This window comes from Pseudoalteromonas sp. Bsw20308, from assembly GCF_000310105.2.
Classification (GTDB): domain Bacteria; phylum Pseudomonadota; class Gammaproteobacteria; order Enterobacterales; family Alteromonadaceae; genus Pseudoalteromonas; species Pseudoalteromonas fuliginea.
This window is the reverse complement of record NZ_CP013138.1, coordinates 2,940,149-2,997,819: the sequence shown is the minus strand read 5'-3', so window position 1 is coordinate 2,997,819 and position 57,671 is coordinate 2,940,149. Positions and strand designations below refer to the sequence as shown.

54 protein-coding genes and 1 tRNA gene (2 of these 55 running past the window's edge) are annotated in these 57,671 nt (G+C 38.4%); 27 read left to right on the top strand and 28 right to left on the bottom strand.

What is annotated here, in order from left to right; all coding sequences use genetic code 11:
* Both D172_RS13190 and smpB read right to left on the bottom strand, forming a co-directional pair.
* Positions 1-2,227 carry the 5' portion of a TonB-dependent receptor gene (locus D172_RS13190; protein ID WP_007378638.1) on the bottom strand. Its footprint begins 365 nt before the window's first position, so the window shows 2,227 of its 2,592 coding nt (coding positions 1-2,227); its start codon is at positions 2,225-2,227; its stop codon lies beyond the left edge, outside the window.
* A gap of 640 nt (positions 2,228-2,867) precedes the next feature.
* Positions 2,868-3,347 (bottom strand): SsrA-binding protein SmpB, encoded by a 480-nt coding sequence (smpB, locus tag D172_RS13185; protein ID WP_004335699.1) that lies wholly within the window; start codon positions 3,345-3,347, stop codon positions 2,868-2,870.
* Between the two features lie 146 nt (positions 3,348-3,493).
* Here smpB and D172_RS13180 point away from each other — a divergent pair, with 146 nt between their 5' ends.
* Both D172_RS13180 and D172_RS13175 read left to right on the top strand, forming a co-directional pair.
* Positions 3,494-3,934 (top strand): type II toxin-antitoxin system RatA family toxin, encoded by a 441-nt coding sequence (locus D172_RS13180; protein ID WP_007378640.1) that lies wholly within the window; start codon positions 3,494-3,496, stop codon positions 3,932-3,934.
* Entirely contained in the window at positions 3,931-4,254 is a 324-nt protein-coding gene (locus tag D172_RS13175; protein ID WP_007378641.1) for an RnfH family protein, read from the top strand. The genes D172_RS13180 and D172_RS13175 overlap by 4 nt, the downstream gene beginning before the upstream one ends.
* Before the next feature lie 59 nt (positions 4,255-4,313).
* Here D172_RS13175 and D172_RS13170 read toward each other — a convergent pair whose 3' ends face one another.
* Complete coding sequence (locus tag D172_RS13170) at positions 4,314-4,673, bottom strand: outer membrane protein assembly factor BamE (protein ID WP_007378642.1); 360 nt, start codon at positions 4,671-4,673, stop codon at positions 4,314-4,316.
* A 106-nt stretch (positions 4,674-4,779) separates the two neighbouring features.
* Between D172_RS13170 and D172_RS13165 the strand changes: the two genes are divergently transcribed.
* On the top strand, positions 4,780-5,118 hold the full coding sequence (locus D172_RS13165; protein WP_193371851.1) for a GIY-YIG nuclease family protein: 339 nt from the start codon (positions 4,780-4,782) through the stop codon (positions 5,116-5,118).
* 111 nt (positions 5,119-5,229) lie between these two features.
* Here D172_RS13165 and D172_RS13160 read toward each other — a convergent pair whose 3' ends face one another.
* Positions 5,230-7,149, bottom strand: coding sequence for a methyl-accepting chemotaxis protein (locus D172_RS13160; protein ID WP_033023841.1), 1,920 nt, complete (start codon positions 7,147-7,149; stop codon positions 5,230-5,232).
* A gap of 179 nt (positions 7,150-7,328) precedes the next feature.
* The gene (gene ilvC, locus D172_RS13155; RefSeq protein ID WP_007378645.1) at positions 7,329-8,801 is read right to left on the bottom strand and encodes a ketol-acid reductoisomerase; all 1,473 of its coding nucleotides are present in this window, start codon (positions 8,799-8,801) and stop codon (positions 7,329-7,331) included.
* Between the two features lie 138 nt (positions 8,802-8,939).
* Here ilvC and ilvY point away from each other — a divergent pair, with 138 nt between their 5' ends.
* From ilvY to D172_RS13125, 6 genes are all read left to right on the top strand, one after another.
* Positions 8,940-9,845 (top strand): HTH-type transcriptional activator IlvY, encoded by a 906-nt coding sequence (gene ilvY, locus D172_RS13150; protein WP_007378646.1) that lies wholly within the window; start codon positions 8,940-8,942, stop codon positions 9,843-9,845.
* A gap of 180 nt (positions 9,846-10,025) precedes the next feature.
* Positions 10,026-11,012, top strand: a complete 987-nt coding sequence (locus D172_RS13145; protein WP_007378647.1) for a GGDEF domain-containing protein — start codon at positions 10,026-10,028, stop codon at positions 11,010-11,012.
* 133 nt (positions 11,013-11,145) lie between these two features.
* Positions 11,146-12,021: a MipA/OmpV family protein gene (locus D172_RS13140; RefSeq protein ID WP_007378648.1), complete on the top strand. Its 876-nt coding sequence runs from the start codon at positions 11,146-11,148 to the stop codon at positions 12,019-12,021.
* 13 nt (positions 12,022-12,034) lie between these two features.
* Entirely contained in the window at positions 12,035-12,403 is a 369-nt protein-coding gene (locus D172_RS13135; RefSeq protein ID WP_007378649.1) for a DUF3019 domain-containing protein, read from the top strand.
* A 14-nt stretch (positions 12,404-12,417) separates the two neighbouring features.
* Positions 12,418-13,110, top strand: coding sequence for a response regulator (locus tag D172_RS13130; protein WP_007378650.1), 693 nt, complete (start codon positions 12,418-12,420; stop codon positions 13,108-13,110).
* A 26-nt stretch (positions 13,111-13,136) separates the two neighbouring features.
* Entirely contained in the window at positions 13,137-14,408 is a 1,272-nt protein-coding gene (locus D172_RS13125; RefSeq protein ID WP_033028585.1) for an ATP-binding protein, read from the top strand.
* A gap of 82 nt (positions 14,409-14,490) precedes the next feature.
* On the opposite strand, the gene D172_RS13120 is transcribed toward D172_RS13125, so the two are convergent.
* Positions 14,491-14,706: a DUF3820 family protein gene (locus D172_RS13120; protein WP_007377797.1), complete on the bottom strand. Its 216-nt coding sequence runs from the start codon at positions 14,704-14,706 to the stop codon at positions 14,491-14,493.
* A gap of 577 nt (positions 14,707-15,283) precedes the next feature.
* A complete protein-coding gene (locus D172_RS13115) occupies positions 15,284-16,855 on the bottom strand; it encodes a cation:proton antiporter family protein (protein ID WP_007377796.1) in 1,572 nt (523 codons plus the stop codon).
* A 265-nt stretch (positions 16,856-17,120) separates the two neighbouring features.
* Between D172_RS13115 and D172_RS13110 the strand changes: the two genes are divergently transcribed.
* The gene (locus tag D172_RS13110) at positions 17,121-17,864 is read left to right on the top strand and encodes a sporulation protein (RefSeq protein WP_007377795.1); all 744 of its coding nucleotides are present in this window, start codon (positions 17,121-17,123) and stop codon (positions 17,862-17,864) included.
* A gap of 61 nt (positions 17,865-17,925) precedes the next feature.
* Entirely contained in the window at positions 17,926-18,372 is a 447-nt protein-coding gene (locus D172_RS13105; protein WP_007377794.1) for a GNAT family N-acetyltransferase, read from the top strand.
* A gap of 76 nt (positions 18,373-18,448) precedes the next feature.
* Here D172_RS13105 and D172_RS13100 read toward each other — a convergent pair whose 3' ends face one another.
* The 6 genes from D172_RS13100 to D172_RS13075 form a co-directional block, all read right to left on the bottom strand.
* Positions 18,449-19,804, bottom strand: a complete 1,356-nt coding sequence (locus D172_RS13100) for a sodium-dependent transporter (RefSeq protein ID WP_007377793.1) — start codon at positions 19,802-19,804, stop codon at positions 18,449-18,451.
* 204 nt (positions 19,805-20,008) lie between these two features.
* Positions 20,009-21,301 carry an ATP-binding protein gene (locus tag D172_RS13095; protein WP_007377792.1) on the bottom strand — a complete coding sequence of 431 codons (1,293 nt, stop codon included), beginning with the start codon at positions 21,299-21,301 and terminating at the stop codon, positions 20,009-20,011.
* A 14-nt stretch (positions 21,302-21,315) separates the two neighbouring features.
* Positions 21,316-22,020 (bottom strand): response regulator transcription factor, encoded by a 705-nt coding sequence (locus tag D172_RS13090; protein WP_007377791.1) that lies wholly within the window; start codon positions 22,018-22,020, stop codon positions 21,316-21,318.
* 21 nt (positions 22,021-22,041) lie between these two features.
* Positions 22,042-22,425: a DUF3019 domain-containing protein gene (locus D172_RS13085; protein WP_033023763.1), complete on the bottom strand. Its 384-nt coding sequence runs from the start codon at positions 22,423-22,425 to the stop codon at positions 22,042-22,044.
* On the bottom strand, positions 22,415-23,272 hold the full coding sequence (locus D172_RS13080) for a MipA/OmpV family protein (protein ID WP_007377789.1): 858 nt from the start codon (positions 23,270-23,272) through the stop codon (positions 22,415-22,417). The genes D172_RS13085 and D172_RS13080 overlap by 11 nt, the downstream gene beginning before the upstream one ends.
* A gap of 92 nt (positions 23,273-23,364) precedes the next feature.
* Complete coding sequence (locus D172_RS13075; protein WP_007377788.1) at positions 23,365-24,168, bottom strand: hypothetical protein; 804 nt, start codon at positions 24,166-24,168, stop codon at positions 23,365-23,367.
* Positions 24,169-24,282: 114 nt separating this feature from the next.
* Between D172_RS13075 and D172_RS13070 the strand changes: the two genes are divergently transcribed.
* Positions 24,283-25,437, top strand: a complete 1,155-nt coding sequence (locus D172_RS13070; protein ID WP_007377787.1) for a serine hydrolase domain-containing protein — start codon at positions 24,283-24,285, stop codon at positions 25,435-25,437.
* Complete coding sequence (locus tag D172_RS13065) at positions 25,434-25,937, top strand: SixA phosphatase family protein (protein ID WP_007377786.1); 504 nt, start codon at positions 25,434-25,436, stop codon at positions 25,935-25,937. The genes D172_RS13070 and D172_RS13065 overlap by 4 nt, the downstream gene beginning before the upstream one ends.
* A gap of 78 nt (positions 25,938-26,015) precedes the next feature.
* On the opposite strand, the gene yhbY is transcribed toward D172_RS13065, so the two are convergent.
* The gene (gene yhbY / locus D172_RS13060; protein WP_007377785.1) at positions 26,016-26,312 is read right to left on the bottom strand and encodes a ribosome assembly RNA-binding protein YhbY; all 297 of its coding nucleotides are present in this window, start codon (positions 26,310-26,312) and stop codon (positions 26,016-26,018) included.
* 88 nt (positions 26,313-26,400) lie between these two features.
* Between yhbY and rlmE the strand changes: the two genes are divergently transcribed.
* From rlmE to D172_RS13020, 8 genes are all read left to right on the top strand, one after another.
* Positions 26,401-27,030, top strand: a complete 630-nt coding sequence (gene rlmE / locus D172_RS13055; protein WP_007377784.1) for a 23S rRNA (uridine(2552)-2'-O)-methyltransferase RlmE — start codon at positions 26,401-26,403, stop codon at positions 27,028-27,030.
* 66 nt (positions 27,031-27,096) lie between these two features.
* Positions 27,097-29,040 (top strand): ATP-dependent zinc metalloprotease FtsH, encoded by a 1,944-nt coding sequence (gene ftsH / locus D172_RS13050; protein ID WP_033015932.1) that lies wholly within the window; start codon positions 27,097-27,099, stop codon positions 29,038-29,040.
* Between the two features lie 235 nt (positions 29,041-29,275).
* Positions 29,276-30,121, top strand: coding sequence for a dihydropteroate synthase (gene folP / locus D172_RS13045; protein ID WP_007377782.1), 846 nt, complete (start codon positions 29,276-29,278; stop codon positions 30,119-30,121).
* On the top strand, positions 30,121-31,461 hold the full coding sequence (gene glmM, locus D172_RS13040) for a phosphoglucosamine mutase (RefSeq protein ID WP_007377781.1): 1,341 nt from the start codon (positions 30,121-30,123) through the stop codon (positions 31,459-31,461). The genes folP and glmM overlap by 1 nt, the downstream gene beginning before the upstream one ends.
* A gap of 81 nt (positions 31,462-31,542) precedes the next feature.
* Entirely contained in the window at positions 31,543-32,292 is a 750-nt protein-coding gene (gene tpiA, locus D172_RS13035) for a triose-phosphate isomerase (RefSeq protein WP_007377780.1), read from the top strand.
* 1 nt (position 32,293) lies between these two features.
* On the top strand, positions 32,294-32,647 hold the full coding sequence (secG, locus tag D172_RS13030) for a preprotein translocase subunit SecG (RefSeq protein ID WP_007377779.1): 354 nt from the start codon (positions 32,294-32,296) through the stop codon (positions 32,645-32,647).
* 79 nt (positions 32,648-32,726) lie between these two features.
* A tRNA-Leu gene (locus D172_RS13025) sits at positions 32,727-32,811 on the top strand.
* Positions 32,812-33,019: 208 nt separating this feature from the next.
* Positions 33,020-34,645, top strand: a complete 1,626-nt coding sequence (locus tag D172_RS13020; protein WP_033023762.1) for a methyl-accepting chemotaxis protein — start codon at positions 33,020-33,022, stop codon at positions 34,643-34,645.
* 83 nt (positions 34,646-34,728) lie between these two features.
* Here D172_RS13020 and D172_RS13015 read toward each other — a convergent pair whose 3' ends face one another.
* The 4 genes from D172_RS13015 to D172_RS13000 form a co-directional block, all read right to left on the bottom strand.
* Positions 34,729-35,136 (bottom strand): hypothetical protein, encoded by a 408-nt coding sequence (locus tag D172_RS13015; protein WP_007377777.1) that lies wholly within the window; start codon positions 35,134-35,136, stop codon positions 34,729-34,731.
* A 12-nt stretch (positions 35,137-35,148) separates the two neighbouring features.
* A complete protein-coding gene (locus D172_RS13010; protein WP_007377776.1) occupies positions 35,149-36,294 on the bottom strand; it encodes a porin in 1,146 nt (381 codons plus the stop codon).
* A gap of 383 nt (positions 36,295-36,677) precedes the next feature.
* Positions 36,678-37,085 carry a phosphate ABC transporter substrate-binding protein gene (locus D172_RS13005; RefSeq protein WP_033015656.1) on the bottom strand — a complete coding sequence of 136 codons (408 nt, stop codon included), beginning with the start codon at positions 37,083-37,085 and terminating at the stop codon, positions 36,678-36,680.
* Between the two features lie 12 nt (positions 37,086-37,097).
* Positions 37,098-38,225 carry a porin gene (locus tag D172_RS13000; RefSeq protein ID WP_007377774.1) on the bottom strand — a complete coding sequence of 376 codons (1,128 nt, stop codon included), beginning with the start codon at positions 38,223-38,225 and terminating at the stop codon, positions 37,098-37,100.
* 571 nt (positions 38,226-38,796) lie between these two features.
* On the opposite strand from D172_RS13000, the gene D172_RS12995 reads away from it, so the two are divergent.
* Entirely contained in the window at positions 38,797-41,019 is a 2,223-nt protein-coding gene (locus D172_RS12995) for a TonB-dependent receptor (protein WP_007377773.1), read from the top strand.
* A gap of 74 nt (positions 41,020-41,093) precedes the next feature.
* Here the strand turns inward: D172_RS12995 and D172_RS12990 are convergent, their stop codons facing one another.
* Positions 41,094-41,459, bottom strand: coding sequence for a hypothetical protein (locus tag D172_RS12990; RefSeq protein WP_007377772.1), 366 nt, complete (start codon positions 41,457-41,459; stop codon positions 41,094-41,096).
* Between the two features lie 51 nt (positions 41,460-41,510).
* Here D172_RS12990 and D172_RS12985 point away from each other — a divergent pair, with 51 nt between their 5' ends.
* Both D172_RS12985 and ggt read left to right on the top strand, forming a co-directional pair.
* The gene (locus D172_RS12985; protein WP_007377771.1) at positions 41,511-42,053 is read left to right on the top strand and encodes a GNAT family N-acetyltransferase; all 543 of its coding nucleotides are present in this window, start codon (positions 41,511-41,513) and stop codon (positions 42,051-42,053) included.
* A gap of 92 nt (positions 42,054-42,145) precedes the next feature.
* The gene (gene ggt / locus D172_RS12980) at positions 42,146-43,819 is read left to right on the top strand and encodes a gamma-glutamyltransferase (protein WP_007377770.1); all 1,674 of its coding nucleotides are present in this window, start codon (positions 42,146-42,148) and stop codon (positions 43,817-43,819) included.
* A gap of 46 nt (positions 43,820-43,865) precedes the next feature.
* Here ggt and D172_RS12975 read toward each other — a convergent pair whose 3' ends face one another.
* The 9 genes from D172_RS12975 to D172_RS12935 form a co-directional block, all read right to left on the bottom strand.
* Positions 43,866-44,720: a Tim44 domain-containing protein gene (locus tag D172_RS12975; RefSeq protein ID WP_007377769.1), complete on the bottom strand. Its 855-nt coding sequence runs from the start codon at positions 44,718-44,720 to the stop codon at positions 43,866-43,868.
* A 163-nt stretch (positions 44,721-44,883) separates the two neighbouring features.
* Positions 44,884-45,636 (bottom strand): DUF3379 family protein, encoded by a 753-nt coding sequence (locus D172_RS12970; RefSeq protein ID WP_007377768.1) that lies wholly within the window; start codon positions 45,634-45,636, stop codon positions 44,884-44,886.
* Positions 45,636-46,193 (bottom strand): sigma-70 family RNA polymerase sigma factor, encoded by a 558-nt coding sequence (locus D172_RS12965; protein ID WP_007377767.1) that lies wholly within the window; start codon positions 46,191-46,193, stop codon positions 45,636-45,638. The genes D172_RS12970 and D172_RS12965 overlap by 1 nt, the downstream gene beginning before the upstream one ends.
* A 60-nt stretch (positions 46,194-46,253) precedes the next feature.
* On the bottom strand, positions 46,254-47,912 hold the full coding sequence (locus tag D172_RS12960; RefSeq protein ID WP_007377766.1) for a BatD family protein: 1,659 nt from the start codon (positions 47,910-47,912) through the stop codon (positions 46,254-46,256).
* The gene (locus D172_RS12955; protein WP_007377765.1) at positions 47,906-49,849 is read right to left on the bottom strand and encodes a VWA domain-containing protein; all 1,944 of its coding nucleotides are present in this window, start codon (positions 49,847-49,849) and stop codon (positions 47,906-47,908) included. The genes D172_RS12960 and D172_RS12955 overlap by 7 nt, the downstream gene beginning before the upstream one ends.
* On the bottom strand, positions 49,849-50,835 hold the full coding sequence (locus D172_RS12950; protein ID WP_007377764.1) for a vWA domain-containing protein: 987 nt from the start codon (positions 50,833-50,835) through the stop codon (positions 49,849-49,851). Before D172_RS12950 ends, D172_RS12955 begins: the two co-directional genes overlap by 1 nt.
* Complete coding sequence (locus D172_RS12945; protein WP_004335624.1) at positions 50,828-51,262, bottom strand: DUF4381 domain-containing protein; 435 nt, start codon at positions 51,260-51,262, stop codon at positions 50,828-50,830. The genes D172_RS12950 and D172_RS12945 overlap by 8 nt, the downstream gene beginning before the upstream one ends.
* A 2-nt stretch (positions 51,263-51,264) precedes the next feature.
* Complete coding sequence (locus D172_RS12940) at positions 51,265-52,209, bottom strand: DUF58 domain-containing protein (protein WP_007377763.1); 945 nt, start codon at positions 52,207-52,209, stop codon at positions 51,265-51,267.
* A 3-nt stretch (positions 52,210-52,212) separates the two neighbouring features.
* On the bottom strand, positions 52,213-53,169 hold the full coding sequence (locus tag D172_RS12935; RefSeq protein ID WP_007377762.1) for an AAA family ATPase: 957 nt from the start codon (positions 53,167-53,169) through the stop codon (positions 52,213-52,215).
* Positions 53,170-53,475: 306 nt separating this feature from the next.
* Here D172_RS12935 and fadI point away from each other — a divergent pair, with 306 nt between their 5' ends.
* From fadI to D172_RS12920, 3 genes are all read left to right on the top strand, one after another.
* On the top strand, positions 53,476-54,786 hold the full coding sequence (gene fadI, locus D172_RS12930) for an acetyl-CoA C-acyltransferase FadI (protein ID WP_007377761.1): 1,311 nt from the start codon (positions 53,476-53,478) through the stop codon (positions 54,784-54,786).
* A complete protein-coding gene (gene fadJ, locus D172_RS12925) occupies positions 54,786-57,032 on the top strand; it encodes a fatty acid oxidation complex subunit alpha FadJ (RefSeq protein ID WP_007377760.1) in 2,247 nt (748 codons plus the stop codon). The genes fadI and fadJ overlap by 1 nt, the downstream gene beginning before the upstream one ends.
* Positions 57,033-57,538: 506 nt before the next feature.
* Positions 57,539-57,671 carry the 5' end (the start) of a 4-phosphoerythronate dehydrogenase gene (locus D172_RS12920; protein WP_007377759.1) on the top strand. Its footprint extends 989 nt past the window's final position, so 133 of the gene's 1,122 nt are visible here — the first part of the coding sequence; the start codon lies at positions 57,539-57,541; its stop codon lies beyond the right edge, outside the window.

Below are 57,671 nucleotides of genomic sequence, written 5' to 3'. Positions count from 1 at the left end.
CCGTGTAATCACGGCCATCTTTTTCAAATTTATCTTGATATGCCCACTCTAGATTAAATTTAAGTAAACCTAAGTCATCAAGAGAGTGATTATAGTTTGCTGAAACATCAACACCAGACACTTCTTGCGATGATAAATTTTTGAAGGTGCTGTGTATTTTTTGTATTGTGCCCAAGCTTGCACCACCCGTTGGGGCCAAACGAACACACACGGTACTACTTTGACTGCCACATTCTGCAGCGTAAATAGGGCCAAACTCTTCTTCATCTATTTTGTTATCTTGGGTAATACTCCATACATCAACACTTAAGCCAAACTCGGCTGTTGGTGCCCATATAACGCCCACGTTCCATGATTCTGACTCTTCTGCTTGTAAATCAGGGTTACCAGAGAACTCAATATTGTAATCCAGCGCTTGGCAATCTAACCCAGTTTGTTCACAGCGCTGCGTATCAACAAAAAATTGACTCTTTTGTGACGGACCTAAGCCTATTTGCGCTAATGAAGGCGCTCTAAAGCCTTGCGCCCATGAACCTCGAACGGTTACTTCATCAGTCGGTGCCCAGCGCAGAGCTACTTTTGGATTCGTTGTAGTACCAAAGTCGCTGTAATCGTCGTAACGACCAGCTAATTGCAATTCAAGGTTTTCAGCAAGCGGGATTGAGAATTCAACGTATGCAGCGTATTGATCACGATCTGCTGAAGCGGATACTGATTCAGTACCAAATATCAAACCGCGTTGAAATTGATCATCAGGAATATCATTTACATCTTCTTCACGGTATTCAATACCCGCGGCCATCATTACTGCTTCGCCACCAAAACTAAATGCTTCACCAGTTATATTGGCATCAAAAGACGTCATATGAGATTCACCGCGACGTACTAAGCTGGTTGTTATTCTGTCAACTACAGTAGGGTCGTTATATGTGCCACCAAATGGATTATAGTTACCGGCATCAATTTCTTGCTGTAAAAAATCGGTGCGTACCCAGCCTTGTGTGCGATCGCCAGTTTGCAGTGATTTACTGCGACCTTTTTGTACTGCTGTTTCCCAGCTCCAATCGTTTATTTCGCCTTTTAACCCAGCAACAAAGCGTAAGGTATCTGACTCAATATCCCATTGGCGAGCACCTGCATCAACTGTACGGTAACGACCAATTTGAATGTCTTCACCAAATGGATTGTTAGGGTGACTAGCAGGCACTGTCAGGCCAGCATCTTCATCAAGTGGTGTTGGTGCTCCTGCAGCGACAGAGCTATTATGCTGAACAGCCATTTCTAAAAAGCCTGTAATACCGTTATCAAAGCGGTATTCAAATTGTGAAATAGCGCCTATACGTTCAGAGGCTGGGGAAATATAGCCATATGGGCCGTAATCAAATAAACAGCTACCACTTGAAGTTGCATTTTCAGCAGGACAATCAGGATCGATAGTTTTAACACCATCTACATAAAAGTAGCCAGGAAAACCACGAGATGAACGGAAATCCTCACCACCATAAGGCGATTGGTTTGCAGTGCCTAGGCGGCCCATTTCATCAGAAGAAAGGGATGTATTTTTAAAGTAATCGATAATAACGGATGCACTACTTTTTTCGCTTGTAGTACCCCAAACAAGGCTGGCTGTTGTCTCTTCATAATTTGGACCATCTGTACCGCCATAGCCTAAATTAATCTCAACGCCGTCAATATCTTTCTTTAAAATAACGTTAACTACACCGGCTACTGCATCTGAGCCATAAATAGCTGAAGCGCCATCTTTTAGTATATCGATGCGCTCAATAGCAGAAACGGGAATACTGTTAATATCTACAAATGAGTTGGTGATACCTTCCGCAAAAGCACTAATTGATACACGACGACCATTGATTAGTACCAGTGTTGCATCAGCACCTAAGCCTCGTAAGCTTACTGCAGCTGAGCCGTTAGCGGTTGAGTCTTGATTATTTCCACGGGTTGAAAAAGTACCGCTACCTGCCACAGGCATTCTTTCTAGAAGCTGTTGTAAGTTATCGTAACCCATGTTTTCGATTTCAGCTCTACCGATTGATTGCACCGGAGAAGGCCCTTCAATATCAGTTCGCTTAATACGAGAACCAGTAACTTGAATTCGCTCTACTTTTTTAGCTTCTTCTGCTGCGTAAGTTGTTGTTGTAAAACCTGCCGATAATGCGAGTGTTGCACTCACAATAATGCTAGGTGTAAATACTGTTGATTGTTTCATCCTTAAACCCTTGTTTATTTATTGTAAAATTATTTGCTTAACAAACGAATTGATTAATAACATGTAACTTAAAGGTTGTCAATCGTGTTTTTTAGGGTTTGATTATGAATTTTAAAGAGTTTTTATATATTAATTTTTATATATTTTTGCTTGAGGCCAAACTGGGCGTGAATAGGCGCTGTATTTGATATTTCTTGTCTTGTTAAATTAGGCTGAAAAAGTAAGTAATGAAGATAAAACTAATTTGTAATAATTTATTTCTTGGGAAATTAGGGCTGCTTATCTTTTTAGGTTGAATTTTCACCAAACGTTTGGTTTTTAGCTAAGGTAGAGCTTATGTTGCTCGGCTTTTTGAGTCTACGAGGTTATAAACTTTGCGCCGTGACAATACTAACCGGCATAAATATTTGAACAATTTAACGAATTAAATAACTCTATGACGTTGTTAAAATTCTTTATTTAGAACAACTAAATATAAAAATTTTTGCCTAGATTTATCAAAGCGAATTTACGTGACGCTCGCAACTTTATTGCTATTAAGCTCAACAGAGTTAACATTTTAAATAGCTTCTTGAGATCTGTTTACTACGGGGAGGTTATCCATATCAAATAAAATGCCTAACAAGGTTAGGCATTTTTATTATACTTTGTGCTTCATTAAGCGTTCTTTTTCGCGAGACCAATCTTTGTTTTTCCCGTCGTCTCGTTTGTCATGTAGCTTTTTACCTTTTGCTAGATGAAATTCAAGTTTTACCCAACATTTCTTCCAGTACATAGCAGTAGCAATTAATGAATAACCATCTCGCTCTGTTGCTCCGAGTAGACGGTCAAGTTCGCGTCTGCTTAATAGTAATTTACGATAACGTAACGGATCGCAAATTACGTGGGTTGATGCACTATTAAGTGGCTGGATTTGCGCGCCAAGTAAAAATGCTTCGCCATTTTTAAGGTGAATATAAGTTTCGGTGATGTTTACTTTTCCAGCTCGGATACTTTTAACTTCCCAGCCTTGGAGTTCGACACCCGCTTCAAACTTATCGTGTAAAAAATACTCATGTCGCGCTTTTTTGTTTAGCGCGATGGTATTACTTGTCGATTTTGATGAATTTTTCTTAGCCATAGTGCCCTATAATATACGTAATGTGAGATGTTTTACATCGATTTTTTAATAATGCTTTTAAAAATTAAGCTTTTATTTAAGCTGTATGAAAATTTGGGGAAACGCACAAAGCTTGCTAAAATTCGCCCACACAGTTGGGAGTGAGTATGCCACAAATAGAAAAAAGTGCGCTTGTTATGTACAGCACTAAAGAGATGTTTGATCTAGTTAATGATGTAGAAGCTTATTCACAGTTTTTACCAAATTGCTCAGACTCAAAAATTGTTTCACAGCATGATAATAACATGACCGCGAGTTTAGAAATATCTAAGGCGGGTATAAAAAAGTGGTTTACCACCGAAAACACCTTTGTTGATGAACAAACCGTGTTACTGCGCCTAGTGGATGGGCCATTTAAAATGCTGCAGGGTCGTTGGCACTTTCAAGCACTTGATGCTAAAGCATGTAAAGTTTATTTAGAGCTAGAGTTTGAGTTTTCAAGCAAATTAATCGAACTTGCTTTTGGTAAAATATTTAACGATGTTGCCAAAAACATGGTGAGTGCATTTACTCAACGTGCCAAGCAGGTTTATGGAGCGCGAGTATGATTAATGTTGAGGTGGTATTTGCATTACCAACCATGGCGACGTGTTTATCACTTGAAGTACCAGAGGGGACGACAGCAGAGCAAGCTGTTATCCAATCTGGCATTATAGAAAAATGTCCAGAAATAGAGGCTACTTCATTAACTCTAGGCGTTTGGAATCGAACGGTAAAATTAAATCAAGAACTTAAAAATGGTGATAGAGTTGAAATTTATCGCCCATTAATTGCAGATCCTAAAGATGCCCGTAGAAAACGCGCTGAAAAAGCAAAGGAAGAAGGGCGAGCAAACAAAGTAACGGGTGGGCGTCCATTAGAACGTTAACGTAGAAATAAAAAAGGTGAGCACGGCTCACCTTTTTTATTAACGCACAACTCGCTTTTTTATTGCTCTAGCGGTGTGTTAAAATTTCCTGGCTGATCATAATCGCCCGAAATAGAGACTAGTTTTTCGTTTTCAAATTTAATAACTAAAGATTTGTGTTGCTCGTTTTTACGGCCTTTATTGAAGCTATAAACGTAACGCCATGTATTGTTATCAAAAGCATCCTCGGCAATTGGACGGCCTAAAACGTAAATAACTTGCTCTCGAGTCATACTAACACGAAGCTTTTCAACATCAGATTGCTCTAAAAAATTACCTTGAGGGATGTTGATTCTGTATACCCAGCTAGAACAACCCGCTGTTGTACTGAGTGTTAGTGCAACGATAAGCCAAAGGGAAAAAGTTTTTAACGACTGCATTGTTAGTTGTGATCCTTATTTTTTATAATCTGCATGATACCGATTAGTCACTGAAGGTAAAACCCTTTTAGCAATTGTTTTTTGTTAAGGGCGTTAAGGTAATATTTTGACCATTAATAATGAAAAAAGTTTACATCATATTGAATCTTGTAATGTAAAAAGGGATTCTATTTGGTATTTGTACATCGTGCAGACTCGCTTTGGGCATTGGTACACGGGTATTACAACAAATGTAGAAAAACGCTTTGCTACACATCAAGTGGGTAAAGGGGCCAAAAACCTCAGAGGGAAAGGCCCTTTACTGCTTATCCACCAACAAAAAGTGGGCAGTAAAAGTGATGCGAGTAAGTTGGAGCATCAGATTAAAAAACTGACAAAAGTTAGAAAAGAGGCATATGTTCTCAATTTTAAAAAAGTGGATATTAATAAGACTAAATCGCTGTAAATATAAACTTTAATTAATTTTATTCATCGTAATTAAAACTTCACCTCTACGAACAAGCTAGCATTAACTGCAGTTAATACTAGCTTGTTCGTAATAGCAGTGCCAAACCACTTAACGATGCTTTTCAAATGTATCGACAAGCTCATCAAGAGTTTGAGCGCTATTTGCTAAATCACGAATGGCTTGCTCTGTATTAATTTGCTCACTCATTGCTTTATCACTAATTTCACTTATTTGCTCAATGTTACGTCCTACATCGGCAACTACATTGCTTTGCTGCTCTGTTGCTGTGGCTATAAGTGTGGCCATATCGTTTATTTGGTTTGCAGTTTCGGTTATCGTATTGAGTAACTCTACTGAGTTTTGCATTGCCCCTACGCTTTGCTGCGCTTTATCTTTTGATTGGCTAATATCGTTAACTACATCATCAGAAATCTGTGTTAGCTCTTCTATCATTGACTGAATTTCATTTGTTGACTGAGAAGTACGGTTTGCTAGTGCGCGCACTTCGTCGGCAACAACAGCAAACCCGCGACCATGCTCTCCAGCTCGAGCCGATTCAATAGCTGCGTTCAATGCCAATAAATTAGTTTGTTCAGAAATGCTTCTGATTGCATCAATAATGTTAGCAATATCAATTGTTTTTTTGGACAACAGGGTAACTTGCTCTGTAATGCCATCTATATCACTCGCAAGAGCAGAAATAGTTGTCTGACTTTGAACAACTTGCTGATGGCTTTGTATAGTTTTTTCACGGCTGCTATCAGTGAGTTTTGCTGTGTTTGCCGCACTTTGTGCTATTTCCTGTACTGTTGCACCCATTTGGTTTATTGCAGCAGCAACCGAGATCGTTTGTTCTTTTTGACTATCGATAGCGAGTGAATTGCGTTTAGCTTGTTCAAAAACATGATCTGAACTTTTTCTTATGTCATGGCTTTCATTCGCGACTTGCTGAATAGCAATTTCTATTTTTTCGATAAACTGATTAAAACCAGCACTTAAGTTATTAAGCTCTGGTTGGCTTGATTCCGGTAATCTATAAGCAAGATTAGCATCACCAGAACCCAAGCGTGAAAATAGTTCTGCCATTTTAGATAAAGGTGATGAGAGCGATCGAGCAAGTAAGTAACTAATTAGGCTAGCAACTAATGCAATGATTAATGTAAAAGTAAAAATTTGCCATTGCAGGGTATTTACGCTTGCGAATACTTCACTTTTTGGCACTTGGGCGACAACATATAAATCGGTGTTTTTGATTGGTGTTGCCGCCACGAGGGTTGGTTCACCATTTAAGTTTATTTCTTTTAATACAAAGCCATAACTGCTTAATAGCTGGTTGTGTATGTCAGCTGTAAATAATTCATCAATATTAACTTTTGCTACTTTACTTGAATCTTTATGCAGCTGAATTAAACCACTTTTATCTGCAATAAATACAAAACCAGTTTGTTCAATTTTAAATTGCTGCAATAGCTTTTGCATCTCAGTAATACTTTTAGCAAGGCCAGCTAAGCCTGTTCCATTAGGCTGTTGATGATTTATAAACATTTTTACATCATTTGCAGACTCTTGGTAAATACTTATTGAGTATGGTTTTTTCGATTGTTTAAATGCAAAAAACCAGCCATCAGCAGTATCATTTTTTAATACGCGCAAAAAGCCATTTTGGTTCCAATATTGAGCTGTGTCTCTATTTGCCCAAGACGCGGTTGCTAAATTGTACTGCGTAACTAAACGGTTTAATTCTTTAAGTAAGACAGCATCATTTTTAGTATTAGTTTGCGACCATTGTAAAATGAATTCATTTGACGATAATTGTTCAGCAGCACCAATGAGTGCGTTTATTTCACCACCAATATGGTTACTGATAGTTTGCAGCTTACTTGGAAGTTCAGACTCAATCATACGTTGTTCAATAATATCTTCTGAACTGTATAACGAGGTTAGGCCTATTAGTGCGGCAACAAAGATAGCAATACTACTGCCAAGGGCTGTTATTTTTTGAGTAATAGAAAGGTTTTGTAACATCATAATAATTTATTTTACAACTTAATTAGAAAGCCATGTTAGCACATTATTTATTATGGGCTAATTATTAGCTTAAGCTGAACAAATGAAAGTAAGCAGTGTTGTGAATATGCATAAAAAAGCCCACGTGCTAAAAGCATATGGGCTTGGTTTCTAACAAGCGAAACTTTTATTGTCTAGAATTAAACAATTTTCTTCATTGCAGACATGTAGCCACGTAGTTTAGCACCTACTTTTTCAACAGGGTGTTCACGCAGTGCCGCATTGATTTGAATTAATGTTTGGTTATCAACTTGGTTACTGTGCTCGCCAAGGCCTTTACCAATAATGTCTGTATCAACGTTTTTCATAAAATCAGCAAGTAATGGTAAACATGCATGGTTATATAAATAACAGCCGTATTCTGCAGTATCAGAGATAGTACGGTTCATTTCAAAAAGCTTTTTACGCGCAATAGTATTAGCAATTAATGGCGTTTCGTGTAATGACTCGTAGTAAGCCGACTCTTCAATAATACCTGCGGCAGTCATGGTTTCAAATGCAAGTTCAACACCTGCTTTAACCATTGCTACCATTAAAATACCGTTATCAAAAAATTCTTGTTCAGAAATCTCTACATCGCCAGCTGGAGTTTTTTCAAAGTTAGTTTCAGCTGTTTCTGCGCGCCATTTAAGTAAGTTTACGTCATCGTTATTCCAGTCTTCCATCATGGTGCGTGAGAAAGTACCGTCGATGATGTCATCTTGGTGCTTATTATAAAGCGGGCGCATAATTAGTTTTAGCTCTTCACTTAGTTCAAACGCTTTTACTTTTGCAGGGTTTGAAAGGCGGTCAAGCATGTTAGTAACGCCGCCGTACTTAAGTGCTTCGGTAATTACTTCCCAACCGTATTGAATTAGTTTTGATGCGTAACCAGCATCAATGCCTTTTTCTATCATTTTATCAAAACATAAAATAGAGCCAGTTTGTAACATGCCACATAAAATGGTTTGCTCGCCCATTAGATCAGATTTAACTTCGGCGATAAATGATGATTTAAGTACACCTGCGCGATGTCCGCCAGTACCCGCTGCATACGCTTTAGCTTGTGCTAAACCAAGACCTTGAGGGTCATTTTCTGGGTGAACTGCAATTAGAGTTGGTACACCAAAACCACGTTTGTATTCTTCACGGACTTCAGAACCAGGACACTTAGGCGCAACCATGATTACGGTAATGTCTTCACGCACTTGCATGCCTTCTTCAACAATATTAAAGCCATGAGAGTAAGCAAGTGTAGAGTCTTTTTTCATAAGCGGCATAATCGCACTTACTACAGCGCTATGTTGTTTATCTGGCGTTAAGTTAAGTACTACGTCGGCTGTAGGAATTAATTCTTCGTAAGTGCCTACAGTAAAGCCATTTTCAGATGCATTAAGGAAAGATTGACGGCGCTCAGAAATGGCTGATGCACGTAATGTGTATGAAACATCTAAACCAGAGTCACGTAAGTTTAAGCCTTGGTTTAAACCTTGTGCGCCACAGCCTACAATAACGAGTTTTTTACCTTTAAGTGCATCAACGCCATTGGCAAACTCGCCTGCGTCCATAAATTCACATTGCGCTAATTGCGCTAATTGCTCGCGTAAAGGTAAGGTATTGAAATAATTCGCCATTGTTAGTGTCCTATAAAGTAATATTTGTTAGATGCGCAATGTTTACTGCGCTTACAAACACCATATGTAAAATAGTCACTTGCGTAAAATGATATATTTGAATTAAAGTGTTTCATAATGTGAAATGCAGGATTTAATATGGATCATAAACATTTAAACTACTTTTTAGCACTGGCTAAAACACTTCATTTTGGCCGCGCAAGCGAACTTTGCCATATAAGTGCGCCTACTTTGAGCCGCAATATAAAACACTTGGAAGAAGAGGTTGGTGTTGCATTATTTATACGCGATAACCGCAGTGTTAAATTAACACGTGAAGGAGAGTCGTTTATTGATTACGCTACGGCAACGTTAGCCAGTTGGCAACGTTTTAAAGCGAATGTGAAAGATCCACAACAGCATATTTATGGCAATGTTAGTATTTATTGCTCAGTGACAGCTTCTTATAGTTTTTTACATCAAATATTAGAGCAATTACGTGCACAGCATCAGCATATCGAAATAACTTTAAATACCGGTGATCCAGCTTTAGCTATTAATAGGGTACTCGATGGTCACGAGTCGATGGCAATTGCAGCCAAGCCAAATAAGCTTCCTACACAAATAGCATTTGTAAAAATAGGCTATTCACCACTTGTTTTAATTGCACCTAGAATTCATTGTCAGATCACTGAAAAGTTAATAAAGAGCGGTGATAATATTGATTGGTCTGAACTTGAATTTATTGTTCCGGAGCAAGGTTTTTCAAGGCAGCGACTTGAGCAGTGGTGGCGTAAAAATAATGTTCATGGAAAGATTTATGCGCAAGTCGCTGGACATGAAGCTATGGTGTCAATGGTGAGTCTGGGTTTAGGTGTCGCAATGGTCCCTAAAATAGTGCTAGATAACAGTCCACTGCAGGATAAGGTACAAGTATTGGATACAAAGAGGGCTACTCCAGAAGGTTTTGAGATTGGTCTAGCTGTCCTTCGTAAAGAGTTAAATGATCCTGCTATTAGCGCTTTATGGAGTATTGCACAAACTTTAGACGCAAGTGCTATTTAAAGGATCAAATATTCATTTAGTTCATAAAATAGTATGAATATTAGTTGCTTATAGGTTTACTATTAATTAACATCAAAAACCTAACAATAAAAATAATGACGCTTGAGAGTTTATTTTACTATGGATCGTGCCGTATCACTTGCTCATTCTGCTCAATGCCTAAAAAAGGCGATTCCTATGATGGTAAAGTACCGCATGCCGGTTACGCCAATCAATTACGCTATTTGGTATTGTTATATACAAGGTAATAAACCCTCTTTAAATGCAGAGCTTGATCATGTCATTGCTCAGCAACAAACATGCACTCAAGATAGAGCGAAGGCAATATTTGATAAGCATTTAAATAAAGACGATTTAGCGTTATTTCAAGACGTATCCGAAAAATTTTATAGCACAATCGATCAAGTGCAACAAGATTTAGGCATTGCGCTTGAGCATTCAAAAAGTTTTACTACAACCTTGGTTGACTCCCAGAATGAGTTAAATTTGATTACAGATATTAGCTCGTATAATCAAGTGCTTGGGTGCGTTGAACGTTTAACCGATGAATCGATTGCAATGCAAAATCATGCACGTGAGTTTCAAACTAAACTTGCATTTGCTTATAATGAAATAAAAGACTTAAAAGAAGCACTCAATGTTTCAAAAAAAGTTGCTGATACAGACCCTCTTACTGGTTTTTATAACCGAGGTAAGTTTGATTTAGATATTACGGATTTTTGTAAAAAGTATTCTGAGCAAAATCAACACACATCACTTGCGGTTCTCATTATGTTTGATATTGATCATTTTAAGCGTTTTAATGATGACTTTGGCCATCAAAAAGGTGACGAAGTATTAAAGTTAGTAGCAAAAAAAGTGAAAGAAAAAATTAAAGAGACTGCAAAAGTTTATCGTTATGGCGGTGAAGAATTTTGTATTACAGCTTATTTTGACACTATCAACGATATGATGGCATTTGCAGATTGTATTCGTTTGGATATTGCAAAATTGGCTGTTCGTAAAAAAGGTGATACTAATACTAAACGTGCTATTTCTGCGAGTTTTGGTTTGGCTATTCTACGACCATTTACTAATGGCACTGTGTTAGTTGAACGCGCTAATAGAGCGCTTTACATAGCAAAAACTCATGGTCGTAATCGAATAGAGATAGCGCCAGATGTTTAATTGTTCAAATAATGCACATAAGTTAATTGATATGTATAAAAATTGTGAATGATTGTAACTAGCTAGAGCTAGTTTAAAACGACCTTGCTACTATGGGGCACTTAATAATTTTCACACACTTTGACTTATACTGATGCGGTTTAACTTTTCAATATTAACAGCTTTTTTGCTGATCACTTTAGTTGCATGCTTTGCTGCCAATGGACAGCAAGCTAAAAATGTAACACAAGAGTTTGAAGAGCAACATATAGCTATAGAGCAGTGGCATTTTAGTCTAAGCGCTGGTGCTGGAGTTGTTACAAACCCATTACGAGGTGGGGACAACATTCCCCTTGTGTTGATTCCGCAGGTGGCTTTTTATGGCCAGCACTGGTTTTTCGATAATGGAAGGCTTGGTTATTCTTTTATACAAAGTCAAAAACATAATTTAAACCTTGTTAGTGAATTAAATGCAGAGTCTCGTTTTTTTATTGATTGGCATCCTACTAATATTTTTACTCTGCAAACGAGTGCGTTAAACAGTCAGTTAGTGCAGCAACAAAGTACTTCATCTCCCAAAAATATCAGTATAAATGACATAGAAAAACGCCATATTGCCCTCGATGCGGGCATTGCATATCACTATGTAGATGATGCTAACGTATTTTCTATTCAAGCACTTCATGATGTTACCAGTGTTTATAACGGATTGCGTGGTGCATTGCAGTGGCAATATCATGCTGAAGTTGGAAAGTTAAAAATAAAACCGACGCTGGGAATAAATTATAAATCGGCTGAACTAAATGACTACTTCTATGGACTAAAAACCGACGAAACTCAATTAGGTAAAATTGATGTTGGCAGTAGTTGGCAGCCTTATGCTAAAATCGACGCCCGTTGGCCGCTGAGTAAGGTTAACTCACTTCGTTTTCATTTAGCATATTACAATTATTCGGCTATGGATGGTAGTCCGCTCTTTGAACATGCTTATTCAATGACTGCCTTTATAGGATTAGATCATACTTTTTAATATGAAGTATTTAATGTTTATTGTGTTTATAGCATCGCTATTTAGTGGTTCTTGCAGAGCACAAACCGCTAATTTTAGCGTCTCTCCCAAAGTATGTGTGATTTCTGAGCAACAAGCATTTTGTGATCTTGATTTACAATTTAATTGGCAGCAAGAAGCATTGAGTGATGTTTGTTTATATCAACAAGATGAAAAAATTTATTGTTGGAAACAGCAACGTTCGGGGCAATTCAATTATAAAGCGCGGGTTCAGGTAGAGACCATATACTCCCTAATCAATCCTCACACGGGTGTACTATTAGCAAAAATACAGGTTGAAGTACAGAGCGCGCACGCAAAGAAAAATAGGCGCAGACTTCGCTCTCCGTGGAGCTTTTTTTAAATTAGGAGCAACTAATGCCAAAAATTTTACTTGTTGAAGATGATCTCGGCTTACAGCAATTAACAAAAGATTACCTTGAACATAACGGCTTAGAAGTCGCAGTGTTAGATCGTGGCGATGCAGTCTTTGACTACTTAGAAGCTAATCCAGTCGATCTAATTATTTTAGATGTAATGCTACCAGGAAAAGATGGTTTTAGCGTTTGCCGTCAAGTTCGCGATAAATATACTCTGCCTATTCTTATGCTAACAGCCAAAGGTGAAGATTTTGATCAGGTACTTGGTTTAGAGCTTGGTGCTGATGACTACGTTATAAAACCTGCCGAACCGCGTGTATTACTCGCCAGAATAAATGCGCTGTTACGCCGTGGTCAACCTATCGTGAAAGCAAGTGAAGAGTTACAGTTTGGTGATCTAAGCATAGATAAAACAAGCCGTATCGTAAAATTAAATAATAATGAAATAACGCTTACTTCTCATGAATTTGAACTACTTTGGTTACTGGCCTCTAATGCGGGTGAAGTGCTTAGTCGTGAACATGTCCATCAACATATGATAGGACGTCAGTACGACGGTCTTGATCGAACTGTTGACGTTAGGGTATCACGCATTCGTAAAAAACTAGGTGACAATAGCGATAAGCCTTATCGTATCAAAACAGTGTGGGGACAAGGTTATTTATTTGTTTCTGATGCATGGGAATTATAATTAATGTTATGGGTTAGTCGGCTTTAATGGGAAAACTGTTTACGAGTTTATATATTTACATCGTGGTTTCTTTATTCGTAGTAAGCGGTGTAGTTGAACAGTTATGGCCTTATGAAGACTCACAGCAGCAAGTATTATTAGACGATGAGTTTGGGCAATCGCTTTGGTTGCTCTCACAAACTCCTAACGGTCTAAAAAAGCTAGAACATAATTTTGAAAGCCACATAATTGCTCGTCGTGATTTAATATTACCTTTAGCACAACAAGCGAAATTAACAGACAATCACTACCTCTATTTATACGATAAACAACAACGTATTGTATGGTATGTAGAGCTTAGCGAAAATGAACTGCTACAGGTTGGTCCTGTAGGAGTATCAACGTCTACCCCCACTTCTGTTTGGCCATATTTGTTATTACTTATTATTGTTGGTGTGCCTGTAGGTCTTTGGAGCTTTTTACTTTGGCGTGATTTTTCTAAATTACGACACGCATGTGAGGCCGTCGAAGGCTTGCAAGATTTTCAATTAACAAATACCTCTAAATCGTTCTTTTTACCCGTTACCGATACACTAAAAGTAATGCAACAACGTATAACTTTTTTATTAACAGCTCAGCAGGAGCTTACATCGTCCGTTTCTCATGAATTTCGAACGCCGTTGGCACGTCTTAAATTTGCAATTGCTATGCTCCAAGATCAACTTTTAGATGATAAAAGCGAAAAATATTTAGCTAATATGAGCGCTGATATAAATGAACTTGAATCACTTGTTTCAGAAATGCTTGAATACGCAAGGTTAGACTCTCAGCAACCAAGTTTACAGTCTGTAAGTTGTGATCTAGTCGGATTGGTTAAAATAAGTATTGAAAAGCTAAATTTTGACACGCGAATTAGACTTATAAATAACTTGCCTGACAAGTTAAGCTATAAATGCGATAGTCATTTCATTGCTCGCGTATTTCAGAACTTGATTGGTAATGCTATTAAATACGCAATAAGCCAAGTAAAAGTAACACTGCTTACTGAGCCTCACAGCATACTATTTATTGTTGAAGACGATGGAATAGGTATCGCTGAAATGGAGCGAGAAAATGTGTTTAAACCTTTTACGCGCCTCGATAAGAGTAGAGACAAAAAAACAGGTGGGTTTGGTTTAGGACTCGCTATTGTGAGTAAAATTGTATCTTGGCATCAAGGTGATTACTGGGTTGAAAAATCAGTCCTTGGTGGGGCTAAATTTGTCATTAGCTTGCCGCTAAAAAGTAGTTTCATGGAGGATATAAAAAAAGCGCCTTAAGGCGCTTTTTTTGTGGTTAAAACCAAAATCAACAAGTAGCAAAGTAGTAGACCGTGTATTTTAAAAATAGTTTCCAATTATTTTATTTTTTTTCTAATAACGGCATCAACATTTGCTCAAGCCCATTCAACTTTACTACGTACATCATTGCTAATTGACTACCTAGTTTTGAATCAGGAAAGCCTTGTTGCTTAAACCACACAAGATAAGGCTCTGGCAGCATTAATAATGGGCGTCCTGCATATTTTCCAAACGGCATCTTGGTATTAATGGCAAGTTTTAATTGTTCTGGATCCATTCACTTACTTCAATGTATAAGACATAGTTAAGTGTAAGGTGTTTTAAGGAAATAAAATAGGCTGTGACGGGCAAGAAACAGCCTATTGAGTGAGGGAGTAGGCCCTCTTAATTAAGAATTTATGTTAGAAAATTAAACTTAGTTGAACTTTAATTAGCTGGAGTCTAATTAATTAAGTCTTAGAACATGAAGCTTATTTAACCAACACGAACAGTTTACCTGTTTTTTTACATGTTAGTTGGCCCGCTTGTAAAGGAATGTAAATAGAATTGATTTTCAGTCATCAAAAAGTATTAAAATAAATGTATAGTTCATTATTTTTATTTTTTAGCTATTGCTTGTTGATCTTTCCGGATTAAAATTTGTTCTAACTTGGGGGGATTTATACCAATCTGCTTCTATATGGAGTCTATTTAACGGTAAGAAAATTGCGCCGAACTAGGCAAATTTTTTTACCTAGTTGTTCTAAATAAAAATTATTAACACGTTTCTACGTTCTGATAACGCCCATTACCTACATCCGTGTAGGAAAAAAGCTTAAATTATCTTTAGTAATTATTAAGGACTAGATCTCACTTTACGTAAACAGTTTTTGTTTTACATGTTCAGCAAAACCACTACCAGCCTCTAGGTAAAAGTTATAGGTCGAGTGTACGCCCATATCTTCAAGCTCTTTTTGTTGATCTGGGTAGTTTGCAATGGCAGTTACCTGACCTTTATAACCTGAGGCTTGGAGCTGCTCTAAAGCAAAAATATTCTGCATATGCTTTGGCATTGTAAGCATAACCATTTCTACATGAGAGTGGTTTACGCGTTGCCAAAAGTCGGGATCGGTTGCATCTGCAATCAGCACTTTTCTGCCTCTATTAATATGTTTATCAACCACCTCAGGTTTTATGTCAATACCAGCAACTAAATTTGGGTGCGTAGCGTTAATTGTTTCGTATGCACCAGTACCAATTCGACCCATTCCAAAAATAACTATTTTAGTATCGTTCAGATTTACAGGTAGTTCTTCTGCTAAGCGTGTTTTACTTTCGAACTTTAATAGCCAATGTTCTACTTTTACATATAACTCGTTTGAGCGCTTGTTTAGAGGAGATGCAATCACAAAGGTGATAGAAACAGCGATAGCCATTACCGCTAACCACTCAGAAGTAATCATCCCCGTTGTAGCCGCTACCGCACATACAATAAGGCCAAACTCACTGTAATTGGATAAACTAAAGGCTGTAAGTAGCGACGTACGAGCACGTAGTTTAAATGCATTTGTAAATAAATAATAAAGGGCTATTTTAATCGGTAATACAAAAATAAGTATGATGGCAATAATTAAAGAATTAATCGTTAGCTCGGCATTTAAGCCAATGCTTAAGAAAAAACCAACCAGTAATATATCTTTTAAATTAAGTAACGATTTTGATAATTCGCCAGCTTTTTTATGCGGTGCAAACATCATTCCTATTATAAGTGCTCCTAAATCACCTTTAAGGCCTGCATATTCAAATGCGTTATAACCTGCAATAAGCGCAAAGAAAAAGCCAAATAATGGGAGTAGCTCACCATGTTTAGAGCGATTAAGCACCCAGTACATAAGAGGGCGCAATAAAGGTAGAGCAACAATAAGCGCCAACGCCCAAACATTAGGGATTTTGCCTGTACTAATTGCTAAAAATATTACGGCGAATATATCTTGCATTACCAATATACCAATGGCAATTTTGCCGTGTAAACTTGCCATTTCTCCGCGTTCTTCGAGTACTTTCACCGCAAATACTGTACTAGAAAAACTTAGGGCAAACCCAACTAATAAGGCGCTTTGCCAACTCAAGTCGACAAAAAGAGGGAGGGCGAAGACCCCAAGCAATAACATAAAGCCACTGAATAAAGCACTACTAAAAATAATGTGAAGCGTGGCTGGTGCCCAGACTTGCGGTTTCATTAAGCTATTAACTTTGAGTTTTAAGCCAATGCTGAATAATAAAAGGGTAACACCAAGGGCTGCAATTGTATCAAGCAATTCTGTACTTTTATAACCCGATAAATTTAAAGCAAAGCCTGCTAATAAAAAGCCAATAAGAGGAGGTAGTTTTAATTGGTAAACAGCAAAACCACAAACAAACGCGGTAGCAAAATAGATTAGTTCCATAATTCTTAATATCACTTCATTTGGTATTGCAGTGTAGCGAAAAACTCATATCAATGAAAATAAATATAGTGTAAAGACATGCTCATTTAATGAAGTTGATACCTTACTGCGTATGAAAAATGCTCATACAACACGTATTTAATCGTAAATAGCATGTAAATAACACTTTTTCACTGACAACCGCTTTTAAATATGGTTAAGATGCGATAACGAAGAGGTTTAAGTTAGAGCATATAACAGAGCCGCTCAGCTTAAGGAGAAATATATGTTTAAAAAGATTTTAGCATCGGTAGGTATTGGTGCCGCTAAAGTAGACACTATTTTAGAGACAGAGCACTTGCAACCAGGCCAGCTTTTCAATGCACAAATTGTGATTACTGCAGGTGATGTAAGCCAAGAAATATCAGGATTAGATTTGCTACTAATGACTCGTGTTAAAGTAGCAGGAGATGATGGGGACTATTTTACTAATCATGTAATTGATCAGTGGCGCATCACTGAAATTGGTACAATTGAGCCTGGCGAAGTTAAAAGTATTCCTTTTGAGGCGCGTCTTCACTCTGAAACACCAATTACAGAAATTAATGCAGGTTACAATCAATCTCACGTTTGGCTAGAAACTGGTTTGGATATTGATTTAGCACTTGACCCTACTGATAAAGACCATTTGCATATTTACCCTAATGAAGCAGTTAAAACCTGTATGCAGGCAATGGAAAAATTAGGTTTTAGCTTAGCTAAAGCTGATGTGGAGAAGGGGCATTTACGCGCATCTACATTTCAGTCTGTATCTGGCTGTTATCAAGAGCTTGAATATAAACCTAATAGCAGAAGCTTATTTGGCATTCAGGAAATTGAATTGTCGTTTGTGCCGGAAGCGCATAAAACACATGTTTTAATTGAGCTCGATCGTGCTTTTAAAGGTGATGGTTATATTGACGTAACAATAGAGCATGATCATGTTAATCTTTCACAGCTTTGTGATCAGTTAGAGCGTTTATTTGCTTAATACTCGCCAGTGATTTAAACAAACCCAGCTTAGGCTGGGTTTTTTGTCTATAGGATTTAATATGCAGTTTAAATGTGAGTCATTTGAGGCTTTTGATACACATACACTTTTTACTATTGTTCGCGGTCGGGTGGATGTGTTTGTAGTTGAGCAGGCTTGTCCTTACCCAGAGCTTGATGATCATGATGTTGCTGTAACTACTCGGCACATATATAGCATTGATAATAATAAGTTGCTTAGCTACGCTCGTTGTTATGATAGAAACGCGCAGTACAGCTCAATAGGGCGTGTTTTAGTGAATGAAAAGGTACGAGGCAAAGGTTATGCAAGTGAGCTTGTAGCTACAGCTATAAAGTGTTGTAAAGACCAGTGGCCTGAGCGTGATATTTACATTGGCGCGCAAACATATTTACTCGACTTTTATCGCTCATTTGGTTTCGAAAGTGTGGGGGAAGAGTACCTTGAAGATGGCATTCCTCATCAAGACATGATTTTAAAAGTGGTTTAGTGATTTTTACTACGCTAAGTGACTTAATTTAATAGCTAACAAAATAGCCCACAAATGTGGGCTATTTTTATAGTGCTTAACTTAATAACGAATGTAAAAAAACTGTACCTATTGCTAGTGGGCATACAAACTTAGTATACCAAGGCCATATTTTCCAAAAAAATGTATTATGGACTTCAGGGTTTCCTTGTTGAATAGCTTTGAGTAGTGAACCCCTGTACCAAATCCAACCAACAAATATGCAACACATTAACCCTAATAGTGGTTGGGCAACTTTCGTTGTAAGTGTTATAACCAGACCAAATAAAGAGCTGAGATTGCATACAATTGTAATACTAACGACAGCAATTAAAGCGCCAATGAACCAAGTAGCTTGCACACGTTTCATTGCAAAGCGTTCTACTGTGTATGATACCGGTGCTTCAAGCATTGAGATTGATGATGTTAGCGCTGCTATGCTCATCAACGCAAAAAATGCAAAGCCAACAAATAAGCCTACGCTACCCATACCATCAAATAATGCAGGTAGTACTTGGAATACTAATGTATCTTCTGATAACAGCTTCCCTGTTACCGGTGAAAATATTTCTACGCCTTGTGCTTGAGCGACATACATTGCAGGAATAATAAGTAAACCTGCTACAAAGGCAATGAAGACGTCAATAAGGGTTACATAAGCACCTAATGAAACGAGGTTCTCTTTTTTACTAATGTATGAGCCATAAATAATCATTACACTGGTACCCAATGATAATGAGAAAAAAGCTTGGCCTAACGCACTGACTAATAACTGAGGATCAAAAATAGAAGAAAAATCAGGAACTAAGTACGCCTTTAAGCCTTCCATTGCGCCATTTTGCGTCATTACATAAGCAATTAATGAAAATAAAATTCCCAGTAATGCAGGCATTAAACGCTTTGACCATTTTTCTATACCATTTTCAACACCTCGACTAATAATAGCGACGGTTAATAAGATAAAGACCATAGTAAATATAATATTTCGCGTAAGTGATTGCTCGCTTAGCCATGTGGATGTAGAGTTTGCACCAACAAGCGTCGCTATTGGCTCTGCTGTTGCGCTGAGCATCCAACCGGCAACAATCGCGTAAAAACTTAATATAAATCCAGCACATAAAATACCGCCAAAACCCACAATAAACGCGAAGTGTTTTTGCCAAGGTCTATTAGATATTTTTTGAAGCGATGAAACTGCATTTGCTTGACCATGGCGACCAATCATAAGTTCGGCCATTAAAGCTGGGTAAGCCAAAAAGAACGCGAGTACTAAATATGCTACTAAAAAAGCAGCACCACCATTGCTGGCTGTTTGTGTAGGGAATCCCCAAATATTACCCAAGCCAACAGCAGAACCTGCGGCGGCCATAATAAAACCAAAACGAGAACTAAACTCGCCTCTAACTGCGCTCATATTATTGTACTTCTCTATTTTTTGACGGCGCAGACAATCTACTGGAAATGTAAAAAAATAAAAAGTGCTTATTTGCTGATCTCACACAATTTAGTATGCCAGTAGTATGGTATACGCGATGTTTTTAATAAATGTTACTGTATAGTTATAGTTAACAGGTTGTTTTTGTTTTTAAAATGTTAATTACAGGGTGTAATTAATGCTTTACGCTTTGTGATGTTGATCGATAATGAGTGTAAAACAGGCTCCACCTAATTGGTTACTTTTACTTACTTTTACGCTGCCATGATGCCAATCAGCTACTTTTTCAACAATCGCAAGGCCTAGCCCATAGCTTTTATCTGCGCGGTTACGATGTTCTTCTTCTTTGAAAAATGGGCTAAATACGTTGTTAAAATTTTCTTTTGCTATACCAGGGCCATCGTCTTCAACAGTGATTACAAGCTGGTGTTCGTACACTTTAGCACTTAGATAAATATGTAGCTCTGCGAAGTCACAAGCATTATTTAATAAGTTAGTTATTGCACGAGCAAGCCAATGTAAGTCGGCATTGATAATGTCACTTGAGCTATTAAGTTGTACGTTGAGCATTTGCGATTCAAATTTAGGTGCAAGTTGTATTAATATATCACTGAGATAGTGCTTAATATTAGTTGAAGAGTAGGTCAATTTGTTGGCATTTTGCTCAAGCGTTGCAAAGGCTAAATAGCTTTTTAACATAGACTCCATATGGTCTAAATCGCTTTCCATACGGGATAAATATTTTTTTATTTGTTGCTCATCATAGCTATCAATAGCCGCATCTAATCCAAAGCGCAGGCACGCAATGGGTGTACGAATATCGTGAGATAAGCTTGACGCCATTAGTTTATTTTCGGCGACTAGTTTTTCTATCTGACTGGCCATTCTGTTAAATGTGAGCTCTACATCTTTTATGTAGGTGAAGTGCGATACTTTAATTCTTGCTTGTACATTACCTGAGGCAAACTTTTTAGCTGCTTCATTTAAGACTGTTAAGCGCTTTGCAAGAGGGGTAATAATAAACCCCATAAATACGCACAAACCAGCATAAAATAGTAGTGTTAAAAATATATCATTGCGCTGCTCAGTATCTACGCGTTTGTCTAACCGCATTGATATATGAAAGGGGCTTAATATTTGACTACTATAAAGCATATAGAAGCCTTGTTGATCTTCTAAAATCAACCCACCGGCAGTGTGCATCTGTAATAATAATGAAGGAGGTAGTGCGAGAGATTCATTGTGCTTGTAATCAATTAATAAATTAAACTCATTCGCTAGTTGCTTTACATAACGACCACGTTCAGAAGTTGGGATATTAGCTAATTGTTTGCTAAAGCCCATTATCATCTTACTTTGCACACTAAATTCATCTTCTGAGGTTTGTGTTTGTTGGCTAAATGCATCAATTAACCAGCCAAGTACAACGATAGATAAAAGCGCACTGCTAAGTAGTGAAATATAAAACTTCTTCACTTATGTATCACTTTTTACCATGCGGTAGATACGAGTAAGTAACCTCGTCCCCATATAGTTTTAATTTTAGTCGGATTTTGTGGATCATCATTAAATTTTTTGCGCAGTGCTGAAATAAGTACGTCAACACTTCTATCCAAGCCGTCATACTCACGGCCTTTTGTTGCTTTAAAAACAGCATCACGTGATACGACTTGACCCGCATTACTCGTTAAATAGTGAAGAAGTAAATACTCTGCGCTGGATATATTTATATCAAGATCGTTTAATTTTACGCTTCTAGATTCTGTGTTAATACTCAGCGCGCCAACCGTTATTAATTTTTCGTTTGCCAGTGATTTGTTTGGTTCATTATTTTGGCGAAGTGCAGCTTTAATTCTAGCTAAAAGTGCACGAGGGCGAACGGGTTTCATGACATAGTCACTTGCACCAACTTCTAACCCTATTACTTCATCCATTTCTTCATCGCGTGCGGTGAGCATTATAATAGGGGAGTTATAAAAGCTACGCAGTTCTCTGCATACGCTAATTCCGTCTTGTCCAGGAAGCATAATATCAAGTAGGACAATGCTAGGATTTAAGGTTTTTACTTGGCCAATAACCTCGTCGCCTCGATGGCATACATGGGTCGTATAACCTTGCTCCGTTAAGTATTCTGCAACCCACTGAGCGAGCGATACATCATCTTCAACGAGTAAAATAGTGCCGTAGTTATTCATAAATTATCCTTAATGTGTTTATTAAAATAATCGCCAACGGCGTTTCTTTTGTCTGTTTTGATATACCCACTGTAGTTTTACTTCTGTAAGGCTAATAACTTTAGATGTATTACTATCAAAGAGCTCAAATGAGATACTCTGCTGTGAATCAAAAGCATAATTAAAAGTTCCTTCCTTTTGTTTAAGCCAGCATTGCATAATGTACTTTGAGGTCGCATCGCGTAAGCAGTAATTGCCAAACGTTGGCTGATGCCATGTTAGAGTGATATCAGCATAACAGTTTCTTCCTTCTCTAAGTGCGACACAAGTATCTGGAAGCGCAATAAGAGCATTGGGCATTTCATCTGCTTTTGATAAAAATGCCGTAGGGAAAAGCAGAAAAGCACAGACCCATCTAGAATACATAACGAAGGCCTACCTTGGCTTGGTGTTGATATCTTCGAGTAATAATAGGGCTTTCATCAATCTCATTTGAAAACCAAGTCGTCAGCCATCCTGCTAAAAAGACCCAATCTTGGTTAATTGGGTACTCAGCATGGAATTCAAACATCATACTGCTACTTGCATTTGTTCTATAAATTGGACGATCACTCGTCGCTTCACTACTGTCTATACCAAAATAATAATTGGTGAAGTCACTAGAGTAAGCACTCAACCCAACTCCAGTTCTAAACTCCCAGTTACGCCAGGGTAAAATATGGCTAAAAAAGGTATTTACGATCCAGCCATTATGTGTGCCAGAAATGTCATGAAGGTATTCAAAAGAAATTTGTGAGTTTTCAAATCGACGAGTTAATCTGAGTCCGGTATCAAAATCGTAGTTACGTGTTTTTATACCCCTTAACTCATCGATAATGCCATCATTGTATAGACCTAGTCCTTTATCGTTAAAGCCACTTTGAACATTTGTACCTAAAATATCGAGACCCCAATCAAACTTGTCTATCAGGCTGTAACCTACAACAAGGCCGCCACTTAGTTGATTATGATCAAAGTCGAGATAAAAATTTTCATAAGATAGGGCAAGTGTTAAGTCAACCAGCATTCCATGGTCATAAGAGTCGACACCTATTAGGTAAGAGTCACCGATATGATAACCAACACCAGCGCTCCAATCCCATGCAAAACCTTGAGTTGGCTCTAAGGTGTTATCAGCATAATAACGATTACTTGCCATACTTGAAGTACTAAAAATACTCATACATAGGAGTGTAATGATAAAAAAAGTATAATTAAGTAAAGCGTTTTTCATCTCAAAAGAGCCTAATTATTATATGTTATAAAGCGTAGTATATTGTTAATACGTTCCTTAAATCTGTAAAAAAATGTAGCAAACATTAGAAATTACTGAACTTTAATTTTATCGATTAATATACTGCTTAAATAAAATTGCATCATGGGGGTTAATGCACTTATTTCTGTACGATTACATGGACCGGTAAGCTTTGTTAAGCTTGATAACTTAGATAGTGTTTTGTAGCTAGGAATTTGTATTTCTTTACCTAACCTTGCTAAACGTGCCTCTTCTGTATTTTGCTGGTGGATAAAGGCAACAACTTCTAATTCATTCGTAATTTTTTGTTCTTCATTAAAACTATACACTAGCGGCTCACGATGAAAGCTTGCGCTGTCGATTGAAGACTTAGCAAACCAGACAATGTCGCCAGACTTTTTATGAGTTAGACGCATGCTGACTTGAGCAAAAATAGTGGCACATTGTTGAATTGGGTACTGTTGGGCAACCTCTGTATAAAACGAAAAGGGTTTTTGTGGCTGTTTAATTAAATATTTTGTATCGTCTGTAAATGACAAATCAAGCTGCTGTATAGTAAGAACATAGTCACTATTATTTTTTGTCGTTACTTTTAATGCTTTGTCGTTTAATGCTTGGCTTATTTGCGATAATAGTGTGTCTGTTAGGCTTGCTTTGTCTGAAATTATCTTAACAGTTTGATTTTTTATAACTTTATGCGCAGGTAATTGAACAGATTTAACTTTTGGTGACGAATGAGTCGTTTCATATTCAAGCTGGTATGTTTGGCTTTTTAAGTTAGGCTTCAACGGCATAGCCAAAGGCTCCGCTGGTTGTTTTGTGATAACACACCCGCTTAAAAATAAAATAAAAAGTGACACAACTAAAAAACGCATAAGTACTTCACACCCACTAAAAATACAATAATCGTCGTATTGTACGTTAGTCCAAACAAAACTTCATGATATTATGTACCTAGATGTAGTTTAAAAAGATAAAAATTATAAAAAATGAAGTACCTCCCTTCTGTATTGTATAGCCTTTTAGCGCTGTGTTTATTGCTTAGCTCCATAGATGTCGTAGCAAAAACGGATCCCGGTTGGGATTCATTTGTAAAAAAGTACGGTCGCTATGCCGAAAAGAAACTAAAGAGTAAAGGTATTCCCGGTGCGGCATTATCGATAGTTAATATTCAAAATAGTGACTACATTCATCCGATAGGAGCTACCAAAGCACGTAATGGGCAAAGTGTTGATGCTCATACTCGTTTTAGATTGGCATCTGTGTCTAAAACCTTTGCAGGTTCGTTAGCTGCAAAGCTAGCCTCTGACGGTATATTAAGGTTAGATGAACTAATAAGTAATTATATTCCAGAGTTCAAAAACACAGTGTATGAAGATGATTTAAAAGTATTTCACCTTTTAAGTCACTCAAGTGGTTTAGTACCAAATGCATACGATAACTTAATTGAGTCGCGTATGCGCTACCCCGATATTGTTGAAAAGCTACTTAGCGTTAAGCCAATTTGTGAACCCGGACAATGCTACGGTTATCAAAATGTAATGTTTAGCTTAATTGACGATGTGATTTTTCACGCTACAAATAAAAATTATTCCCAATGGTTAAGTAAAGCTGTTTTTTTACCTCTGAAAATGGCAGATGCCAGTTTAGGTTATGACGGTATGGTAAAAGATAAAAATTTTGCACTCCCTCACGTGCGTGGTAAAAAGCGTTGGTATACTGCTAAACTTAAAAAAAATTACTATAAAGTAGGGCCCGCAGCAGGTGTTAATGCCAGTGCAAGTGATATGGCTATTTGGTTAAAAGCGCAACTAGGACAATACCCTGATGTTCTATCGCTAGATGCGTTAGCAAAACAAACACGTCCTTATACACATACAAAAAAAGAACTGTATCGCAGGGTGTGGAAAAAGCATCTTAATGAAGCATATTACGGCTTAGGCTGGCGTGTTTATAACTACGCGGAAGAAACGCTTTATTATCATAGCGGGTGGGTGCAAGGCTATAGGAGTGATGTGGTTGTATTTCCTCACTTAAATATTGGTTTTAGCTTAATAGTTAATGCTGAAACTGGCGTAATCAATGAACTAACGACTGAATTCATCGACAGACTATTAGAATACAAACGAGGTAAAAAAATATGAATAATAAAATAATATTAGCAATCATTTTTTTAGTTATGTTATTTAATTGTAGTTTGGCATTTGCAACACCGGATGAAATATATTTGTTTCGTCATAGCGAAAAATTAGCGGGTAAAAATCCAGCGCTCTCAGAGGCGGGAAAGGCACGTGCAAATAATTTAGTTACTTTTTTTAAAGAATATCAAAAGATACATATTTTCAGCAGCAACTATAAACGTACGTTACAAACAGCAGCTCCTTTGCAGGCATATTTTAATATCGACGTAAATGTGTATAACGCAGGTGAGCTAAGTGATTTAAAAAATGAGTTACTAAAACTAAAAGGTGTAGTTGTTGTTATTGGGCACAGTAATACAACACCGCAATTAGCCGAGCTACTTTCGAATGAAAAAGTGCCAGCAATGAGTGAAACACAATTTACTCAGTACTTTATATTAAATAAGAAGCCCAGTAGTACTGGCAGTGAATATGATGTAACCCATCATAAAATGAGTTTTTAATTTAAAACGTAAAATAACAAAAAACCAGCATTAAGCTGGTTTTTTCATTAAACACACTAGGTTACTTAAAATAGTAATTTAGTTACGTGGTAAATGTATTTTTCTCTCAGCACTTTGAAGATAAAGTACAATAGTGTGACCAATTGTTTGTAACTTAGTCGCACCAGTTTCACGTACGATAGCTTCAAAAATAAGAGCTTTAGTTTCACGATCGTCAGTCGGCGCTTTCACTTTAATCAATTCGTGAATTTCTAACGCACTTTTAATTTCCATTACTACGCCTTCGGTTAAACCGTTAGAACCTAGTAAAACTACTGGCTTGAGGCTATGTGCCTGACCTTTTAAAAACTGCTTTTGTTTATTTGATAATGTCATGTTTATACAAATTTTGCTGAATATGGCTTGAATTAAGGGTATTCTACCGCCATCTAAAGAATATTACTAATTAGTTGCGTGTTAATTTATGACAAATAAAAAACAGTCAGCCAGTTCACAGCGATGGCTGAAAGAACATTTTGATGATAAATATGTTCAAGAAGCGCAAAAAAAAGGCTGGCGTTCTAGAGCGGTTTTTAAATTAGATGAAGTTCAGAACAGAGATAAAATACTGCGTCCGGGTATGACAGTGGTAGATTTAGGGGCAGCGCCGGGTAGTTGGTCACAGTATTTAGCCGAAAAAGTGGGTGATAAAGGTCAAGTAATAGCATGTGATATTTTACCGATGGATTCCCTTGCAGGTGTAGACTTCTTACAAGGTGACTTTCGTGAGGAGGCTGTATTAAATGCATTATTAAAACGCATTGATGGGAAAAATGTTGATGTGGTATTCTCTGACATGGCACCAAATATGAGTGGTAATAATTCAGTTGATCAAGCTGGTAGTATGTATTTGGTAGAGCTTGCATTAGATATGTGTAGCCAAGTGCTAAAGAAAAATGGTGCATTTATTGTTAAAGTGTTTCAAGGTGAAGGCTTTGATCAATACTTACAAGACGTACGTAATAGTTTTAAAGTAGTGAAGATACGTAAACCTGATGCCTCGCGTGCCCGTTCTCGGGAAGTATATATAGTAGCGACTGGATACAAACTGTAGTACAGTTGCTTGGCGTTTAGTTGAATTTAAATTAATTGGATACAAGAGGTTAACCCCTTGAGCGATATGGCGAAAAATTTAATACTATGGCTGGTCATTGCAGTTGTGCTGATGTCAGTCTTTCAGAGCTTTAATGGTGGCGATCAAGTTGATCGTCAGACAAGCTATAGTCAATTTGTTAAAGACGCCCGAAATGGCTCTATACAAGAAGTGGCAATTGAAAGTACCAGTGGGACAATTACAGGTACTAAAACCAGTGGCGAACGTTTTCAAACGATTATGCCTATTTATGACAAAGATATTTTAAATGACTTATTAAAAAGTAATGTGAATGTGAAAGGTGTAAAACCTGAAGAACAGTCATTTTTAGCAAGTATATTTATTTCTTGGTTCCCAATGATACTGCTTATTGGTGTATGGATATTCTTCATGCGTCAGATGCAAGGCGGCGGCGGTAAAGGCGCTATGTCATTTGGTAAGAGTAAAGCGCGTTTAATGAGCGAAGATCAAATTAAAACAACGTTTGCAGATGTTGCTGGTTGTGATGAAGCGAAAGAAGATGTTACCGAATTGGTAGACTTTTTACGTGACCCTTCTAAGTTTCAAAAACTTGGCGGTAGTATTCCTAAAGGCGTACTAATGGTTGGTCCTCCTGGTACTGGTAAAACGTTACTTGCAAAGGCTGTTGCGGGTGAAGCGAAAGTACCGTTTTTTACAATTTCTGGTTCAGATTTTGTTGAAATGTTTGTAGGTGTTGGTGCATCACGTGTACGTGACATGTTTGAGCAAGCTAAAAAAGCAGCGCCTTGTATTATCTTTATAGATGAGATTGATGCTGTTGGTCGTAAACGTGGTGCTGGTATGGGCGGCGGTAACGACGAACGTGAGCAAACACTTAACCAAATGCTAGTAGAAATGGATGGCTTTGGTGGTAACGAAGGTATTATCGTTATTGCAGCAACTAACCGACCAGATGTATTAGACCCAGCATTACTTCGTCCAGGTCGTTTTGACCGTCAAGTAGAAGTAGGTTTACCTGATATTCGTGGCCGTGAGCAAATACTTAAAGTACACATGCGTAAGGTGCCATTAGGCGATAACGTTGAAGCGGCACTTATTGCAAGAGGTACCCCAGGTTTCTCCGGTGCTGATTTAGCAAACTTAGTAAATGAAGCTGCACTTTATGCCGCACGTGGCAATAAGCGTGTTGTAAGTATGGCTGAATTTGACGCTGCTAAAGATAAAATCATGATGGGTGCAGAACGCAAAACCATGGTGATGAGCGAGCAAGAAAAAGCAATGACTGCGTATCATGAAGCAGGTCACGCAATTGTGGGCCGTATGGTTCCTGAACATGATCCAGTTTACAAAGTATCTATTATTCCACGTGGCCGTGCGCTAGGTGTAACAATGTACTTGCCTGAACAAGACCGTGTTAGTCATTCAAAAGAGCTTTTAGAATCAATGATTTCTAGCCTTTACGGTGGTCGAATTGCTGAAGCGCTTATTTATGGTGCTGATAAAGTAACAACAGGTGCGAGTAATGATATTGAACGAGCTACAGATATTGCTCGTAAAATGGTTACACACTGGGGTTTAAGTGAAAAGCTAGGTCCGTTACTTTACGCTGAAGATCAAAATGAAATGTATATGGGTGGCGGCGGCAGTCGTGCATCTAGCATGTCAGACGACACAGCAAAGATAATTGATGCAGAGGTTCGATTACTTTCAGATCGTAACTATCAACGAGCAGAAGAAATATTAAAAGAAAACATTGATATTCTTCACTCAATGAAAGATGCCCTGATGAAGTATGAAACTATTGATGCTAAGCAAATTGATGATTTAATGGCACGCCAACCAGTGCGTGAACCGCGTGATGCACATGACCGCCATGAAGCAAAACCGGTAAAAGCTGAAGAATCTCAAGAGCCAGTTAGCGATGAGAGTCAAAAATCGGATGATTCATCGAAAAAAGATGAAACAAACCTTGATGATAAAGCTGAATAATCGTTAAAATAGCGAATGAAAGCCCCGTACTTCGGGGCTTTTTTGTATCAGTTATTTATACCAATTTTATTGATGGATGTTCAATCTAGCGAATTAAATAACTCACTAACTTCGCTGAGAAATTATTTATATAGAATAACTATATATCATAATTCCGCCTTGTAATTAAGCTATTTACTTATCGCTATAATAGATCATTAATTTAATTTTATTGGAAAAAGAATAAAGGTTGGCAATGACTAACATATTAAAGCTTCCCAGAGGACGTACGCTTAATATTGAAAAGCCCGTTATTATGGGAATATTAAATGTAACGCCGGATTCATTTTCTGATGGTGGGCTGTTTTTAGACCCAACAATAGCACTGAAACGTGCAATGCAGTTATTGGATGATGGTGCGAAAATTGTAGACATAGGCGGAGAATCTACCCGCCCCGGCGCACCAAATGTGAGTTTGAAAGATGAACTTGCCCGCGTAATTCCCGCTATTAAAGCAATACGTGAGCACAGTGATTGCGTTATTTCAATTGATACCAGTAAAGCGCAAGTAATGGAACAAGCAATACTCGCAGGGGCTGATATAGTCAACGATGTAAGAGCTTTGCAAGAATTAGATGCGTTAGAAACGGTTGCGCACTATGAAGATGTAGCAATTTGTTTAATGCATATGCAAGGGCAACCTCGCAGTATGCAATGTGCACCTCATTATGATGATTTGTTTGCAGATATAAATATGTTTTTTAGTCAACGTATTAAAGCCTGTGAAACAGCCGGGATTAAGTTTGAACGACTTATCCTAGATCCCGGTTTTGGATTTGGAAAAACGCTTAACCATAACTATCAAATATTGGCTAAGTTTAATGATTTTAATAAATTGGGTTTGCCATTATTGGCTGGTTTATCTCGTAAATCGATGATAGGTAATTTATTAAATAGAGAAACAAGTGAGCGATTGGCAGGTAGCTTAGCAGGTGCGCTAATCGCGGCGCAAAATGGCGCAAAAATTATTCGCGTACATGACGTAAAAGAAACCGCAGACGTGCTTAGTGTATTACGAGCCTGCGAACAAGGAATACAATAATGAAAGAAAGAAAATATTTTGGCACTGATGGAGTGCGTGGATTAGTTGGTACAGCACCTATTAACCCAGAGTTTGCTATGAAATTAGGTTGGGCTGCAGGGCGTGTTTTATCTCTGGGTGGCACTAAAAAAGTAATTATTGGTAAAGATACACGTATCTCAGGTTATATGCTTGAAACAGCACTTGAAGCTGGGTTAATTGCCGCAGGTATTGACGTCGTGTTACTTGGCCCTATGCCAACGCCTGCTGTTGCCTATTTAGCGCAAACGTTTCGTGCGGAAGCGGGAATTGTAATTAGTGCATCACACAACCCTTATTACGATAATGGTATTAAGTTTTTTAACGGACAAGGCCTAAAGCTAGCTGATTCCGTAGAGCTTCAAATAGAAGCGATGCTTGATGAGCCAATGACTTGCGTTGCATCTGATAAATTAGGTAAAGCATCTCGTTTAGTCAGTGCAGATGGTCGTTACATAGAATTTTGTAAAAGTCAGTTTCCACAAGGTTTGTCATTAGAGGGTCTCAAAGTCGTCGTTGATTGTGCTAATGGTGCTACATATCATATTGCTCCTTCTGTTATGCGCGAACTTGGTGCTGAAGTAATTACCCATGCGTGTGAGCCAAATGGCGTAAACATAAATCATGAATGTGGTGCTACACACGTAGATACACTTAAACGTAAAGTACTTGAATTTAAAGCAGACGTAGGTATTGCTTATGACGGTGATGGTGATCGCGTTATGATGGTTGATCATAATGGCCGTGTATTTGATGGTGATGATCTAGTTTATATAATTGCGTGTCAAGCAGCCCAAGAAGATAACTTAGGTGGTGGCGTAGTTGGGACTGTTATGTCTAACATGGGTCTTGAAAATGCTTTAAAAGCCAAAGGAATTGAGTTCGCACGTAGTAAAGTAGGCGATCGCTACGTTATGGAATTACTGCAACAGAAGGGTTGGAAAATTGGTGGGGAAAGCTCGGGCCATGTTCTAAATCTAGATTTGATAAGTACCGGAGATGGTATTATTTCAAGCCTACAAGTATTGGCTGCAATGGTTGCACAAAACCGTACTCTACAAGACTTAGGTGCAGGCTTTACTAAATACCCAATGAAAATGATTAACGTACGTTATACACCGGGAACTGATCCAACGAGTACAACAGAGGTCCTTGCAGCTGTTGCCGAAGTAGAGAAAAGCTTAGGCGATAAAGGGCGCGTTTTACTTCGTAAATCAGGTACTGAGCCTGTTGTGCGTGTTATGGTTGAAGCAGAACAAGAAAAAATAGTACTCGATAGTGCGCAAAAAATTGCGACAGTTGTCGAATCTATGAGCAAATAAACTGATTGATAACAATAACCTCTTGTAACTTTGGGCGAGAAAAGTTAATATCTCGCCCGCTTTCTAATGTGGAGTGGAAAAATGGCAATACGCAAGCCAATGGTCGCAGGCAACTGGAAAATGAATGGTTCGTTAGAGCTAATTAAAGAAATGTCTGGTGCCATCAACAATGTTAAATCAAAAGAGATAGACATTGTCTTATTTCCCCCTTTCCCATTAGTATCATCAATGGTTTTAACCGGAGTCTGTACAGGAGCGCAAACTGTTTCTGAAAACAAACCAGGCGCCTTTACCGGTGAAGTTGATGCGAAACTTATTAAAGATTTAGGCGCGAAGTACGTGCTAGTAGGTCATTCAGAACGACGTAGTATTTATAATGAAAGTAATACTACGGTCGCTGAAAAATTTGCCCGAGCTCAAAATGTTGGTCTCATTCCAATCTTATGTGTGGGTGAAAGTGAAACAGAGCAAGAAAATGGTAAAACTGAGCTTGTCGTTTCTACACAAATTGATGCAATAATTAATAAATTAGGTGTAGCGGCACTAAAAGATTCTGTGATAGCATACGAACCCGTTTGGGCCATCGGCACAGGTAAAACTGCATCGCCAGAACAGGCACAAAACGTTCACAAATTTATCCGTGATAAAATTGCTTCATTAGATGGCAATTTAGCACAAGGGCTTACCATCTTATATGGTGGTAGCGTTAATGAAAAAAATAGCGAATTATTATTTGCACAAACAGATATAGACGGTGGCCTAATTGGCGGTGCTAGTCTAAAAGCAGATTCATTTATTGCAATTTGTAAAAGTGCAGAAGGAACCGTATAAGATGTACGAAATTTTATTAGTAGTTTATTTAGTTGTTGCCTTGGCATTAGTTGGTATGGTTTTAATCCAACAAGGTAAAGGCGCAGATATGGGCTCTTCATTTGGTGCCGGTGCGTCTGCTACTGTTTTTGGATCGTCAGGTGCTGGTAATTTCATGACGAAAACAACGACAAGTTTGGCAACTGTATTTTTTGTTTTAAGCATTGTTTTAGGTAACCTTACTGCGGGTCAAATTAAAAAGACTGACGAATGGGAAAATCTAGAAGCAGCGCCTGCAGTTGAAACAGTGTCTCCTGTAGAAGAGGATGTTCCTGTAACATCTACGAAAGAGAAAAGCTCTGACGTACCAAATTAATTTAACTTAAATAAATGTTAGACGATTTATATTCCTCATTTAAATCATTAAGTTTAACACTTAAGCGAAAGCTTGAAATGCGGATGTGGTGGAATTGGTAGACACGCCACCTTGAGGGGGTGGTGCTTTAGGGCGTGGGGGTTCAAGTCCCCCCATCCGCACCAAATTTAATAAACCAGTAACAGCAATGTTACTGGTTTTTTTTTAATAAAAATAATTTTGATTGTTTTTCGAACTATTTAAGCCTGTTTTTACATTATTTCTTATAAATTCGCGAAAAATCACAAAAAAACTAGAAATATTACAAATATAGTTAACACTTATGGTTATTAAGCCGATAATAGTTATAGACAATAAAATAAGGTAATCAATATGGCCGCAGGCTTCTCTTTTCAAAACCTAAGCATAACTAAAAAAATACATGCAATAACATGTATTGCAGTTTTGGCTTTTTTAGCGATCGTTCTGATCAATTATTTTGCAATGAATGATAATAGGATATCACTTAATGAAATGGAGAGCTCTACATACAAGGTTGTTAAGCTTACTTCAGAAAATGTTAGTACTTTAGAAAAGTTAGACGAGCTTTATACTCAAGCTGTCACATTCGGTGAGCAAGACCTTGTTGTTAAAGCAAGTGACACTTATAAATTGTTAGAAACGAATATTAATTTAATTGAACAGATAAATGAATCCTATATAAACAGTGAGACAAAAAAGCAGTTAGCTAATTATGAAGAGATATCTTCGATTATTGCCAATGGGATGGTTAGTGGCACTGCTGATTTTAGTAAAATTCAACAGCAAGCTCAGTTAAAAACATCTCTTTATAACGAGGTCTTAAGTAATTTTAAAAGTGCGCAACAAAAAGCAGACAATCGTTTTTTTGAACTTGTTACTAGTACCAAAGATCGTTCTGACTATGCATTAACTTTAATGCTAGTCGTATCCGTCGTATCGTTAATATTACTATTATTTATGGCCGTTTGGATTGCCAGAGGGATTGGCTCGTCAGCTAGTGATGCTGCAAATAACTTAAGCTTATTAGCAAGCGGTAAAGGCTCTCTTAGTACACAATTAAAAGTAAGCTCTGAAGATGAAATAGGACAAGTATCAATTAACTTTAATGCGTTTATTACTCTGCTTAGAGAAACTGTACTTGAGGTTATTGCCGTGTGCGAACCTTTGATGGAAAATTCTACGCGACTTGTTCAGGGGATGGAGCAAGCTGAGCGTGCCACAACGAAACAAACTACCGATGCTGAAATTGTTAAGCAATCAATGGAAGAAATGAAGCAAAGCGTTGGTGATATCTCTCAATCAGCCGCTAGTGCTTCCCATGCAGCTGAAACAGCAGAAAAAGAGGTCGAACAAAGCAGAACTCAAGTACAGATGTCAGTAACTGCATCTCGCACGCTTAGTAATGAAATAAACCAAGCTGCTACTACAATAAATAAACTGGCGGATGATACAAAAAATGTATCACAAATATTGAATGTAATTACTTCTATTGCAGATCAAACTAATTTACTTGCACTTAACGCCGCCATTGAGGCAGCTCGTGCTGGTGAGCATGGCCGTGGTTTTGCTGTTGTAGCTGATGAAGTTCGTGAATTAGCATCTCGTACAGCACATTCGACCAATGAAATACGCGAGTTATTAGGTGCATTAACAACGGCTGCTAATGAATCTGTGACAGCGATGACTTCGGCAAGAGACATGGCTACTGATAATGCGACCGCAGCAGAAAAAACAGGGATTTCTATTGAAAAAATTGCAGAGCAAATGCTCGAAATAAATGGAATGAACTCTCAAATAGCTGCTGCTACGGAAGAACAAACCTCTGTAGCTGCAATGGTAGTAGAAAACGTATCGAATATGCACGTATCGTTTGAGGATACCATGGACTCATTATTGGCTGCACGTGATGTTGCTAAAAACCTTCATTACCTATCAGATAACTTATTAGATGCAACAGCTAAATTTAGAATAGAGTAGTAATACTTTTAAGTAACTATATTTATTAAAACTAAAAAAACCACAATTAAAAATAATTGTGGTTTTTTTTATTCATCAGTAAATTAAAATTTACCAACTACCTTTACGCTATCATTGACCTTTGCACTATCAACATAACCTATTGCGTCGTTGTTTGCTGCAACAAAGTCGAGTACTGCTTGATCATTATCTAGCTTTTCAGGAGGGGTTCCTTTACCTGTAAATACCAGCTTTGACCAATAGGCATTGAGCTGACTACTCGATTTACCAACAACCTTGTCATTAAACTCATCGGCAACACTATTGCCATTTTGGTTTACTGGATTTACTTTCGCACCATTATCAAATGATTTACTTTTACCTAAATAAATCTTTTTGATTGTATCTGCATCAAGGTTACTTGTATTACTCGCATTTACGATAACAGCTACCTCAGCAGAGGCGCTGATTGAGCATAATGTTAGTGCACTGGCTAAAATTAACTTCTTCATGGTTTGCTCCAATTAAAATACTAGGTCTATGCCTACAGCAATAACATCAGTTTCTGTATCTGTTATATCATCTTCAAATCGACTAAAATCAATTTTAAATGCAGCAGAAGGGTGGAAGTCGTATCGAGCACCAATAGTGTAAACATTACTTTGTGCACGAACACCTTCTAAAGCGCCATTCACTGCGGCATTAAGACCTGGAATCGCTTGAATTTTATCAAAACGAGAAGAATCATGTTTATCGTCATTGTCTTCATAGGTGAAATGAATAATAACGTCATCTAATCTGTAACCTACTGATGCATAATATTGAGATTGCTCAGCTAAAATACTGTTCTCAACTTCAAGCTGTGTGTATTCTGCATCAAATAAAATGTCGTTGTAGTCAATTGAAAAACCTAAACCAATGAATGTGCTATTATCTTCATCAATAGCTATATCATCCGCTAGGCTAGTCAAATTACTTGCTCTAAGTATATCTTCCAGGCCGTTCAATGCGGCGCCTGTTGAGTCATTTGAATCAAGCTCAAAAGAGGTTTCAGCAACTAAGTAAGCTGCACGAAGGCTTAACCAATCGCGAGACATTGTCCAGTTTATACCTGCAAAATTGTTTAACTCGGCTTTATCGTTAGCACTTACAGCATCAATTTCACCATCAAAGCCACCGTAAATAACCTGTAGGGTTGAATCCCAATCACCTAATTGAGTGTTGTGGAGTAGACTTAAGCCTTCATAAGTTGAAAATGGAATATTGTAAACAGATTGTGGAGGCCTAACCCATCTATAGGCATAGCCTACATCAATAAAGTCAGAATAACGGTAAAAAGGAACTCGCATTTTACCTGCGCTTAATTGCAACTCATCTGAAAACTCATAAGTAACATATGCCCACTCAAACTCCGCGTCGAAATCATTATCACCACGGGCTACAATTTGAGCTGTTGCGCTTAACTTATCTTGCAAATCCGCAGATAACTGCAGCGCAAACACACTTTCGTTTTTAAACGAAATGTTGTCGTCATACCCATATAATGTGCTATCGCTATCGAGGCTTTTTCCGCCAACAATCGATGCAAATCCATTTATTCGTACTTCAGCACTTGTATAACTTGATACTAAAGCTGCACATACTGCTACTGCTACAGATAGCTTTTTCATATGTATTTCCTGTTTAATTTAAATGTTGATTTCATTTTCATTATAGGTACTTATCTAAAATATATCTAATAAATAGAGACGTTTATATTATTATATAAAATATAAACGCTTCTTTTTAAAAGTGATAATAATAATTATACGAATTGTTATTATTTGCTATCTTGATAATATGACTCCCGACACAGGATAAGTATTGACGATTAATATTGTTGGGATTATTGAGGTTTTAATTAGTTGAAAATGGAAGGTCATTCAATGACAAAAAAAATTGTAACTTAGCAGGCTAAGTTACAATTTTTGTATTTTTTGTTAATTCATCTTTTAAATATGTGTATTGCTAACGCTGTTTTATATCGGATAAGCACTTAACAATAAGGTTAGTCTCAAAACTTTCCAACGACCTTGACTTTATCATTTACTTTACCACTTTCGACATAACCTATAGCATCACCATTTGCTGCGACAAAATCTAGCACTGCTTGGTCGTTATCTAATTTTACAGGGGGAGTTCCTTTGCCTGTAAATATAAGTTTCGACCAGTATGCATTAAGTTGGTTACTCGATTTTCCAACAACTTTATCATTAAATTCGTCGGCTATTGCATTGTCATTTTGATTTACAGGATTGACCTTTGTTCCATTGTCAAATGACTTACTTTTTCCTAAGTAGATCTTTTTGATTGTGTCCGCATCAATATTACTTGCGTTGCTCGGATTAATAATAACGGCTACTTCTGCAAAGGTGCTGATTGAGCACAATGAAAATACGCCAGCTAAAATAATTTTTTTCATCATTTGCTCCAATTAAAATACTAAATCAACGCCGACAGCAACAACATCAGTTTCAGTGTCTGTTATGTTATTTTCATATCGGCTGAAGTCAATTTTAAAGGCTGCTGAAGGATGAAAATCATAACGAACACCTATTGTATAGACATTATCTTGGGCATTGAATGCATCAAAAGAACCATTAATTGCAGCGTTTAGTGCAGGGATCTCTGGTATTTGATCATAGCTTGATGAGTCATTCGCATCATCATTATCTTCATAAGTAAAATGAACAATTATTTCATCCATTCGATAACCGATGGATGCATAGTATTGTGTTTCTTCTGGTAGTAGGCTGTCACCTGGGTTTAACTTAGTGTATTCAGCATCAAAAAGCACATCATTATAATCTATAGAAAAGCCTAAAGCGTAAAACCGTGCATCTTCTTCATCTATATCTAAACTTTTTGCTTGCTCGACAAGACCATTTTCGTTCAATGTCGCTAATAAGCCATATAGTGAGCTATCGGTTGATAGCTCTGTAGATGACTCTGCCTGTAAATATGCTACTCGCGCACTAAACCAGTCTCGTGTTACAGACCAGTTAATACCAGTAAAATCATTTAATATAGTTTTAGAAGCAGAGCCGTTGAGGTTTCCATCATACGATCCATAAATAAGTTGTAATGAAGAGTCCCAATCACCCATCTGAGTATCATATAGCAAGCTTAATCCTTCATATGTTGAAAAAGCAATGCTATATACTGATTGTGGGGGGCGTACCCATCTGTATGCATAGCCTACGTCTAAAAAGTCAGAGTACTTATAAAATGGAGCTCGCATTTTACCTGCGCTTATTTGTATTTCATCGTTTAATTGATATGTTAAATATGCCCATTCAAAATCGGCATCAAAATCATTGTCACCACGAGCAACAATCTGTGCAGTGGCTGTTAATTTCTCTTGTAAATCCGCTGATAATTGTAATGCAAAAACACTTTCATTTTTAAATGATATGTCGTCGTCATAACCATAAATAGTTTGCTCACTATCTAGACTTTTACCGCCTATAATTGATGCAAAGCCATTAATTCTTACTTCGGCATTTACATAGTTTGTTGCAAGCGCGCAACAAACCGCTACTGCTACTGATAGCTTATTCATGTATGTTTCCTACTTGTTGTTTAAATGTTAATTCACTTTAATTGTAGTAGCATAAAAACAATTTATCTAATTAACAGAATGATTTTGTTGTTTAACTTTATCATTTTACGAGATTAAGTCAGAAGGCTATAAATGTATAACGAAATTTTTTGATAAGCTTTATGTAGATAAACCCGAACTGTGGTTGCGTTAATTAATTTGATAACTGGATAATAAATCTATCTCGAATAGTTATTTTCAGCGCTAACTGCGTTGAATTTACTTGCAACAGGCCAGCTATTGAGGCGTAAATTCGCCTTGTTTTTATTGAGAATATCGGGCTAAAAAAATAAATTTAAATATCACCATGGTTCACTATATTAGTAAATCTCTTAACCGGAGTTCAGGTTAAGTAACAACATAAGTCGCTTTTATAGATGTTTTATGAAAAATTTATACATTTATTCACAATTCTGCCATATAATACCCCTCCAGAGGAAAGATGCTATTTAGCGTCTTTTTTTATGCCTGAAATTTATATTATCAAAATATAAACGCATAACTTATCATACGGTATCCTTTGGAGAATATTTTGAAACTACGAAACCTCTCACAGCTAAGCATAGCAATTCTTGCTGCACTGACGACCTCAATACATGCTGAAGAAGCTAAAACAACAGCAAAACAAGATGCATTTGAAAAAATCGAAGTAACAGCGCGTAAACGTACAGAGAGTCTGTTCGAATCTCCAACCGCTATCACATCAATTGGTGCCAACTTAATTGATAAAGCCAACATGAGTAATCTTGCAGATATTGGTAAATATGTTCCAAACTTAAACATCACCCGTTACGGTGTTGGTAATGCAGCACATGCCTCTGTATTTATTCGTGGTATTGGTCTGCAAGATCACATAATAACTACTGATCCAGGTGTAGGCGTATACTTAGATGGCGTTTATTTAGGCCGTCAAATGGGTTCTAATTTATCATTACCTAATGTTGAGCGTGTTGAGGTACTTCGTGGTCCACAAGGTACTTTATATGGTCGTAATACATTAGGTGGCGCTGTAAATGTAATTACAAAGCAACCTGGTGATGAAGGTATTGTAACTACTTCAGCTAAGCTGGGAAGTCGTGGACGTATTGCTGGTGATGTTTATTTTAATAACTCACTAAACGATGAACTAAGCATGTCTGCGAGTGCATCTTACAAAACACGTAATGGTGTTGGTGAAGCTGTTAATTTAGCAAATCCAGAGAAAGAAATTGGTGAGGAAGAAGAATTTAGTGGTCGTGTAGCCCTTAAATGGCAAGCGAATAGCGATTTAGCATTCACTTTTGCTTTAGATGGAGTTGATAACGAATCAGGTCAATCGCCTTACACAATTGAATTAACTGACTCGCTAGATGCAAACGATGTGTTTAATGGAGACTTCCCATTATTGACTCAAGATTTAATACCATCAGACCCAGATGATTTAGGCACAACGGTTGCTGGTATTGAATCTACGTCTTACTCAGGTTGGGGTACATCGTTTACCGCTGATTGGGCAATTAACGATACTTATACTGCTAAATTCATTTCAAGCTACCGTACATCTGAGTATGAAGGTGGCCTAGATGATGATGCATCACCTTTAAACTTATCTGAATTCCCTGAAGAGGGCGGTGCAGATCAGTACTCTTTTGAAGTTCAGCTAAACGCCACATTCGATAATATGGACTTTGTATCGGGTCTTTACTTCTTTAATGAAGATGGCTTTACACGTTCAGGTCCGTTTGTTTTTAGCCCATTTAATACACCTAATGGTTTATTAAATGATGGTGTAACGGAATCATTTGGTGGTTACGGCGACTTTGAAATTAACCAAGAAACTAACTCATATGCCGCGTACATCAATGCAAGCTATGATTTAACTGACGATTTAACGCTTGGTGGTGGTCTTCGTTATTCAAAAGATGAAAAAGATGCAAATGCTATATTCCCATCATTTCCTACTCGTAAGTATGTCAGTGCAGATTTTGATGCAGTTACGTGGGATATTAATGCTTCTTATCAGCTTAGCAATAATATGAATGTTTATGGGCAAGTTCAAAAAGGCTATCAAACAGGAGGTTTCCCACCGCGTCCATTTGGCGGGCCAGACCAGTTTGTATCGTTTGATGAAACAAAAGCGATTAACTACGAAATAGGCTTAAAGGGTCAAGTACACGAAAATGTGTCTATGATGCTTGCGGTATTTGTGACTGATTACACCGATTTAGCATTACCGTTCTCTGACCCTACTTCAGGTGGTGGGTTTGTGACTATTGTCGAAAATGCTGGTCAATCTAAAGCGCAAGGTATTGAGCTTGAAACAACAGTGGCTATTACTGATGATTTTACAATTAGAAGTGCGGTAGGCTACTTAGACTCTGAAATTACCGAAGTATCAGAAGGGGTTCAAGGTATTGGTAAAGGTGATTCACCAGCACTGACACCTCGCTGGACTGTAATGATTGCACCATCTTACTTTATGGATTTAAGTAATGGCGGAACGTTAGCACTTAATGCTAATTATTCATTTAGAAGTGATATGCAAGGTCAATCTGTTTTTAACAAAAGTGAAACGATTGATTCTCGAGAATTGGTTGGCTTTAATATTTCGTACACGAATCCATATGGCGATATGGAAGTAACGTTATACGGCGAGAATGTTCTAAATGAAGTTTATGATGTAGGTCGCTTACAACAATCAGGTTTTGTTGGTGTAATGCGCAGTAATGACCGCAGCGAGTTTGGTTTGAAATTCAAAAAAGATTTTGAGCTATAATTAGTCAGTATTAACAAATATTGAAAACAAAAAAGGAAAGCCGAGGCTTTCCTTTTTTATTATTGAAGGTAAAATTAACCTTCGTTATGTTCTTTACGCGCTAGTTCAATTTCGTCAGCAATTTCTTGCGCTTTTTGCTTGGTTTTTTCAGTTAATTCGCCAGCAGCTTCTTTGCTTTTAACCCATGCGTCAACCGCAATCTCTTTGCCGTCGTCGTACATGTCTAAGCCCATTGTTTTACTTTGCTCTAATAGCTCGTTTAAAGACTCGTCATTTTTAAGATCGTTAGTTGTCTCTTTAACGTCGTTCCATGCATCACCAAGCTTTTCTTGCATTTGTGCGCTTTTATCTTTTGCATCTTCTTTTACTTCGTTGGCATCTTCACAACCAGTTAATGTAATTAAAGTGCCTAATAAAGCTAAACCTGCTAATTTATTCATGTGCTATCTCCTTTAGAGACTGATAATTAATTCAAGGTAGACTATACAGCAATGAAAATGAACGCCCCCGTAACAAAACGATTAAATTTCAAATTAATGAATGAGCATGATTGGCCTCAATTATTTGAGCTCGACCAAGACCCAGCTGTAATGCAGTATTTAACGCGAGGTGTGCCTACCTCTTTAGAGCAAATAAAAAATGAGGGAGTACCTCGTATGCTCGCATATCGAAATGAGCTAAAAGGCTGGGGGCTGTGGAGTATCACTATAAGGCAAACTAATACATTTATAGGCTGGGTATTAATAAGGCCTATGGATTTTTTTAGTGATGCACCAAATTACGCTGATATTGAAATAGGCTGGCGTTTTAAGCAATCAAGTTGGGGGCATGGTTATGCAACCGAGGCGGCTTTAGCATTATGTGATGAACTTATAAAACAAGATGACGTTAAGGCGATAAGTGCAACGGCACTCAAAGATAATACAGCCTCTATAAAAATAATGAAAAAGTTAGGTCTGCAATTTATAAAAAATTACACACATACAGATGAGCAAGGCGACTTACCAGCGGTGCTTTATTCAAAAAACGTTTGAAGATGATTAAATATCAATAGTATAAAGATTGACCTGTCTTTAAATGACGTGCATTAATATAGGCAACAAAAATAATAAATTAAGGATGTTGTATGGGATTTTTTTTTTCACCACGTAAATTAATCGTCAAAAGTGTGCTGGTTTTACAGTTCGCTGCTTTTAGTGTTTTAGCGCAGCCTTTATCGCAAAGCGCGGTCGCAATGCCTGACTCGTTCAGTGCCGATGCTGCTAAAAGTATATTAGAGCAAGGCGGTAATGCTGTTGATGCGGCTATAACGGCACAATTTGTACTTGCAGTAACGCTTCCTGAAGCCGGCAATATTGGCGGCGGGGGATTTATGCTTATTCAAAAAGATGGCAAGGGCGATTTTATAGACTATCGCGAAACAGCGCCAACAGCGGCTCATCGTGATATGTATTTAGATGATCAAGGTAACGTTATTGCAAACAAATCAATATATGGCATTCACGCAAGCGGTGTACCTGGCAGTGTAGCGGGTATGTGGCTTGCCCATCAAAAGCATGGCACTTTAAAGTGGGAAACACTAGTACAGCCTGCTGTAACGTTGGCTGAGCAAGGGTTTGTCGTTCCGCCTAAGTTAGCAAAAGGTGTTAGCCATTATATAGCCCACCTAAAAGAGCAAAAAATAAATGTAAACTTCGAAAAATACTTTGCTGATGTAAAAGCTAATAAAGTATTTAAGCAACCCGAGTTAGCGGTAACGCTAAAGCGTATCCGTGATAACGGCCAAGATGGGTTTTATAAAGGCGAAACTGCAAATATTATTGCTAAATTTATGCACCAACATGGCGGTATAATTAATCAAGGTGATTTAAAAGGTTACACCGCTAAATCACGTACACCTATTAAAGCGAGTTGGAATGGTTATGAAGTACTTACTTCGCCACCGCCGAGTTCAGGTGGTATTGCTATTTTGCAGTGGCTTAAAATGTATGAGTTACAAAAACCAGATGCGGGCTTAGCGCATAACTCTACTCAGTATGTACACTTACTTTCTGAAATAGGTAAACGTGTATTTGCAGATAGGGCAGAACATTTAGGCGATCCTGACTTTTTTTATGTACCAGTGAGCGCATTAACTAATATTAACTACCTCAAAGAGCGCAGTGATGGCATTTCGTTAACCGCGATCTCGACTACTGAAAATATTAAACCGGGCCTTAAAGAAAGTGAGCAAACTACGCACTTTTCAATCGTTGATAAAATGGGTAACGCTGTCGCAAATACCACCACAATAAACTTAGGGTTTGGTAGCGGTGTGGTTGTTGAAGGTGCAGGGTTTATTTTAAATGATGAAATGGACGACTTTAGTGCCAAACCAGGCGTTATGAATGTGTTTGGTGCAATAGGCGGTAAAGCTAACGAAATTCAGCCGCACAAGCGTATGCTTAGCTCTATGACGCCTACAATACTCCTTAAAGACAACACCGTTAAAATGGTGACAGGCTCGCCTGGTGGCACAACAATTATTAGCTCTGTGTACGAATCTATTTTAAATGCGGTAGAGTTTGATATGACTGCAGAGCAGGTTGTAAATAGCCCTCGTTTTCATCATCAACTATGGCCTAAAAATATAATTAGAACACACATAGGTTTAACCGATAGCGTAAAAGCAGAGCTTACAAAAATGGGCTACACCATAGATGAGAATCACTTTGGTGACTTACACGTTATTATTAATAAAGAGGGTCAATTAGATGCCGCTTCTGAAGCATCAGGACGTGGAAAATCGATTGTTTTTTAAATAAAAAACACCGCGTTAAGAGCGCGGTGTTTTAAACAATACAAAATTATTGAGTATCAATTAAATCTTCAACACCCACTATTAGCCATGGAGCGTCGTCTGAAATTAGACGCTCTAAGTGCCAAATTTCTAAAATAGGCTCTTCTTTTTTATCGCCTAAATCACGGTACTTACCTTTAAAGCGAACACTAACCTGCCACGATTGCGCGTTTGTATCTGCGCGCACAAGTTCGGCATCAATAAACATCACTTCTGTTTCTACGCTTTGTATAGCTTCACGTTCAGCTTTAAACTCGGCAACAAGTGCAGGGGCTAAGTATTCAGCCATTGTGGTGTAATCGGCACTGTTCCATGCAGTTTGTAGCGTATGGTAATGACTACGGGCATCTTGCAAAAAGCCATTAACGTCAAAGTTAGGTGGTAAATTAAAAGGCACACTTTCACCTTGTGGGGCGCTGCTTGCAAAGCCTGTACTTGTTGGTTGCTCGATAGGTGCTTGTTTAAAAGCATTTTGCTGAGCACTTGTACCTGCACTGGCAAGTTGTGGGGCGCGATTAGCACGTAAAAAGCCCGTTACTAGCTTAAATAAAATAAAGAGCCCGCCAGCTAATAAAATCATTTCTAATAGCTGAAAACCTTCAAAATTGTCGCCTAGCATTGCTGCAATTAAGCCACCCGCTAAAAGGCCACCTAAAACGCCTGCCATAATGCCTTTTTTATTTGATTTAGCTTTGGGGGCAGCCGTTGGGGTTGTTGTATCAGCTTTTTGTTTTTGCGCTGTTTGTTGTGTTGCAGGCGTTTTTCCGCGTTTACTGCTGCCAAATTTTTTACGTGCGTGTGCATCAAAACTGGCAGTACATAACAATGCCAATAGTGAAAAAATAACGATGATATTCTTCATGAAATTCCTTAATTTTAATCGAGCCGCGATTATAATTTACTTTCATGAGGAATTTAATTAATTAGTTTAAAAATCAGAGTTTTTAGGTATAAAAGGGGGAATTTATTAGAGGGTATTTAATAAAAAAACCGCTCAGTAGAAACTAAGCGGTAAATTTGTTTTTTTAAAGCCAACGAATGGCGCCTGTAACGCGTTCGTTATAAGTATTTAAAGGTGCTCCAACACTTGCCACTAAAATAGTATCAGCTTGTGAACCTCGGTTGATATGGCCTTCAAAGCGCTCATCTTTAAAATCATCATCACCAAATCCAAATGATTGATTTTCAGAAGGTACTATAAATACGGTCATAGGGCCAAAGTCAGATTCAAATATTAAATGCAGGCCTTTTTCGCCTTTAAAATCACAAAACATAGCGTAAGTGACTGCACCAGGAAGTTCATCAATATGACCGCCTAAAACAGCTAATTTATCGTTAACACTTTGCAAGCTAATAGGAGCTTTTTTATCAAGCGCATTAATTTCGTAGTACACATGAGCTAGTGCATGTTCACCCGCTTCGTGTGCAATATTTTGCTCTGTACTAAAAAAGAAGGCACTAATAGCCACTACAAAAGACGCTGCTAACGAAAGATGCACGCGATCAAACTTAAAACGCGAGCGGGCATCAACCACGTTTTTGCCTGTTGCTTGTTCTTCTTGTAGTGCTTTTTCTTTTAACGATGTATTTAAAAGAATGCGATCTGCAAGGTTTTCAGGCACAGGTATATCTAAAGAATCTTGAATAAATTTATCAAAATTTTTCATATCGTTAATAAAACTTTGTCGCTCAGGATTACTGTCAGCAAACTCCATAAGCTCCTTGTCAATGTCGTTTGGCTGCGCAATAGTGCGGCGACGAAACTCAAGTTCATCCATTATTTTGATGCCCCTTTAAGTTGTTCATCATCACGGCTTAAAGCCTCTTTAAGTTGATTTCGGGCACGGTATAAACGGGTCATTACCGTGTTTTTATTTAAATTAAGTATGTCCGCAATCTCTTCACCAGAGCAGCCCATTACAACTTGCAGTAATAACGGCTCTCGGTATTCATCAGATAGCAGTGCAATCTGGCGTTGAATAACCGTTTGTTCCATTTCATCATCTAATGAGTGGCTGGTTTCATCAACAAGTGTATCGTTTTCTACGTCGCTGTAATCAAACTGTTTACGTTCAAATCGGCGTGCGTTTTCTCTTCGTAATATAGTAAGCAGCCAGGGTTTAGCTGCCTTTTGATCAAGTAAAGAATCGAGTGAACGCCAAGCGCGTAAAAACGTTTCTTGCACTAGATCATCTGCTATGTGCGGATCACGACATAACCAATAAGCAAAGCGATAAAGCTCTTTATTGTAAACGTGGACCAAGGCTTCATAGCGCTTTTGTTTCTCTGCCATATCGATTAAGACCTGATTGTTTGATTTTTTCTTTCCAAGCATAAGCACTTTTTTAATTTTAAAATTATTATTTATTGCAAAAAAGACCTGCGTATATTGTTTTTAGTGATAAAGGTCTTTTAATACAGTACGTTGTGATTTAGATGCTTGAGTTTGATAGTTCTCAAGAATTTTAATAATAGCATTAAGATCACAGTTTGTAGTTCTGTTACTGTAAAGCTGTGCCTGCAATTGCATAATATAGTTATTTAACTCACTATTGTTTACAATGCAGCATAGTTCATCAATTGCGCCCACATTTTTATTCGTAACCAGAACAGCATAATTATTAAGCTCATTATAAAACACTTTATTATCGTTTGATTTCGCTACCGCAACCAGCTTTTTTAAGCTTGGTTGGTTAATTATATCCGCAGTTGATTGTACTTTCTTAGTGGTATTGCTAGTAGAACGGTTAAACCAATAAAAAATTACAGTCACAATCCATAAAACATAACCTAATATCGCAACAGCAATAAGCCACAATGGTATATTTTTTTGTACTTGCATTGATTCTAACTGTGTAGCATCTACATTATTATTTGGCGAAGATGTTAGCGTATCGATAGTTTGTTGATTACTGTTAGTTGTTGGGCTAATAGCTGTACTACTAGGTGTAACAGTTATAGTACGCTTGGGTAATGTAGCTACGCTAATACGGTTCATTTTAGTATTAAACCAAGGCAGCTGTATTTCAGGTAAAGTGTAAGTACCTGGTTTTTGCGGCAGTAATGCATACGATGCAGTTTGCTGCGATACAACACGTCCGTCACGTACTGCATTGTTATTTTCTTTTTTATCAGGGTAGCTGCGTATGCCATCAATGGTAGGCATAGAGATTTCAGGTAATTGCTCTTTTGTAACACCAAGCGCGGTAAGTGTAATAGTACGTGTTATAGGCGTCCCGACTTCTACGGTGTTATCGTTAGGTTGCCATTCTTCGTCTAGATTAACCAACTCGCTTGGTAACCACGTTCCCTTATAATCACTCGGAATTGGCTTGATTTCTATTTGCTGGTCGTCGCCAAGAGCGGATACTTCTAATTGGCGGTAATTTTGTTGTACTCGCCCTTGAAAAGCAGGGCCTGCAATCGTGTAGGCACCACTTTTTTGTGGCTGAATTAAATACTCACGAGTAATAACAAGGTAGCGCTTGCCATCAACCAACTCATAACTCTCGGTTTGTTTACCTAATTGAGTAAGCTGAGCGTCTTCCATACTTGGTGTGCTTAAGCTGCCATCAAGCAGTTCTTTGGCAAGGTAGAGCTTAACAGTGTAAACACCGGCTTCTTGCACAAATAATGAATTACTCGAGAGCGACGTTTTTAAAAATATTTCGTTATTTTTATCTGCATCAACTGAGCGTTTTGCCACTTTTAATTTAATAGGCTCTGAGGTTAGCCCTGCAACGCTAAATGCCGGAATCGTGTAATCACCCTCTGTGCGAGTCATTAATTTGACCGACCACGTAGTTTGTTTATTAATGCTGCCATTAATAATGTTGGTACGAGAGCTCAAGCTCGTCGGGCCTACAACAAAGTCTTTAAACAGCGATGAGGTGTCTGGTTGCTCGCCTTTAACTGTATCGTCTACCGATATATTAAGCATAAAAAATTCACCCGCTAATACAGGGTTTTTATCTACGCTGGCTTCTAATTTGGTGGCAGCCCACGAAGGCATCGCACTTAATAGCAATAAACAGCAAAATAATCGCATTACCATGATTTTTCGACTCCTGTAAGGCGACGTTTATATTGTCTTTTTTGGGCTTCTAATTGCATTTTATTCCGTAATAAAATAGCCGGATCGTCCGGGACTTTTCTAAGTAGTTGATTAAGCTGTTGTGCTTTTTCTTTTTCTTCATTAGTGAGCTCACTTGCTTGGGCTTGCATCGCTTGTTGCTGAGCACTTTGTTTTTGCTCATCAGTGGCGGGTTGCTCACTCATTGCTTGTGGCTTACTTTGTTGCTGCTCATCCTCTTTAGGCTGGTCAGCGTCTTTATTTTGCCCTTGTTCGCTTTGTGGCTGGGCTTGCATATCAGGTTCATTTTGCTTATCTGATTGCTCGCCAGGCTCACCTTGTTGATCTTTTGATTGTTCAGACTCTTTATCTGATTCTTTATCTGATTTTTCATCGCTCGGGCTTTGACTTTCGTTTTCGCCTTTTTCAGAATCGCTTTTATCACCATTTTGTTGCTGATCCTGTTTTGACTGTTCAGAATTTTGCCCTTGGTTTTGCTCATCTTTTTTCTGACTATCATCTTGGTCTTGAGAGTCGTCGCCGTCGCTTTGCTGATCTTGCTGGTTTTGTTGCTCTTGTTGATTTAGTAATTGCTCAACTAAGGCTTGGTTATCGGCTGCTTGCGTAAAGTCATCTTGTAAGGTTTGGGCTTGTTTGTACGCCTCAATTGCGTCCTCAAATTTGCCAGCTTTGGCAAGGGCATTACCGTAGTTGTATAAACCGGTAGCCGACTTATCATTACTAAACTCATTAAGTGCAGCATCAAAATTACCTTGCTGGTAAAGTGCCGCGCCTTTTAACTCACTCGATTGCGCCTGCGTTGCTGCATCGTATTCTTTATTATTGTAAGCCTCTAATGCACGTTGATCTGCATTTTGCAAAAGAGTAGGGAGCTCTACGGCATACGCATTTTGCTGCGGTAAAAAACCAAAAGCTAAAAATACGCCTAACAAGGCAGCGCGTCTAAATAAATACAAACCAAATGGCAGTAATAACAAGAGTCCGTAAATACCTGCATCTATTCGCCAAAGCGCATGGCTTTGTTTTTCGTCTTTCAATAATTCACTCTGCGCATTTGGGGCAAACGTATTTATGTCGTTATTGCTAGGTTGGTAACTAGCAAATTTACCACCGCTGCTTGATGCTAAATTTTTAAGCTGAGAGGCATTAATTGTAGGTACTACGATTTGGCCGTATCTGTCTTTCAAAAAGCCGCCTTCAGGTAACTTAATTGGTGCGCCTTGAGCGGTACCTACACCGTATATATTTAATCTATATTGGGTGTTACTGGTAAAGCTACTTACGTCGCTTTGTTCTTGTTGGTCAATACCGTCAGTCACTAAAATAATGTCGCCATCAATATAACCCGCTTGCGTTAATAGCTCTTTGGCCATATCAAGACCGGCTAAAACGTTTGAGCCTTTGTCTGGCATTATTTCAGGGCTTAAGCTTGGAATTAAATTACTAAGTGTTGTGGCGTCGTTTGTTAGTGGCGATATTATATAGGCCGTGCCTGCGTAAGCTACAAGCGCGGTATCACCTTCTTTAAATAGCTCAATCATATCAAGCGCTTTAAAGCGTGATTGCATTAAACGATTTGGTAAAATATCAGTGCTGTACATTGAGTACGACATATCCATAACAATTACACGGGCACTTTTACTTTGAAATACAGGAACTTGTTTTTTCTCAAAGCTAGGCCCAGCACTAAATAAAATGCCAAGGCTGCAAAACAAAGCAACTAACCAAAGTGGCTGGCTGGCTTTAGTGTTTGCTTCGCTCATTATAAATTGTGCTAAATGCGGTGCAATTAGCTGCTCACTAGTCGTTTTTTTATGCTTAATTAAGGCGACAAAAAATAATGCCACAGCAGGTATGAGTAACCATAAAAGAGCGGGGCGAATAAATTCAAAATCCATTAGTTTGGCTCCTTTAATGCACGCAGTGTACTAAGCATTACTTTTAAGCTAATAAGTAAAATAGCGATAAGTAACGGGTAGTAAAATAATGAGCTTTGTGGGCGAAATGTTTGTTCATCAGCGCTAATAGGTTCAAGTTTATCAAGCTCTGCGTAAATTTGTTGAAGGCCTGCTACATCTTTGGCTCTAAAGTATAATCCGCCAGTTTGCTCGGCAATCTTTTTAAGTAAGCTTTCATCTAAATTACTGCCACTAGAGCCACCCATATTAAAGAGGCTAAAGCCGCGCGGATTATCTGAGCCAACGCCAATGGTGTACACTTTAATACCTTCTTCGCGAGCTAGCAGTAGTGCATCTTCTGGGTTTAAATTACCAGCGGTATTTTGTCCGTCGGTTAATAGCACCACAATTCGGTTACTTTCATCTTTATTGGCAAAGCGTTTTACCGAAAGACCCAATGCATCACCAATGGCTGTTGCGCGCCCCACTAAACCAATTTGCGCTTCGCTGAGCATTTTACTTACTGTTTTAACGTCGCGGGTGAGCGGGGTTTGTAAAAACGCGGTGTCGCCAAATAATATCAGCCCAAGCCTGTCGCCTTGACGCTGTTCTATAAAATCACTGAGTACAGCTTTTACCATGGTAAGGCGGTCAACATATTGGCCATTATAAGCCATGTCTTGTTCGGTCATCGAGCCCGATAAATCGACCGCTAACATTATATCGCGTCCTTCATTTGGTAATGAGATTGGCTCATCTAACCATGTTGGATTGGCAGCGGCAGTAACAAGTAATAACCAAATTACCCACTCGAGGGGATTTAAACGTCGTGCGTGTGGCTCGATGCTTTGGCTGGTTAAATTGTGCTTTGCAAAACTGGGTATACGTAAACGCGTACTGGCATTACTTGCAGCGGGTTTTAATAGTAAAAGTAATAAAGGCAAGGGCAGTAATAAAAATAACCATGGCCAGCTAAATTCAAACATTTACTGACTCCTTTATTTTAAATTGCTTAATACCTTGGCGAAATTTTTCGCACAGTGTTGTATCTTTTTGGCTGGGGTTATACAAGCTTAGTATTTCTTGTTCTGTAAAGCTTAAACCGGTGAGTGTATTAAGTGTGGTGCACCATTTAGAGGTAGATTGCGCAGCAAGTCGCTTGTCGTAATATTCAATCACTAAACGTTTTAAAATAATATGCAGTTGCTGAGGGTTTTGCTCACTTTGGCTCAATTGTATTGCGTAGCGTTTAGGCTTTTTAAATTTATGTTTTTTATAAAATATATAAATAGCTGCGCACAGTGCTAAAAACAGCAGTGCAATAATAACCCACCAAGCAGGGGCGAGTGGCCACCAATTAACTTGGCTTGGCGCTATTATATCGTGCAGGCCATCGAGTGGATTGGTTTGCATGGTTATTTTCTCACTAATTGCAGCTCAAGCGGTGTTGCTGCATTGAATGATATTAAATTAAGACCCGATTTAGTTAGGCGATTAAAGCGCGCGCTAAATGCTTGCTCAGCATTTTTAGCAAAGCGTTCTCTAAAGCTGTTATCCATTAATGGTAGGGCAAAGTCCTGACCATTTGCATTAACAGTAACTGCTTGCTTAAACGCAGGTAACTGATGCTCAAATGGATCGCTTATGTGGCAACCAATCAGCTCGCAGTGGCGGCTTAATATTTCGAGTTGCTTAAAGCTGGCATCATCCAGAGCATTAAAATCAGACACTAAATACACTAAGCTACCTGGTTTTGCTAAATGATTAAGGCGCTTTAGGTTATCGCTAAAGTTGTTAGGGGCTGTTTTATCAATATTGTTAAGCGCTTGCTGGTGGTTATCGCATAAATTATGGCAAAGCTTAAGCACTGCTTTTTCACGGGCGCTGGGTTTTAGCTCTAAATGCGAGTGCTGATTAAACACAATACCGCCAATTCTATCGCCGCGCTGACACGCCGACCATGCAACAAGGGCGCTTATATGCGCAGCTTGCACCGACTTTAACAGTAACTTTGAGCCAAACAGCATTGAGTTTGAAAAATCAGTAAATACAAACACAGGGCGCTCTTTTTCTTCTTGAAAGAGCTTTGTGTGAGTCTCGCCGGTACGCGCAGTAACTCGCCAATCAATAGAGCGAATATCGTCACCTTGCTGATAATGTCGCACTTCGGCAAATTCCATTCCTCGGCCTTTGTGCGGTGCAAGGTATTGCCCTGTTAAGGTGTTTTTTATTTTTACCTTAGGGGCAAGTTCAAGCAATTGCGCTTTGGCTTTGTAATACATCAGCTCTTTGAGTGCTAAATTAACACCGTGGCTATGGCTCTGTTTGAGCCATGCTTGGGTTTCTAATTGTTTTTGCATAACTTATGGTACGGCTACAAGTTCAACTATACGGCTTATTACTTGATCTTTAGTAATGCCATCGGCTTGGGCTTCGTAACTTAAAATAATGCGATGACGCAGTACATTATGCACAACAGCTTGAATATCATCAGGTGCTACAAAGTCGCGACCTTGAAGCCATGCATGAGCACGAGCACATTTATCAAGTGCTATTGTTGCACGCGGGCTTGCACCAAACTCAATCCAGCTACCTAGTTGCGCGTCTAATTTAGCGCCTTCACGGGTAGCAATAATAAGTTGTACTAAATATTGCTCAAGTGGCTCTGCTAAATAAAGGCCTAATATTTCTTTACGCGCTGCAAATAAATCGCTTTGACTAATTTTTTGCATTACTGGTTGTTGTTCATTAAGCGCTTCGCCGCGTGTTAAACGCAGTATATCAAGCTCATGCTCTGCGCCAGGGTAGTCAATACTTAGGTGCAGTAAAAAGCGATCCAGCTGGGCTTCTGGTAACGGGTAAGTCCCTTCTTGCTCTAGCGGGTTTTGCGTTGCCATAACTAAAAACAGTTCGCTAAGCGGATATGTATTTTTACCCACGGTAACTTGTCGCTCTGCCATGGCTTCTAATAGTGCTGATTGTACTTTGGCTGGTGCACGGTTAATTTCGTCAGCTAAAATAAGGTTATGAAAAAGAGGGCCTTTTTCAAATACAAACTCGCTAGTTTGTTGGCGGTAAATGTCGGTACCTGTAACATCAGCCGGTAATAAATCTGGCGTAAACTGTACGCGCTGAAATGAGCCTTCAATGCCTTTAGCAAGTGCATTAACTGCACGTGTTTTTGCAAGCCCAGGAGGGCCTTCTACTAATAAGTGACCATCAGCTAAAATAGCAATAAGTAGCGCTTGTGTAAGCTCTGGCTGGCCAATGATTTGTGTATCTAAGTACGTTTTTAATTGTGAAAATGCGTTAGCTGCCATAATAAGTGGACTGTCCTCGTCAGCTGGGTTTGTACCTAATAGTGCTAGGTGATAAATACTGACCTATTTATAAGGTTTATAATTGAGTAACTCAAGGGTTAGACTGTATTTTTTAAAATAGTTCGTTATTTCTTAACGATTTTTAGCGTACCACAAAACTTTGTAAATGCGTCTAAAAAAGCCTATTGTGATAATCGTAATTAAACACTGTTTATATAAATTTGTGTTTATCTATTGGCTTTAGGGCACGGGTTGTTTAGAATCGAGGAAAACAAACAGGTCAGACCTGTCAGCGGGAGAGCATAAATGTCTGAGCAAAACATACTAAAAACACCAAAGGGCGACCGTATTGCCATCGTTAGCGGCTTACGTACACCTTTTGCAAAACAAGCAACAGCGTTTCACCATGTACCAGCACTTGATATGGGTAAATTGGTGGTTAACGAAATGCTTGAACGATTAAATTTCAATAAGTCAGAAATTGATCAACTTGTATTTGGTCAAGTAGTACAAATGCCAGAAGCGCCAAATATTGCACGTGAAATTGTATTGGGCACAGGTATGCCGGTATCGGTTGATGCATATTCTGTATCGCGCGCATGTGCTACCAGCTTTCAGGCTATTGCTAATGTAGCTGAGTCTATTATGGCGGGATCTGTAAGTGTAGGTATTGCAGGCGGCGCAGACTCGTCATCAGTACTGCCAATTGGTGTTAGTAAAAAGCTAGCAGGCAGCTTAGTTGATTTAAATAAAGCGCGTACGCTTGGTCAACGCTTAAAAATATTTTCAAAACTGCGTTTAAAAGACTTATTACCAGTGCCACCTGCTGTAGCAGAGTATTCAACAGGCCTTTCAATGGGGCAAACTGCTGAGCAAATGGCTAAAACACATAATATTAGCCGTGAAGATCAAGATGCATTAGCGCATCGTTCTCACTCACTTGCAACGCAAGCATGGGCTGATGGTAAGTTAAAAGACGAAGTAATGACGGCGCATTTACCGCCATATAAAAGCTTTATTTCAGAAGATAACAACATTCGTAAAAACTCAACGGTTGAAGGTTACGCCAAGCTTAAACCTGTTTTTGACCGTCAGCACGGTACTGTTACCGCCGCAAATGCAACACCATTAACTGATGGTGCAGCGGCCGTACTTATGATGAGCGAAAGCAAAGCAAAAGCACTAGGCTATGAAATACTAGGTTACGTACGTAGCTTTGCATTTTCGGCAATTGGTGTAGAAAAAGACATGTTAATGGGCCCAGCTCATTCAACGCCTATTGCACTAGATAGAGCGGGTATTACGCTTGCTGATTTAGATTTAATTGAAATGCACGAAGCGTTTGCATCGCAAACACTTGCCAATATGAAAATGTTTGCTTCAGACAAATTTGCACAAGAGCATTTAGGTCGCAGCAAAGCAATTGGCGAAATTAACATGGATAAGTTTAACGTTAACGGCGGCTCTTTAGCATATGGTCACCCATTTGCAGCGACAGGTGCGCGCTTAATTACGCAAAGCTTACACGAGCTTAAACGTCATGGTGGCGGTTTAGCATTAACAACAGCGTGTGCTGCTGGTGGTTTAGGTGCAGCCTTTGTATTGGAGAGCGCGTAATGACAGATTCAGTATTTAATTTAGCGGTAGATGAAAACAAAATTGCCGTAGTAACTATTGATGTGCCAGGGGAGAAAATGAATACCCTGCGCAGCAGTTTTGCCGATGATTTAAAAGCGTTACTAGAAGACGCTAAGTCGCAAAATGTAAAAGGCATGGTATTTATAAGCGGGAAAAGCGATAACTTTATCGCGGGCGCCGATGTAAAAATGCTCGATAGCGTTCAAAAGCGTGAAGATGCGCTAGCGATTAGCGAACTATGCCATCAAGCTTTTTTTGATATGACAAAACTGCCATACACTACAGTAAGTGCGATTCATGGCGCTGCATTAGGTGGTGGTTTAGAATTTGCTTTAGCGTGTGATTACCGTGTTGGTACCGACAGCGATTTAACAAAAATTGGCTTACCAGAAGTGCAACTTGGTTTACTACCAGGTGGCGGCGGCACGCAGCGTTTAACTAAAATTGTTGGTATTCAAAAAGCACTAGAGTGGATGCTAACAGGTAAACAAATTCGCCCTAAGCAAGCTAAAAAAGCAGGCGTGCTTGATGATTGCGTACCGCACAGTGTGCTGTTAAAAGTTGCAAAAGAATTTGCGACTAAGAAAAAGCCACAAGCAAAAGAGCCAAAGCTCGACAATATTAGTAAATTATTAGAGTCAAACCCGTTTGGTCGTAACTTTATCTTTAAAAAAGCCAAAGAAAACGTACTTAAAAAAACGGGCGGGCACTACCCAGCACCACTCGCTATTATTAAAGCAGTGCGTGCTAGTGTAGAGCTTGATGAGCTAAAAGCGTATAAAACAGAAGCTGAAAGCTTTGCAACACTTGTAATGAGTGACGAATCTAAAGCGCTTCGCGGTATTTTCTTTGCAACCACTGAAATGAAAAAAGAGTGGCGCAATGATGACGCACCCGCAATCAGTAAAACGGCTGTTTTAGGTGGTGGACTAATGGGCGCAGGTATTGCGCACGTAAGTGCAGTTAAAGCTAAAGTACCGGTACGTATTAAAGATGTAGCAGAGCAGGGCATTAGTAATGCAATGAGCTACACCTACAAAATTTTAGATAAGCGTCTTAAGCGTCGTATTATATCTAAAGCTGATGTGCAGTTAACGATGAATCGTATTACAGGTACAACTGACTACAGTGGCTTTAAACACATTGATTTAGTAATAGAAGCGGTGTTTGAAGATCTTGCACTTAAGCAAGGTATGGTTGCAGACGTAGAGCAGCAATGCCAAGCAAATACAATTTTTGCAAGTAACACGTCATCATTACCAATATCGCAAATTGCAGCGCAGGCAGCACGTCCTGAAAATGTAATTGGCTTGCATTACTTTTCACCAGTGGAAAAAATGCCATTAGTGGAAATCATTCCACACGAAGGTACATCTCAAGAGACCATTGCCCGCGTTGTTAACTTTGCACGTAAGCAAGGTAAAACGCCAATTGTTGTAAAAGACATGGCCGGTTTTTACGTAAACCGTATTTTAGCGCCTTACTTAAACGAAGCTGCTAATTTGATGCTTGCGGGTGAGCCAATTGAAAAGATTGATGCAGCGCTTGTTGAGTTTGGTTTTCCGGTAGGACCGCTGGCTCTACTTGATGAAGTAGGTATTGATATTGGCTCTAAAATTGCCCCAATTCTTGAAAAAGAATTAGGCGAGCGTTTTAAAGGCCCTGATGCATTTGTGCGTATGATTGATTCAAAACGCCTTGGCCGTAAATCGGGTCGTGGTTTTTATGAATACGATAAAAAAGGCAAAAAGGTTGATGAGTCAGTTTACGAACTATTGGGTGTTACCCCGGCTCCACGTTTAAACAAGAGCGAAATTGCTAAGCGTTGTGTATCGCAAATGCTTAACGAAGCAGTACGCTGTTTAGATGATGGCATTATTGCCAGCCCACGTGATGGCGACATTGGTGCAATATTTGGTATTGGTTTTCCACCATTTTTAGGTGGCCCGTTTAGCTATATGGATAAATTAGGCGCAAGTAAAATAAGCTCTGATATGTCTACATTAGCTAACAGCGATGCTAACTTTGCACCATGTGAATCACTGGTAACAATGGCAAGCTCTAGTGCTACTTTTTACACTGTTTTACAAGCCGATATAGCTGGTGAGCAAGCAACTGTGGATGCAGCGATTGCGGTTAAAGCGGACGTTGAAGTTACGCAAGAAGATGCTACAGAAGCCTCGCCTGAGGTTGTTGAAGTAAACGAAGATAAAATAATAAAGTAATCCTTCAAAGTTACTTTTGATTAAATGCAGCTCGTTTAGATGAGCTGCATTTTTTTTAGGGAGTTACTTCAACATATATTTATCTTTAGAAATTAAATATACAGCGGTGTCATTATTAAGCTCACAGGTTAAAAATATAATACTGTGATAAATCCTCTCTAAATTGACCGGTAATCCAAAAGCTTAATATGATCCTTTAAAGTTGATTTTTTTCAAAAATGGACTGACTAGATCCTGTTTATTTTTCGAGGTTAAACATACACAGTCCTTGCTTTCGCCCTAGGGGAAATTTACTCTTTGTTGCCTAAATGGGTGTAGGTAAGGGGCGGAAGCTTTGCTCGATTTTTACTTAGCCCACTAAGTTACAACCTCATGCCGCAATTAAATTGCCCCTAGAACGAGCAAATTTTAATCCTGAAAGGTCAACAAGCCCTCGCTTTTTAGTTTGTGTAAAGGCTAGGTTGTTCGCTACAATAGCGCCTCTTAATTGCCAAACGGACTCTGTAATGAAAATTCTTGCCGATCAAAATATGCCTTTAGTTGAGCAGTACTTTGCAGACTTTGGTGAGGTTGAGCGTTTTGATGGTCGTAAATTAACCCCTGAACAATTAATTGATGTAGATGTACTCCTTACTCGTT

Excerpts from the sequence above, each read along its gene's own strand:
- smpB (WP_004335699.1), bottom strand. The coding sequence starts at position 3,347 with ATGGCTAAGAAAAATTCATCAAAATCGACAAGTAATACCATCGCGCTA.
- D172_RS13180 (WP_007378640.1), top strand. The coding sequence starts at position 3,494 with ATGCCACAAATAGAAAAAAGTGCGCTTGTTATGTACAGCACTAAAGAG.
- D172_RS13175 (WP_007378641.1), top strand. The coding sequence starts at position 3,931 with ATGATTAATGTTGAGGTGGTATTTGCATTACCAACCATGGCGACGTGT.
- D172_RS13170 (WP_007378642.1), bottom strand. The coding sequence starts at position 4,673 with ATGCAGTCGTTAAAAACTTTTTCCCTTTGGCTTATCGTTGCACTAACA.
- D172_RS13160 (WP_033023841.1), bottom strand. The coding sequence starts at position 7,149 with ATGATGTTACAAAACCTTTCTATTACTCAAAAAATAACAGCCCTTGGC.
- ilvC (WP_007378645.1), bottom strand. The coding sequence starts at position 8,801 with ATGGCGAATTATTTCAATACCTTACCTTTACGCGAGCAATTAGCGCAA.
- ilvY (WP_007378646.1), top strand. The coding sequence starts at position 8,940 with ATGGATCATAAACATTTAAACTACTTTTTAGCACTGGCTAAAACACTT.
- D172_RS13145 (WP_007378647.1), top strand. The coding sequence starts at position 10,026 with ATGGTAAAGTACCGCATGCCGGTTACGCCAATCAATTACGCTATTTGG.
- D172_RS13140 (WP_007378648.1), top strand. The coding sequence starts at position 11,146 with ATGCGGTTTAACTTTTCAATATTAACAGCTTTTTTGCTGATCACTTTA.
- D172_RS13135 (WP_007378649.1), top strand. The coding sequence starts at position 12,035 with ATGTTTATTGTGTTTATAGCATCGCTATTTAGTGGTTCTTGCAGAGCA.
- D172_RS13130 (WP_007378650.1), top strand. The coding sequence starts at position 12,418 with ATGCCAAAAATTTTACTTGTTGAAGATGATCTCGGCTTACAGCAATTA.
- D172_RS13125 (WP_033028585.1), top strand. The coding sequence starts at position 13,137 with ATGGGAAAACTGTTTACGAGTTTATATATTTACATCGTGGTTTCTTTA.
- D172_RS13120 (WP_007377797.1), bottom strand. The coding sequence starts at position 14,706 with ATGGATCCAGAACAATTAAAACTTGCCATTAATACCAAGATGCCGTTT.
- D172_RS13115 (WP_007377796.1), bottom strand. The coding sequence starts at position 16,855 with ATGGAACTAATCTATTTTGCTACCGCGTTTGTTTGTGGTTTTGCTGTT.
- D172_RS13110 (WP_007377795.1), top strand. The coding sequence starts at position 17,121 with ATGTTTAAAAAGATTTTAGCATCGGTAGGTATTGGTGCCGCTAAAGTA.
- D172_RS13105 (WP_007377794.1), top strand. The coding sequence starts at position 17,926 with ATGCAGTTTAAATGTGAGTCATTTGAGGCTTTTGATACACATACACTT.
- D172_RS13100 (WP_007377793.1), bottom strand. The coding sequence starts at position 19,804 with ATGAGCGCAGTTAGAGGCGAGTTTAGTTCTCGTTTTGGTTTTATTATG.
- D172_RS13090 (WP_007377791.1), bottom strand. The coding sequence starts at position 22,020 with ATGAATAACTACGGCACTATTTTACTCGTTGAAGATGATGTATCGCTC.
- D172_RS13085 (WP_033023763.1), bottom strand. The coding sequence starts at position 22,425 with ATGTATTCTAGATGGGTCTGTGCTTTTCTGCTTTTCCCTACGGCATTT.
- D172_RS13080 (WP_007377789.1), bottom strand. The coding sequence starts at position 23,272 with ATGAAAAACGCTTTACTTAATTATACTTTTTTTATCATTACACTCCTA.
- D172_RS13075 (WP_007377788.1), bottom strand. The coding sequence starts at position 24,168 with ATGCGTTTTTTAGTTGTGTCACTTTTTATTTTATTTTTAAGCGGGTGT.
- D172_RS13070 (WP_007377787.1), top strand. The coding sequence starts at position 24,283 with ATGAAGTACCTCCCTTCTGTATTGTATAGCCTTTTAGCGCTGTGTTTA.
- D172_RS13065 (WP_007377786.1), top strand. The coding sequence starts at position 25,434 with ATGAATAATAAAATAATATTAGCAATCATTTTTTTAGTTATGTTATTT.
- yhbY (WP_007377785.1), bottom strand. The coding sequence starts at position 26,312 with ATGACATTATCAAATAAACAAAAGCAGTTTTTAAAAGGTCAGGCACAT.
- rlmE (WP_007377784.1), top strand. The coding sequence starts at position 26,401 with ATGACAAATAAAAAACAGTCAGCCAGTTCACAGCGATGGCTGAAAGAA.
- ftsH (WP_033015932.1), top strand. The coding sequence starts at position 27,097 with ATGGCGAAAAATTTAATACTATGGCTGGTCATTGCAGTTGTGCTGATG.
- folP (WP_007377782.1), top strand. The coding sequence starts at position 29,276 with ATGACTAACATATTAAAGCTTCCCAGAGGACGTACGCTTAATATTGAA.
- glmM (WP_007377781.1), top strand. The coding sequence starts at position 30,121 with ATGAAAGAAAGAAAATATTTTGGCACTGATGGAGTGCGTGGATTAGTT.
- tpiA (WP_007377780.1), top strand. The coding sequence starts at position 31,543 with ATGGCAATACGCAAGCCAATGGTCGCAGGCAACTGGAAAATGAATGGT.
- secG (WP_007377779.1), top strand. The coding sequence starts at position 32,294 with ATGTACGAAATTTTATTAGTAGTTTATTTAGTTGTTGCCTTGGCATTA.
- D172_RS13020 (WP_033023762.1), top strand. The coding sequence starts at position 33,020 with ATGGCCGCAGGCTTCTCTTTTCAAAACCTAAGCATAACTAAAAAAATA.
- D172_RS13015 (WP_007377777.1), bottom strand. The coding sequence starts at position 35,136 with ATGAAGAAGTTAATTTTAGCCAGTGCACTAACATTATGCTCAATCAGC.
- D172_RS13010 (WP_007377776.1), bottom strand. The coding sequence starts at position 36,294 with ATGAAAAAGCTATCTGTAGCAGTAGCAGTATGTGCAGCTTTAGTATCA.
- D172_RS13005 (WP_033015656.1), bottom strand. The coding sequence starts at position 37,085 with ATGAAAAAAATTATTTTAGCTGGCGTATTTTCATTGTGCTCAATCAGC.
- D172_RS13000 (WP_007377774.1), bottom strand. The coding sequence starts at position 38,225 with ATGAATAAGCTATCAGTAGCAGTAGCGGTTTGTTGCGCGCTTGCAACA.
- D172_RS12990 (WP_007377772.1), bottom strand. The coding sequence starts at position 41,459 with ATGAATAAATTAGCAGGTTTAGCTTTATTAGGCACTTTAATTACATTA.
- D172_RS12985 (WP_007377771.1), top strand. The coding sequence starts at position 41,511 with ATGAAAATGAACGCCCCCGTAACAAAACGATTAAATTTCAAATTAATG.
- ggt (WP_007377770.1), top strand. The coding sequence starts at position 42,146 with ATGGGATTTTTTTTTTCACCACGTAAATTAATCGTCAAAAGTGTGCTG.
- D172_RS12975 (WP_007377769.1), bottom strand. The coding sequence starts at position 44,720 with ATGAAGAATATCATCGTTATTTTTTCACTATTGGCATTGTTATGTACT.
- D172_RS12970 (WP_007377768.1), bottom strand. The coding sequence starts at position 45,636 with ATGGATGAACTTGAGTTTCGTCGCCGCACTATTGCGCAGCCAAACGAC.
- D172_RS12965 (WP_007377767.1), bottom strand. The coding sequence starts at position 46,193 with ATGCTTGGAAAGAAAAAATCAAACAATCAGGTCTTAATCGATATGGCA.
- D172_RS12960 (WP_007377766.1), bottom strand. The coding sequence starts at position 47,912 with ATGGTAATGCGATTATTTTGCTGTTTATTGCTATTAAGTGCGATGCCT.
- D172_RS12955 (WP_007377765.1), bottom strand. The coding sequence starts at position 49,849 with ATGGATTTTGAATTTATTCGCCCCGCTCTTTTATGGTTACTCATACCT.
- D172_RS12950 (WP_007377764.1), bottom strand. The coding sequence starts at position 50,835 with ATGTTTGAATTTAGCTGGCCATGGTTATTTTTATTACTGCCCTTGCCT.
- D172_RS12945 (WP_004335624.1), bottom strand. The coding sequence starts at position 51,262 with ATGCAAACCAATCCACTCGATGGCCTGCACGATATAATAGCGCCAAGC.
- D172_RS12940 (WP_007377763.1), bottom strand. The coding sequence starts at position 52,209 with ATGCAAAAACAATTAGAAACCCAAGCATGGCTCAAACAGAGCCATAGC.
- D172_RS12935 (WP_007377762.1), bottom strand. The coding sequence starts at position 53,169 with ATGGCAGCTAACGCATTTTCACAATTAAAAACGTACTTAGATACACAA.
- fadI (WP_007377761.1), top strand. The coding sequence starts at position 53,476 with ATGTCTGAGCAAAACATACTAAAAACACCAAAGGGCGACCGTATTGCC.
- fadJ (WP_007377760.1), top strand. The coding sequence starts at position 54,786 with ATGACAGATTCAGTATTTAATTTAGCGGTAGATGAAAACAAAATTGCC.